The 56334-nt window shown below is 68.2% G+C and carries 51 protein-coding genes (2 of these 51 only partly in view); 28 read left to right on the forward strand and 23 right to left on the reverse strand.

The features are described from left to right. The 3 genes from polA to ABL843_RS08790 all read left to right on the forward strand — a co-directional run. Positions 1-884, forward strand: partial view of a DNA polymerase I gene (polA, locus tag ABL843_RS08780; protein WP_418119598.1) — the 3' portion only. 1936 nt of this gene lie to the left of the window's left edge; only the last 884 of its 2820 coding nucleotides appear in the window; the start codon falls outside the window, past its left edge; its stop codon occupies positions 882-884. 82 nt (positions 885-966) lie between these two features. Further along, complete coding sequence (locus ABL843_RS08785; protein WP_418119599.1) at positions 967-2244, forward strand: M20/M25/M40 family metallo-hydrolase; 1278 nt, start codon at positions 967-969, stop codon at positions 2242-2244. Between the two features lie 127 nt (positions 2245-2371). Beyond that, positions 2372-3274, forward strand: coding sequence for a LysR family transcriptional regulator (locus ABL843_RS08790; RefSeq protein WP_126022843.1), 903 nt, complete (start codon positions 2372-2374; stop codon positions 3272-3274). A 3-nt stretch (positions 3275-3277) separates the two neighbouring features. Here the strand turns inward: ABL843_RS08790 and ABL843_RS08795 are convergent, their stop codons facing one another. After that, the gene (locus tag ABL843_RS08795; RefSeq protein ID WP_418119601.1) at positions 3278-4489 is read right to left on the reverse strand and encodes a D-amino acid dehydrogenase; all 1212 of its coding nucleotides are present in this window, start codon (positions 4487-4489) and stop codon (positions 3278-3280) included. Positions 4490-4701: 212 nt separating this feature from the next. Here ABL843_RS08795 and ABL843_RS08800 point away from each other — a divergent pair, with 212 nt between their 5' ends. The 5 genes from ABL843_RS08800 to ABL843_RS08820 all read left to right on the forward strand — a co-directional run bounded on the left by ABL843_RS08800 (position 4702) and on the right by ABL843_RS08820 (position 8708). Next, entirely contained in the window at positions 4702-5592 is an 891-nt protein-coding gene (locus ABL843_RS08800) for a transporter substrate-binding domain-containing protein (RefSeq protein ID WP_418119602.1), read from the forward strand. A gap of 65 nt (positions 5593-5657) precedes the next feature. Next, positions 5658-6371 (forward strand): aspartate/glutamate racemase family protein, encoded by a 714-nt coding sequence (locus tag ABL843_RS08805; RefSeq protein WP_126022940.1) that lies wholly within the window; start codon positions 5658-5660, stop codon positions 6369-6371. 102 nt (positions 6372-6473) lie between these two features. Next, complete coding sequence (locus tag ABL843_RS08810) at positions 6474-7370, forward strand: dienelactone hydrolase family protein (RefSeq protein WP_418119604.1); 897 nt, start codon at positions 6474-6476, stop codon at positions 7368-7370. A gap of 117 nt (positions 7371-7487) precedes the next feature. After that, complete coding sequence (locus tag ABL843_RS08815; RefSeq protein WP_126022847.1) at positions 7488-8387, forward strand: ZIP family metal transporter; 900 nt, start codon at positions 7488-7490, stop codon at positions 8385-8387. Between the two features lie 117 nt (positions 8388-8504). Beyond that, the gene (locus ABL843_RS08820; protein WP_126022848.1) at positions 8505-8708 is read left to right on the forward strand and encodes a hypothetical protein; all 204 of its coding nucleotides are present in this window, start codon (positions 8505-8507) and stop codon (positions 8706-8708) included. A gap of 6 nt (positions 8709-8714) precedes the next feature. Here ABL843_RS08820 and ABL843_RS08825 read toward each other — a convergent pair whose 3' ends face one another. From ABL843_RS08825 to ABL843_RS08860, 8 genes are read right to left on the reverse strand one after another with little or no spacing between them, the layout of a single operon-like run. Further along, positions 8715-10175: an N-acyl-D-amino-acid deacylase family protein gene (locus ABL843_RS08825; RefSeq protein WP_418119605.1), complete on the reverse strand. Its 1461-nt coding sequence runs from the start codon at positions 10173-10175 to the stop codon at positions 8715-8717. Positions 10176-10191: 16 nt separating this feature from the next. Next, positions 10192-11184: an ABC transporter ATP-binding protein gene (locus ABL843_RS08830; protein WP_126022850.1), complete on the reverse strand. Its 993-nt coding sequence runs from the start codon at positions 11182-11184 to the stop codon at positions 10192-10194. Further along, on the reverse strand, positions 11181-12212 hold the full coding sequence (locus ABL843_RS08835; RefSeq protein WP_126022851.1) for an ABC transporter ATP-binding protein: 1032 nt from the start codon (positions 12210-12212) through the stop codon (positions 11181-11183). The genes ABL843_RS08830 and ABL843_RS08835 overlap by 4 nt, the downstream gene beginning before the upstream one ends. Positions 12213-12225: 13 nt before the next feature. After that, positions 12226-13137 (reverse strand): ABC transporter permease, encoded by a 912-nt coding sequence (locus ABL843_RS08840; protein ID WP_418120452.1) that lies wholly within the window; start codon positions 13135-13137, stop codon positions 12226-12228. A gap of 25 nt (positions 13138-13162) precedes the next feature. After that, a complete protein-coding gene (locus tag ABL843_RS08845) occupies positions 13163-14098 on the reverse strand; it encodes an ABC transporter permease (RefSeq protein WP_007831166.1) in 936 nt (311 codons plus the stop codon). Positions 14099-14117: 19 nt separating this feature from the next. Next, on the reverse strand, positions 14118-15710 hold the full coding sequence (locus ABL843_RS08850; RefSeq protein WP_418119607.1) for an ABC transporter substrate-binding protein: 1593 nt from the start codon (positions 15708-15710) through the stop codon (positions 14118-14120). A gap of 49 nt (positions 15711-15759) precedes the next feature. Further along, the gene (locus ABL843_RS08855; RefSeq protein ID WP_418119608.1) at positions 15760-17211 is read right to left on the reverse strand and encodes a M81 family metallopeptidase; all 1452 of its coding nucleotides are present in this window, start codon (positions 17209-17211) and stop codon (positions 15760-15762) included. Positions 17212-17260: 49 nt separating this feature from the next. Beyond that, positions 17261-18418 carry an NAD(P)/FAD-dependent oxidoreductase gene (locus ABL843_RS08860; RefSeq protein WP_418119609.1) on the reverse strand — a complete coding sequence of 386 codons (1158 nt, stop codon included), beginning with the start codon at positions 18416-18418 and terminating at the stop codon, positions 17261-17263. Between the two features lie 202 nt (positions 18419-18620). On the opposite strand from ABL843_RS08860, the gene ABL843_RS08865 reads away from it, so the two are divergent. Both ABL843_RS08865 and ABL843_RS08870 read left to right on the forward strand, forming a co-directional pair. After that, on the forward strand, positions 18621-19397 hold the full coding sequence (locus tag ABL843_RS08865) for a helix-turn-helix domain-containing protein (protein WP_184635728.1): 777 nt from the start codon (positions 18621-18623) through the stop codon (positions 19395-19397). Positions 19398-19483: 86 nt separating this feature from the next. After that, the gene (locus ABL843_RS08870) at positions 19484-20749 is read left to right on the forward strand and encodes a glutamate carboxypeptidase (protein ID WP_418119611.1); all 1266 of its coding nucleotides are present in this window, start codon (positions 19484-19486) and stop codon (positions 20747-20749) included. A 51-nt stretch (positions 20750-20800) separates the two neighbouring features. Here ABL843_RS08870 and ABL843_RS08875 read toward each other — a convergent pair whose 3' ends face one another. The 8 genes from ABL843_RS08875 to ABL843_RS08910 form a co-directional block, all read right to left on the reverse strand. Continuing rightward, the gene (locus ABL843_RS08875) at positions 20801-22843 is read right to left on the reverse strand and encodes a DUF3300 domain-containing protein (RefSeq protein ID WP_418119613.1); all 2043 of its coding nucleotides are present in this window, start codon (positions 22841-22843) and stop codon (positions 20801-20803) included. Positions 22844-23035: 192 nt separating this feature from the next. Next, a complete protein-coding gene (locus ABL843_RS08880; RefSeq protein WP_418119615.1) occupies positions 23036-23674 on the reverse strand; it encodes a DUF3299 domain-containing protein in 639 nt (212 codons plus the stop codon). Positions 23675-23677: 3 nt separating this feature from the next. After that, positions 23678-24940, reverse strand: coding sequence for an ABC transporter permease (locus tag ABL843_RS08885; protein ID WP_126022861.1), 1263 nt, complete (start codon positions 24938-24940; stop codon positions 23678-23680). Next, positions 24937-25686, reverse strand: coding sequence for an ABC transporter ATP-binding protein (locus ABL843_RS08890; protein WP_418119616.1), 750 nt, complete (start codon positions 25684-25686; stop codon positions 24937-24939). The genes ABL843_RS08885 and ABL843_RS08890 overlap by 4 nt, the downstream gene beginning before the upstream one ends. 4 nt (positions 25687-25690) lie before the next feature. Then, positions 25691-26269: a DUF2796 domain-containing protein gene (locus tag ABL843_RS08895; protein ID WP_126022863.1), complete on the reverse strand. Its 579-nt coding sequence runs from the start codon at positions 26267-26269 to the stop codon at positions 25691-25693. Then, positions 26266-27174 (reverse strand): sulfurtransferase, encoded by a 909-nt coding sequence (locus tag ABL843_RS08900; protein WP_418119618.1) that lies wholly within the window; start codon positions 27172-27174, stop codon positions 26266-26268. Before ABL843_RS08900 ends, ABL843_RS08895 begins: the two co-directional genes overlap by 4 nt. A gap of 43 nt (positions 27175-27217) precedes the next feature. Further along, complete coding sequence (locus ABL843_RS08905; RefSeq protein WP_126022865.1) at positions 27218-28135, reverse strand: DMT family transporter; 918 nt, start codon at positions 28133-28135, stop codon at positions 27218-27220. 147 nt (positions 28136-28282) lie between these two features. Next, a complete protein-coding gene (locus ABL843_RS08910; RefSeq protein WP_184635741.1) occupies positions 28283-29422 on the reverse strand; it encodes an aromatic ring-hydroxylating oxygenase subunit alpha in 1140 nt (379 codons plus the stop codon). A 264-nt stretch (positions 29423-29686) separates the two neighbouring features. Here ABL843_RS08910 and xseB point away from each other — a divergent pair, with 264 nt between their 5' ends. The 4 genes from xseB to ABL843_RS08930 all read left to right on the forward strand — a co-directional run bounded on the left by xseB (position 29687) and on the right by ABL843_RS08930 (position 34113). Further along, a complete protein-coding gene (xseB, locus tag ABL843_RS08915; RefSeq protein ID WP_007829283.1) occupies positions 29687-29953 on the forward strand; it encodes an exodeoxyribonuclease VII small subunit in 267 nt (88 codons plus the stop codon). Continuing rightward, positions 29950-30870 (forward strand): polyprenyl synthetase family protein, encoded by a 921-nt coding sequence (locus ABL843_RS08920; protein ID WP_418119619.1) that lies wholly within the window; start codon positions 29950-29952, stop codon positions 30868-30870. Before xseB ends, ABL843_RS08920 begins: the two co-directional genes overlap by 4 nt. A gap of 160 nt (positions 30871-31030) precedes the next feature. After that, positions 31031-32917 carry a 1-deoxy-D-xylulose-5-phosphate synthase gene (dxs, locus tag ABL843_RS08925; RefSeq protein WP_418119620.1) on the forward strand — a complete coding sequence of 629 codons (1887 nt, stop codon included), beginning with the start codon at positions 31031-31033 and terminating at the stop codon, positions 32915-32917. A 113-nt stretch (positions 32918-33030) separates the two neighbouring features. Then, a complete protein-coding gene (locus tag ABL843_RS08930) occupies positions 33031-34113 on the forward strand; it encodes a TRAP transporter substrate-binding protein (RefSeq protein ID WP_369659061.1) in 1083 nt (360 codons plus the stop codon). A gap of 90 nt (positions 34114-34203) precedes the next feature. Here the strand turns inward: ABL843_RS08930 and ABL843_RS08935 are convergent, their stop codons facing one another. Together ABL843_RS08935 and ABL843_RS08940 are read right to left on the reverse strand one after the other, a co-directional pair. Beyond that, a complete protein-coding gene (locus tag ABL843_RS08935; RefSeq protein ID WP_418119621.1) occupies positions 34204-36063 on the reverse strand; it encodes a TRAP transporter large permease in 1860 nt (619 codons plus the stop codon). Between the two features lie 21 nt (positions 36064-36084). Next, entirely contained in the window at positions 36085-36720 is a 636-nt protein-coding gene (locus tag ABL843_RS08940) for a TRAP transporter small permease subunit (RefSeq protein ID WP_126022871.1), read from the reverse strand. 166 nt (positions 36721-36886) lie between these two features. On the opposite strand from ABL843_RS08940, the gene ABL843_RS08945 reads away from it, so the two are divergent. Next, positions 36887-38176, forward strand: coding sequence for an SUMF1/EgtB/PvdO family nonheme iron enzyme (locus ABL843_RS08945; RefSeq protein WP_418119622.1), 1290 nt, complete (start codon positions 36887-36889; stop codon positions 38174-38176). A gap of 16 nt (positions 38177-38192) precedes the next feature. Here the strand turns inward: ABL843_RS08945 and ABL843_RS08950 are convergent, their stop codons facing one another. Then, the gene (locus tag ABL843_RS08950; protein WP_418119623.1) at positions 38193-39635 is read right to left on the reverse strand and encodes an MFS transporter; all 1443 of its coding nucleotides are present in this window, start codon (positions 39633-39635) and stop codon (positions 38193-38195) included. A 96-nt stretch (positions 39636-39731) separates the two neighbouring features. Continuing rightward, positions 39732-41090 (reverse strand): aspartate aminotransferase family protein, encoded by a 1359-nt coding sequence (locus ABL843_RS08955; protein ID WP_418119624.1) that lies wholly within the window; start codon positions 41088-41090, stop codon positions 39732-39734. Positions 41091-41196: 106 nt separating this feature from the next. Here ABL843_RS08955 and ABL843_RS08960 point away from each other — a divergent pair, with 106 nt between their 5' ends. After that, on the forward strand, positions 41197-42156 hold the full coding sequence (locus ABL843_RS08960; RefSeq protein ID WP_126022886.1) for a LysR family transcriptional regulator: 960 nt from the start codon (positions 41197-41199) through the stop codon (positions 42154-42156). A 17-nt stretch (positions 42157-42173) separates the two neighbouring features. On the opposite strand, the gene ABL843_RS08965 is transcribed toward ABL843_RS08960, so the two are convergent. Then, on the reverse strand, positions 42174-42938 hold the full coding sequence (locus tag ABL843_RS08965; protein WP_126022887.1) for a FadR/GntR family transcriptional regulator: 765 nt from the start codon (positions 42936-42938) through the stop codon (positions 42174-42176). Positions 42939-43159: 221 nt separating this feature from the next. Here ABL843_RS08965 and ABL843_RS08970 point away from each other — a divergent pair, with 221 nt between their 5' ends. From ABL843_RS08970 to ABL843_RS09005, 8 genes are all read left to right on the forward strand, one after another. Beyond that, complete coding sequence (locus ABL843_RS08970) at positions 43160-44365, forward strand: ABC transporter substrate-binding protein (RefSeq protein ID WP_418119625.1); 1206 nt, start codon at positions 43160-43162, stop codon at positions 44363-44365. A gap of 136 nt (positions 44366-44501) precedes the next feature. Continuing rightward, positions 44502-45362: a branched-chain amino acid ABC transporter permease gene (locus tag ABL843_RS08975; RefSeq protein WP_418119626.1), complete on the forward strand. Its 861-nt coding sequence runs from the start codon at positions 44502-44504 to the stop codon at positions 45360-45362. Positions 45363-45373: 11 nt separating this feature from the next. Further along, positions 45374-46333 (forward strand): branched-chain amino acid ABC transporter permease, encoded by a 960-nt coding sequence (locus tag ABL843_RS08980; protein ID WP_418119627.1) that lies wholly within the window; start codon positions 45374-45376, stop codon positions 46331-46333. Further along, entirely contained in the window at positions 46330-47097 is a 768-nt protein-coding gene (locus ABL843_RS08985; RefSeq protein ID WP_369659055.1) for an ABC transporter ATP-binding protein, read from the forward strand. The genes ABL843_RS08980 and ABL843_RS08985 overlap by 4 nt, the downstream gene beginning before the upstream one ends. After that, on the forward strand, positions 47094-47798 hold the full coding sequence (locus tag ABL843_RS08990; protein WP_418119628.1) for an ABC transporter ATP-binding protein: 705 nt from the start codon (positions 47094-47096) through the stop codon (positions 47796-47798). The genes ABL843_RS08985 and ABL843_RS08990 overlap by 4 nt, the downstream gene beginning before the upstream one ends. Before the next feature lie 31 nt (positions 47799-47829). Further along, complete coding sequence (locus ABL843_RS08995; RefSeq protein WP_126022893.1) at positions 47830-49086, forward strand: Zn-dependent hydrolase; 1257 nt, start codon at positions 47830-47832, stop codon at positions 49084-49086. Then, positions 49083-50555, forward strand: a complete 1473-nt coding sequence (locus ABL843_RS09000) for a M81 family metallopeptidase (protein ID WP_418119629.1) — start codon at positions 49083-49085, stop codon at positions 50553-50555. Before ABL843_RS08995 ends, ABL843_RS09000 begins: the two co-directional genes overlap by 4 nt. A gap of 140 nt (positions 50556-50695) precedes the next feature. Next, positions 50696-51073 (forward strand): nuclear transport factor 2 family protein, encoded by a 378-nt coding sequence (locus ABL843_RS09005; RefSeq protein WP_126022895.1) that lies wholly within the window; start codon positions 50696-50698, stop codon positions 51071-51073. Between the two features lie 27 nt (positions 51074-51100). On the opposite strand, the gene ABL843_RS09010 is transcribed toward ABL843_RS09005, so the two are convergent. Continuing rightward, positions 51101-52249 (reverse strand): helix-turn-helix domain-containing protein, encoded by a 1149-nt coding sequence (locus tag ABL843_RS09010; protein WP_126022896.1) that lies wholly within the window; start codon positions 52247-52249, stop codon positions 51101-51103. Between the two features lie 178 nt (positions 52250-52427). Between ABL843_RS09010 and ABL843_RS09015 the strand changes: the two genes are divergently transcribed. From ABL843_RS09015 to ABL843_RS09030, 4 genes are all read left to right on the forward strand, one after another. Next, on the forward strand, positions 52428-52925 hold the full coding sequence (locus ABL843_RS09015; RefSeq protein ID WP_126022897.1) for a (2Fe-2S)-binding protein: 498 nt from the start codon (positions 52428-52430) through the stop codon (positions 52923-52925). Between the two features lie 10 nt (positions 52926-52935). Beyond that, the gene (locus ABL843_RS09020; protein ID WP_126022898.1) at positions 52936-55323 is read left to right on the forward strand and encodes a xanthine dehydrogenase family protein molybdopterin-binding subunit; all 2388 of its coding nucleotides are present in this window, start codon (positions 52936-52938) and stop codon (positions 55321-55323) included. 30 nt (positions 55324-55353) lie between these two features. Beyond that, positions 55354-56145: an FAD binding domain-containing protein gene (locus tag ABL843_RS09025; protein ID WP_418119630.1), complete on the forward strand. Its 792-nt coding sequence runs from the start codon at positions 55354-55356 to the stop codon at positions 56143-56145. Positions 56146-56314: 169 nt separating this feature from the next. After that, positions 56315-56334 carry the 5' portion of an AAA family ATPase gene (locus tag ABL843_RS09030; RefSeq protein ID WP_126022900.1) on the forward strand. Its footprint extends 871 nt past the window's final position, so 20 of the gene's 891 nt are visible here — the first part of the coding sequence; the start codon lies at positions 56315-56317; its stop codon lies off the right edge, out of view.

Below are 56334 nucleotides of genomic sequence, written 5' to 3' on the forward strand. Positions count from 1 at the left end.
AGCTCAAGGGCACCTACACCGACAAGCTCGGCCAGCTCGCCAACCCGCGCACCGGACGCGTGCACACGCACTACGCGCAGGCCGTGGCCGTCACCGGCCGGCTGAGCAGCAACGACCCGAACCTGCAGAACATCCCGATCCGCACGCCCGAAGGCCGGCGCGTGCGCGAGGCCTTCGTGGCGCCGGCCGGCAGCGTGATCGCCAGCGCCGACTATTCGCAGATCGAGTTGCGCATCATGGCCCACATCAGCGGCGACGAGTCGCTGCTGCGCGCCTTCACCGAAGGCATCGACGTGCACCGCGCGACGGCCGCCGAGGTGTTCGGCTCCACGCCCGACCAGGTGTCGAGCGAGCAGCGCCGCTACGCCAAGGTCATCAACTTCGGCCTGATCTACGGCATGAGCAGCTTCGGCCTCGCGAAGAACCTCGGCATCGAGAACAAGGCCGCGGCCTCCTACATCGAGCGCTACTTCGCGCGCTATCCGGGCGTGAAGGCCTACATGGACGAGACCAAGGCGCTGGCCAAGGAGCAGGGCTACGTCGAGACCGTGTTCGGCCGGCGCCTGTACCTGCCCGAGATCAACTCGCCCAACGGCCCGCGCCGCGGCGGCGCCGAGCGCGCGGCCATCAACGCGCCGATGCAGGGCACGGCGGCCGACCTCATCAAGCTCAGCATGGTCAAGGTACAGAACGTGCTTGACGAGGAAAAGCGCGCGACCCGGATGATCATGCAGGTGCACGACGAACTGGTGTTCGAGGTGCCCGAGGCCGAGGTCGAGTGGGTGCGCACCGAGATTCCGCGCATCATGGCCGGCGTCGCATCGCTGAAGGTGCCGCTGCTGGCCGAGATCGGCGTCGGTCCCAACTGGGACAAGGCGCACTGAGAAAGAACATCAAGAAGAAGAGAGCAGGGAACGGACAAGGACGAGACAACCAGTCAGCCACAGAAGGAAGAAACGCAAGAACATGAACCGATTCCCTCACCGCAAATTCCTGCTTGCCGCAGTCTGCGCCGCCTTCCTCGGCAGCGCCTTCGCGGCACCCGACGCGAAGATCGCCGCGCTTGCCGCCAAGGAAAAGCCGGCCCTGCTCGACACGCTGAAGGAGCTGGTCTCCATCGAGTCCGGCAGCCGCGACCTCGACGGCCTGGAGAAGATCTCCGATCTCATCGCCGCGAAGTTCAAGGCGCTGGGCGGCGAGGTCGAGTTGATCGACCCGAGCGCCGACGCCTACCGCATGGAGGACACGCCCGAGAAGATCGGTCGCGTGGTGCGCGCCACCTTCAAGGGCACCGGCAAGAAGAAGATCCTGCTGATCGCGCACATGGACACGGTCTACACCGTGGGCATGATCAACAGGCAGCCTTTCCGCATCGACGGCGACAAGGCCTACGGCCTGGGCATCGCCGACGACAAGCAGGGCGTGGCCGTCATCACGCACATCGTGTCGATACTGCAGGCCATGAAGTTCAAGGAATACGGTACGCTGACCGTGCTCATCAACGGCGACGAGGAAATCAGCTCGCCCGGCGCGCGCTCCCTCATCACGCGCATGGGCGGCGAGCACGATGCGGTGCTGTCCTTCGAAGGCGCCTCCATCAAGGAAGACAAGCTCTCGCTCGCCACCGCGGGCATCGCCTCGGTCACGCTGAACGTCACGGGCAAGGCCTCGCATGCGGGCTCGGCGCCCGAGCTGGGCGTGAATGCGCTGTACGAGCTCTCGCACCAGATCCTGCAGATGCGCGATCTGTCCGACCCCGCCACGGGCCTGAAGATGAACTGGACCATCTCCAAGTCGGGAACCAACCGCAACGTGATCCCGGCCAGCGCCACCGCCGCGGCGGACGTGCGCGTGCTGAAGGTGAGCGACTACGACCGTATCGAGCAGCAGGTGAACGAGCGTGTGAAGAAGCAGCTCATTCCCGAAGCCAAGGTCGAGCTGAAGTTCGAGCGCCGCCGTCCGCCGCTGGAGTCCTCCGAAGCCTCGGTCGCCATGGCCCGCCATGCACAGCAGATCTACAGGGACGAACTCGGCCTGCCGCTGGGTGCCGACGACAAGGCCGCCGGCGGCGGCACCGACGCGGCCTTCGCGGCGCTGAAGACCAAGGCGCCGGTGGTCGAGCGCTTCGGCCTGCAAGGCTTCGGCGCACATTCGGCCGATGCGGAGTACGTGCTGGTCAATTCGATCGAGCCGCGCCTGTACCTCGGCACGCGGATGGTCATGGACCTCGCGCGAGGAAAGTGAGCTCACCCCCAGGCTTCGGGCACTTCGTGTCGCTTCGCCAACCCCCTCGCCGGGGGCAACACCAGTGGCCGGGCAAAGCCGGTTCCACGGTGTTCCGCGAAGAAGGCATGAACTGCCGCTGATCATCATGCGACTGCGCCACATCGAGGTCTTCAACGCGATCATGCTCACGGGCAGCGTGAGCGCGGCGGCGCGGCTCATCAACATCACCCAGCCGGCGGTGAGCCGCACGCTGCAGCATGCCGAGCTGCAGCTGGGCTTTCCGTTGTTCCAGCGCGCCAAGGGACGGCTCACGCCGACCACCGAGGCGCTCACGCTGTATCCGCACATCGAGCGGCTGTTCGCGCAGCTCGACGAGGTGCAGCGGCTCGCCGCCAACCTGCGCACGGCGGGCGACACCGGCGAGCTGCGCATCCTGAGCGTGCTGGCCCTGAGCTACGACATCCTGCCGCGCGCGCTGAAAGCGTTCCGCGAGAAGCATCCGGGCTACGCGATCACGGTGGAGTCGCTGCACTCGCCGCAGATCATGTCGGCGCTGCTGCTGCAGGAGGCCGACGTGGGCTTCGCCTTCAGCCCGGCGGTGCACCCATCGCTCACGCAGGAGACGCTGGCCGACAGCCGCATGGTGTGCATCGCGCCCAAGGGGATGCTGCCGCGCGCGCTGGTGCGCAACGGCTCGGTGGCACTGCACGACCTGGTCGACCGGCCGGTGATCGGCCTGGACAGCCGCGACCCCGTGGGCACCAGCCTGAGCCAGGCCTGCCGGCAGGCGGGCGTGGGCTTCCAGCAGGCGGTGGTCACGGTGCAGACCTATCACGCGGCGCTGGCCATGGCGCACCACGGCATCGGCGTGGCGCTGGTCGACGGCTGCACCGCGCGCTCGGCGGACCGCGCCAAGGTCGACGTGCTGACGCTGGAGCCGCACATCCCGGTGCCGATCCGTGCGCTGCGCTTCGCGGCGCGGCCCGATTCGGTGGCGGTGCGCGAAATCACCCGCTGCATGCAGCAGGCGATCCAGGACACGATCTAGGTCCTAGGTTTTCAGGGCCTGCGCCACGCGCAGCGCCGAGCCGAAGGCCAGTGTGAAGCCGAGCGCGCCGTGGCCGGTGTTGAACAGCATGTTCGAAGGCGCGCTCTCCAGCCGTCCGATGATCGGCAGCCCCTTGGGCGTGGCGGGGCGCATGCCTGTCCAGGGGTGCAGTTGCTCGAGCCGGCTCGCATGCGGGAAGAGGGCGCGCGTGGCGGCCGCCAGCGTCTCGATGCGCGTGGCCGGAATGCTCGCGTCATGCCCAACCAGCTCGGCCATGCCCGCCACGCGCAGGCGCGAGCCGATGCGCGCGAACACCACCTTGCGCGCGCTGTCGGTCACGTTCACGCGCGGCGCGGCACCGGGCGCGGGGTCAACGTCCACCGTGATGCTGTAGCCCTTGAGCGGATAGACCGACAGGTAGGCGCCGAGCGCACGTCCCAGCTTGTGCGAGGCCGAGCCCAGCGCCATCACGAAGGCATCGGCTTCCACGTCGCCGCTGCCGGTGTGCACGGCGGCGATGCGGCGTCCGCTGCGCACGAAGCCGCGCACGTCGGTGCCGGTGATGAAGCGCACGCCGCGCGCGCCAAGTGCCTTCGTCAGCTCCGTGCACACCTTGAGGCAGTCGGCCGCGCATTCGCTCGGCGTGTAGACGGCGCCCGCCATCCGGTCGCGGTAGCTGGCGAGGGCGGGCTCGATGGCGACGCATTCCTCGGGCGTCACCAGCCGCTGCTCGCTGCCCATGCTGCGCTGCAGTTCGAGCTGCGCCCGCGCGCCCTCGAGAGAGGCGGCACTGGCGTACAGCACCAGCTTGCCGGTGGCGGAGAAATCGCAGTCGGGCGAGAGCTCGGCGCGCATGGCCTCGAACTCGATGCGGCTCGACGCGGCCAGCTCCAGCAGCCTCGCGGTGGTGGCGCGCGAGGTGCGCGCGTTGCAGGCCGCGAGGAATTCCATGCCCCAGCGCCACTGCAGCGGATCGAGCTGCGGGCGCAGCTTGAGCGGCGAGGCAGACGACAGCAGCAGCTTGGGCAACTGCTTCCAGATCGAAGGGTCGGCCAGCGGCTGCACGTACGAGTAGCTCAGCTGCGCGCCGTTGCCCCCGCTCGCGCCCGAGCCGGGAGCGGCGCGGTCGATCACGGTGACCTGATAGCCCTGGCGCTCGAGCTGCCAGGCGGTCGCCAGGCCCACGATGCCGGCGCCGAGCACACACACATGCATGGAGGCAGCTTTCCGGAGAGATGGATGGATTGAATGAATGTTCGGCAGAACGGTGGCTTTGACTGTAGGCGCGCGCGGCCCGCACCGGAAATGCCAAAAGCACCCCCGCCCATAACCTTTGGGCATGGATCAGCTTTCTATTGGAATTTGTGGTTTTGTTTCGCCCGTTCCTACACTGGCCCCCTGTTCAGTCCAACCGAATGAAGGCTCGAATGAAACTCTCCGTCCTCATGGCTACCATGGCCGCCACGGTGTTCTTCACCGCCACCGGCGCACAGGCCGCCGACACGCTCGCCAAGATCGCCGAGTCCGGCAAGATCACGCTGGCCTACCGTGAATCGTCGGTGCCCTTCAGCTACCTCGAGGGCCCCGGCAAGCCGATCGGGATGGCGGTGGATCTGTCCAATGCCGTGGTCGAGGCGGTGAAGAAGAAGCTGAACAAGCCCGACCTGCAGGTGGCGCTGATGCCCGTGACCTCGCAGAACCGCATCCCGCTGATCACCAACGGCACCATCGACCTGGAGTGCGGCTCCACCACCAACAACACCGCGCGCGGCAAGGACGTGGCCTTCGCCATCAACCACTTCTACACCGGCACGCGCCTGCTGGTGAAGAAGTCGTCGAAGATCAAGAACTACGCCGATCTCGCGAAGAAGACCGTCGCCAGCACCACCGGCACCACCAACGTGCTGGTCATGCGCAAGTACAACATCGAGAAGAACCTCGGCATGGACATCGTGCTCGGCAAGGACCACGCCGATGCCTTCCTGCTGCTCGAGAGCGACCGTGTCGCGGCCTTCGCCATGGACGACATCCTCCTCTACGGCCTGATCGCCAACGCCAAGACGCCGGGCGACTACGAGGTGGTGGGCGACTCGCTGCAGGTGGAGCCCTACGCCTGCATGCTGCCCAAGGACGACCCGGCCTTCAAGAAGCTGGTGGACGACACCTTCGCGGGCCTGATGAAGAGCGGCGAGTTCGAGAAGCTCTACAACAAGTGGTTCATGCAGCCTATCCCGCCGAAGAACGTGCCGCTGAACCTGCCGATGAGCCCGCAGCTGAAGGAAAACCTGAAGGCCCTGAGCGATAAGCCAGCGACCTGACAGCGGCGCGGAGAGAGAAAGAAAAGGAAGTTGCAGTGACGCAGGTTGTCGGCATTCTTGGAGGCATGGGCCCGGCGGCGGGCGCCGACTTCGTGCGGCTTTTCGTGCAGGCCTGCACGCAGCAGATGCGTGCGCGCGGCGAGCCGGTGCGCGACCAGTCCTTTCCCGAGCACTGGCTCGCGCAGGTCCCGGTGCCCGACCGTACCGAGGCACTGGCTTCGGCCGGTCAGGGGGCGCACCAGCCGCTGGAGCCGATGCTGCAGGCGCTGGGCCGGCTGGCGGCGCTCGGCAGCCGCACGGTGGCCATCGCATGCAACACGGCACATGCCTGGCACGCCAACCTGCAGGAGCGCTTTCCGCAGGTGGAGCTGCTGCACATGGCGCGCGAGACGGCGCGCCACCTCGCGGCACAGGGTGCGACGGGCGTGGCGCTGATGGCCACCGAAGGCACCTACCGCATCCGCCTCTACGAGCAGGCGCTGGCCCAGGAGGGGCTGGAGTGCCATGTGCCGCTGCCCGAAGAGCGCGAGACCATCACGCGCGGCATCTTCGAAGGCGTGAAGGCCGGCAACATGCCGCTCGCCGAACAATGCTTTTCCGAAGTGGCGCTGAGGCTGGCCGAGCGCCATGGCCCCGTCACCATCATCATGGGCTGCACCGAGGTGCCGCTGGGCCTGCATGGCTCGGCCGCGGTGGCGGGGCTGGACCTGGTCGATCCGGCACAGGTGCTGGCGGCGGCGCTGGCCCGGCGGGCCTACGGGGCGCACCAACCCCAATGAAGTTCGGGGCATAGGGCCGCCGGCGGATTTCGCCTACATTGCGGCGTGCGTTTTTCCACAGCGCCACGCCCCTTGTCCGACGATTCAACCGGAGCCCAATCAATGCCTCTCGACGACAGCCGTTCCGACTTCGATTCGCTTCGCCCCGGCGACAGCACCGAGCAGGGCGCCACGCGCCGCACTGCCCTCAAGGCCGCCATCGGCGTCGGCTACGCAGCAGCGGTCATGCCGGTGATGGCGCAGTCCGCCATCAGCACCCCGGCCGACGGCCTGAAGGCAGGCCCCATCAAGTACGCCGTCGGCGACTTCGAGGTGCCCGCCTATGCGGCCGCGCCCGCCGGCAAGACCGGCCTGCCGGTGATCCTGGTGGTGCAGGAAATCTTCGGCGTGCACGAATACATCGCCGACACCTGCCGCCGCTTCGCCAAGCTGGGCTACCTGGCCATCGCGCCCGAGCTGTATGCCCGCCAGGGCGACCCGCGCGGCTACACCGACATTCCGAAGCTGCAGGCCGACATCGTCTCCAAGGTGCCCGACGCGCAGGTCATGGCTGATCTCGACGGCGCCCTGGCCTATGCCAAGGCCAACGGCGGCGACACCGGCAAGGCCGCCATCACCGGCTTTTGCTGGGGCGGCCGCATTGTGTGGCTCTATGCCGCTACCGGCAAGGTCAAGGCGGGCGTCGCCTGGTACGGCCGGCTGGTCGGCCAGGCCAGCGAGCTGACGCCGAGGCACCCCGTTGACGTCGCCGCCAGCCTGCAGGCGCCGGTGCTCGGCCTCTACGGCGGCAAAGACCAGGGCATCCCCCTTGACACGGTTGATAAGATGAAAGCAGCTCTGGCAACCGGAACCCCGGCGGCCAAGGCGTCGAGCTTCGTCGTGTATCCCGAAGCGGGTCACGCGTTCCATGCCGACTACCGCCCCAGCTATGTCAGGAGCGCGGCGGAAGATGGCTGGCAGCGTGCCACGGCCTGGTTCAAAGCCAACGGCGTAGCCTGAACGGCGCCCGTCAGCCAATCCCCGCCGAAGGCCGTCCTCGTGACGGCCTTTCTCTTTTTATGATCGGTATGCGGTCCCGGAAAAGTTCCGGCGGCCGTCTTTCTTGCGCAAGCAGCTATGAATTTGATAGTCATCATCGCGGCGACCCTGGTTGCCGGTATCGGAAGCGTGTGGGTCGCGGCTCTTCTGTTGAAAGTGGGCGTGCGCAGCGGTTCGGGCGGCGTGAACCCGCAGCACCTGCTGAGCCTGGCGGCCGGTGCGCTGCTCGCCACAGCCTTCATGCACCTGCTGCCCGAAGCCTTCGAAAGCCGCATCGAGCCCGGCTTGCTGTTCGGCGTGCTGCTGTTCGGGCTGGTGTTCTTCTTCCTGCTCGACAAGGCGGAGCTATGGCATCACGGGCACGAGCATCACCAGGGTGAAGAGAAGGGCGGAACGGACGGCCACGATCACCACGGACACGACCACGCCCACGGTCATTCCCACGGCCACGCCCACGGGCCCCGCACCGGCGGCTGGGCCGTGCTCACCGGCGACAGCGTGCACTGCTTCGGCGACGGCATCCTGATCGCCTCCGCCTTCACCGCCGACATCCGGCTGGGCCTGGTGGCCGCGCTGGCGGTGCTGGCGCACGAGATCCCGCACCACATCGGCGACCTCGTCGTACTGCGCCAGAGCTCGGCCAACCAGCGGGCTGCACTGGTGAAGGTGTCGCTCGCGGGCACCATGACCGCGCTGGGAGGTATCGCGGGCTGGTGGCTGGTCGACCAGCTGCACGGCCTGCTGCCGTACTTCCTGGTGCTGGCCGGCAGCAGCTTCGTCTACGTGGCGCTGGCCGACCTGATCCCGCAGCTGCAGAAGCGCCTGCCCGCGCGCCAGACGGCAGCGCAGATCCTGTGGCTGGTGGCGGGCATCGCGCTGGTCACGCTGGTCAGCCGCCTCGCGCACGGTGAGCATGGGCACGAACACGGCCATGACGACCCCGGCCACGGTGAGCATGGGCACGTGCACAAGGACTGATCTTCCTTCGGGCCGGCGCGAAACTTTCCGACACCGAAGCCTCGCGCCGGATGAACCGCAAGGGCCGAAACAGGCGCACCATAGGGGGCCTGTCAGAAACAAGCCGAGGAACAGATCATGAACGCCACCGCGCGATCCGCTTCGCCCTCCGAAGACGATGAAGACAACCTGCCCGCCGACGATTTCGAGGAGCCCGATGCCGACCTGGGCGACGATCTCTCGGAGGAGACGGGGATCGATCTTTCCGATGCGAGCGAACTCGACGCGGACAACGTACCGGCCGACGAGGAATTCGACCGGGTCATGAACGCGCCCGACTGAGCCCGCTCAGGCAGCCGCTTCGCGCCGCGTGATCACCTGCCCGTTGCGCGCCCCGCAGTGCGCCCCGTTGCGCCAAGTCAGGGCTCCGTTGACGATCACCGCATCGATGCCTTCGGCAGGCTGCATCGGCGATTCGTAGTTGGCCGTGTCGCGCACAGTCGCGGCGTCGAAGATCACCACATCGGCGTGGTGGCCCGGCTTCAGCGTGCCGCGCTCGTGCAGGCCGAAGTTGCGTGCGGTGAGCCCGGTCATCTTCCACACCGCCGTCTCCAGCGGGAACAGGCCCACATCGCGGCTGTAGTGCCCCAGAACGCGCGGGAAGGTGCCCCACAGGCGCGGATGCGGCTTGTCGCCCAGCGGGATGCCGTCGGAGCCGATCATGGTTTCGTCGAACGCGAGGATGCGCTGCACGTCGTCCTCGTCCATCATGAAGTAGATCGCGCTGCCGGGTTGCAGGCGCTTGGCCGCTTCCTCGCCCGACACGCCCCAATCGGCTGCGATGTCCTTCAGGTCGCGGCCCGCGCATTCGGGGTGCGGCACGCTCGAGGCGATGAGCACGCGGCCTTCCATCATCCCGCGGTCGGTGCGGATCATGGTGGAGCCGGCCGTGTAGGGGTAGCAGTCGAGCCCGATGCACTGGTGCTTCATCGCCTCCTGGATGAAGGGCAGCGTCACCTTCGTCTTGCCGAAGTTGCGCGTGTTCTGAACCTTGTGGTGCGACACCACCACCGGAATGCCCAGCGCGCGGCCGATGTGGAAGGTTTCCTCCAGCGACTCCATCACCCGGTCGCTCTCGTCGCGCATGTGGGTCACGTACAGCGCCTTGCGTGAAGTCAGCGGTCGGCCGACCTCGATGATCTCCTCGGTCGTCGCCTTCACCGCGGGCGGGTAGAAGGTGCCGGTCGACAGGCCGATGGCGCCGGCCTGCATCGCTTCCTCGACCATCGCCTGCATGGCCTTGATCTCGGTCTCGTTCGCGGGGCGGTCAAGGTCTGACATGGCGACCGCACGCAGCGTCGAATGGCCGACCATCGCTGCCACGTTCACCGACGACGGTGTCGCGCGCAGCGCATTGAGGTACGCGGCGAAGCTGGTGAAGCGGCCTTCGGCGGGCGAATCGAGCAGGCTCAGCGGCATGGGCAGGTCCATGTCCTCGCGCAGCGGCGCGGCGCTGATGCCGCAGTTGCCCGCCACCACCATGGTCACGCCCTGCGACACCTTGAACGGCATCTGCGCCTGCGACAGCACCGCCTGGTCGTCGTGCGTGTGCGAGTCGATGAAGCCGGGTGCCACGATGCGGCCGGTGGCGTCGATCGTCTGGTCCGCCGTGTGGCCCGCGAGCTTGCCGATGGCGACGATGCGGTCGCCGACGATGCCGACGTCGGCGTCGAAGCGCGGTGCCTTGGTGCCGTCGATCACGGTGCCGCCGCGGATCAGCAGTTCGTAGTGGGGGAGCTTGTCGGACACGGGATGAATCCTTTCTTCAGCGGAAATGGCAGGCGACCAGGTGGCTTCCGTTGGCGGACGAGGAGGGCCGCTCGCTCAACTCCGGCGCCTTCTCCTTGCACACGGCCTGCGCCATCGGGCAGCGGGTGTGGAAGCGGCAGCCCGAGGGCGGATTTGCCGGGCTCGGCGGATCGCCCTGCAGCAGCATGCGCCGCGCCGGCGTGCGCGGGTTGGGCACCGGCACGGCCGACAGGAGGATCTCGGTGTACGGATGCAGCGGTGCCGAGAACAGCGTGTCGCGGTCGGCGATTTCCACAATGTGGCCGAGGTACATCACGGCCACCCGGTGGCTGATGTGCCGCACCACCGCGAGGTCGTGCGCCACGAAGAGATACGCGATGCCGAACTCGGCCTGCAGGTCCATCAGCAGGTTGACCACCTGCGCCTGCACCGACACGTCTAGCGCCGACACCGGTTCGTCGCAGACGATGAGCTTGGGGTTCAATGCCAGCGCCCGCGCGATGCCAAGCCGCTGGCGCTGCCCGCCCGAGAACTCGTGCGGGAACTTCTTCGCTGCCTCGGGCCGCAGGCCCACGCGCGAGAACAGCCACTGCACGCGCTCGCGCCGCTCGGCCGCGGCGCCCATGCCGAAGTTCCGCAGCGGTTCCGCCACGATGTCGCCGGCCGTCAGCCGCGGGTTCAGCGAGGCATACGGGTCCTGGAAAATGATCTGCAGGTCGCGCCGGCGCATGCGCATGTCCTCGGGGGAGAGCGACAGCAGCTCCCGGCCTTCGAGCTGCACCGAACCCGAGCTCGGCTCGACCAGCCGCATCACCGACTTGGCAGTGGTCGTCTTGCCGCAGCCCGATTCGCCGACCAGCGACAGCGTCTCGCCGCGCGCGACGTCGAAGGAGACGCCGTCCACTGCCTGGATCGCCGGTCTGGCCGGCCGCAGCCAGCGCTTCGGGGTGGTGTAGTGCTTGCGCAGGTTGCGCACCTGCAGCAAGGGCGTCGCAGCGGTTGTCGTCATGCGGCGATCTCCTCGGCACCGGCCCAGTTTTCCTCGACGGCGAAGCAGGCGACGACGTGGTCGCCGCCTTGCTGCGCCAGCCTCGGCGTCTCGGCACGGCAGCGTTCGCGCGCGTGGCTGCAGCGTGCCGCGAAGGCGCAGCCGCGGCCCAGCTCGTGCGCGGCCGGCACCAGCCCCGGTATCTCGGTGAGCCGCGTGCTCGCGGTGTTCATCGCGGGCATCGAGGCCATCAGCGCGCGGGTGTAGGGGTGCAGCGGGCGGTCGAAGAGGTCGATCACGTCGGCTTCCTCCACCTTCTTGCCGGCGTACATGACGACCACGCGGTCGCAGCTCTCGGCGACCACGCCGAGGTCGTGCGTGATCATTACCACGCCCATGCCCAGCTCCTTCTGCAGCCGCTTGATGAGGTCGAGGATCTGCGCCTGGATGGTCACGTCCAGCGCGGTCGTCGGCTCGTCGGCGATCAGCACCTCGGGGTTGCAGGCCAGGGCCAGCGCGATCATCACGCGCTGGCGCATGCCGCCCGAGAGCTGGTGCGGGTATTCGTTCACGCGGCGCTCGGGCTCGGGGATCTGCACCACGCGCAGCATCTCGACCGCGCGCTTCATCGCGTCGGCGCGGCTGGCCTTCTGGTGCAGCTGCACCGTCTCCGCGATCTGACGGCCCACGGTGAGCACCGGGTTCAGCGATGTCATCGGCTCCTGGAAGATCATCGAGATGCGGTTGCCGCGGATCTGCCGCATCTCGCGCTCGCTCAGCCGCATCAGGTCGGTGCCGCGCAGGCGCACGGCGCCCGAGTGGCGGCCCGGCGGCGTGGGCACCAGCCGCAGGATCGACAGGGCGGTCACGCTCTTGCCGCAGCCCGACTCGCCGACCACGCCGAGCGTGCGGCCCGCGCGCACCGTGTAGGAAACGCCGTCGACCGAGCGCACCACGCCGCCGGGCGTGAGGAAGTGCGTGCGCAGGTCGTCGACTTCGAGCAGCGGCTCGCCTGGGGCCAGCGCTGCGTGGGACATGGCGATGGTCATGAGGCTGCCTCGCTCAGAGTTGGCGCGCCAGGCGTGGGTCCAGCGCGTCGCGCAGGCCGTCGCCCAGCAGGTTGATGGCCAGCACCGTGGCCGCCAGCAGCAGCCCCGGGTACAGGATGATGTGAAACGCCACGGCTACGAAGTTGCGGCCCTCGGCCATCATGTTCCCCCAGCTCGGCGTCTGCGAGGGCACGCCCACGCCGAGGAAGGAGAGCGCGGCCTCCGTCAGCACGGCGGCCGCGGCCACGAAGGTGGCCTGCACGATCAGCGGCGCCACGGTGTTCGGCAGCACGTGGCGCACCAGGATCACCGGAAGGCGCGTGCCCACCGCGTGCGCGGCCTCCACGAAGAGCTGTTCGCGCAGCGTGAGCGCCAGCGAGCGCACCAGCCGCACCACGCGCGGAATCTCCGGCACCGTGATGGCGATGATCACCGTCGTGAGGCTGGCGCGCGTGACCGCCATCAGCGCGATGGCCAGCAGGATGCCCGGGATGGCCATGAGCCCGTCCATCACGCGCATGATCGGTCCGTCCGCCCATCGCACGAAGCCCGCCACCAGCCCCAGCGCGACGCCGAAGAAGGTGGCCAGCAGCGCCACCGAGGCGCCCACGATCATCGACACCCGTCCGCCCCACACGGCTCGGCTGAACACGTCGCGGCCCAGCGCGTCGGTGCCGAACCAGTGCTCGGCCGAGGGCAGCTGCATGCGCGCGAGCGGGTCGATGTCCTGCGGGTCGTGCGTGGCGATCCAGGGCGCGGCAATGGAAAGCGCCGCCACCGCGATCAGCAGCAGCGCGCCGATGATCAGCGTCGGGTGCTTGCGCAGCCAGCGCAGGCGCGGCGGAACGAAGGGGGCCTCGACCGGCGGCGCGGCTGCCGGGGTGGCGGCTGTGGCAGACGTCGCGGGCACATCGATGTCGCTCATGGGAAGTACGGAGGACATGGGTGATTCAGTACTGGATGCGCGGATCGAAGAGCCGGTAGCTCAGGTCGATCAGCAGGTTGATCAGCACGTACACGCCCGCCGACAGCAGCAGCACGCTCTGGATCACCGGATAGTCGTGCCGCTGCACCGAGTCGATCACCAGCCGGCCCACGCCGGGAATGGCGAACACCGTCTCGGTGACCACCACGCCGCCGATCAGCAGCGCGATGCCCGCGCCCACGGTGGTGGCGATGGGGATGGCCGCGTTGCGCAGCGCATGGCCCAGCACCGGCAGCACGCCCAGGCCCTTGGCGCGGGCGGTGCGGATGTAGTCCTCGTGCAGCACTTCGAGCACAGTGGCACGCGTCATGCGCGTCACCAGCGCGATGTAGACCAGGGCGAGGTTCACGCAGGGCAGCACCAGCGAGCGCAGCCACTCGCCCGGGCCTTCGGCGAAGCGCACGTAGCCCTGCACCGGAAACCACGGCAGCTGGATCGCGAAGCTGTAGACCAGCAGGTAGCCCACCAGGAACACCGGCACCGAGAAGGCCAGCACCGCGAAGAGCATCACCAGCCGGTCGATCCAGCTGCCCGCGCGGTAGGCCGCGAGCGTGCCCAGCGGCACCGACACCACCAGCGTGATGAGCATGGTCAGCGCGGCGATCGACACCGTGGGCTCCAGCCGCTGGCCCAGCAGCTGCGTGACAGGCATCTGCGTGAAGATCGAGGTGCCCAGGTCGCCGGTGAACAGCTTGCCGATCCACAGCCCGAACTGCTGCCACAGCGGCAGGTTCAGGCCCAGCGCGGCACGCAGCTTCTCGATGTCTTCGGTGGTGGCGAGGTCGCCCGCGATGAGCGCGGCCGGGTCGCCCGGCGAGAGATGGATCAGCAGGAACACCACCACGGCCACCACCGCCATGACGGGCAGGGTCGCGATGAAGCGTCGAACGATGTAGCCCATGGCGGTGTCCCTCCGGCCCTTACTGCCTGTCGAGCGCCCAGACCGTCGGCATGCCGGACCAGAGCTTGTCCAGGCCCTTCAGGCTGGTGCGCGCGGCGAAGGCGGCCGAGTACTGGCCGGCGTTGATGTAGGGCACGGCCTCGTAGGCGCGGGCCTGGAAGGCGTCGAGCAGCTCCTTGCGCTTGGCGGGCACCGTCTCCTTCAGCCAGGCGGTGCGCAGGTCGTCCAGTTGCTTGTCGCATGGCCAGCCGGGCAGGGTGTTGCCGCAGGCCGCGCTCAGGTAGGCGTTGCTGATGGGCGAGTTGGCATCGAATTCGCCGGCCACGGTGACGTACATGTTCCAGCCGCCCGCGTCGGGTGCGTCGCGCTTGGCGCGGTGCGCGCCGATGGAGGCCCAGTCCATGGTCTGGGCGTCGACGTTCAGGCCGATGCTCTTCATCGTCTGCGCGGCCATCAGCGCCTCTGCGTTCAGGTAGGGCACGTCGCTGGGCACCAGCAGCACCACCTTCTCGCCCTTGTAGCCGGCGTCGGCGAGCATCTTCTTGGCCTTTGCGACGTCGGCCTTGCGGTAGGGCTCGGCGCCGGCCGCGGTGTCGTTGGGGCTGCCGCAGATGAAGTAGGTGGCGCAGTAGGCCATGCGCATGTCGAGCGGGAAGCCCATGGCCGCCATGAAGCGCTCCTGGCTCACGGCCTGCAGCAGCGCCTGGCGCACCTTCGGGTTGTTGAAGGGCGGATGCAGCTGGTTCATCACCAGGAAGCCCTGGTAGGCGCCGCCGGAGCCGATCTTCACGCCCGTGTCGGTGCGCAGCGGCGCGATGTAGTCGGGCGGCAGCTGCTCGATGATGTCGACCTCGCCGCGCTTGAGGGCGGCCACTGCGCTGTTGGCGTCGGGCAGGTAGAGCCACTCGACGCGGTCGAAGTTGCTCTTCTTGCTGCCGGCCAGGCCGCTGGGCGGCTCACTGCGCGCCACGTAGTTGGGGTTGCGCACGAACACCGCCTTGTTGCCCGGCACCCATTCGTCGCGCTTGAAGATGTAGGGGCCCGAGCCCAGCACTTCGGTCAGCGGCGCGGTGGCGGGCATCTTCGCCAGCCGCTCGGGCAGCACCACCGGCGGAAAGCCCGAGGGCTTGGCCAGCGCGTCGAGCACCATGCCGAAGGGCTCGGCGAGCGTGAGCGTGAAGCTGCGCGCGTCGGTGGCCTTCCATTCGGCGCCGCTGGCCGTCATGGCGCGGCCCAGGCTGTCGCGCGCGGCCCAGCGCTGCAGCGACGCGACCGCGTCGGCCGAGGTGACGGCGCTGCCGTCGGAGAACTTGAGGTTGGGGCGCAGCGTGAAGCTCCACTGCTTGCCGTCCTTCGAGGCGGTGTACTTCTCCACCATCTGCGGCTGCGGCTTGCCGCTCGCGTCCTGCGCGAAGAGCGTGTCGTACACCATGTAGCCGAAGTTGCGCGAGATGTAGGCGGTGGTGAAGGTCGGGTCGAGGATCTTCAGGTCGGCATGCGCCACCACCTTCAGCGTCTTGGGCTGCGGCGTCTGGGCATGCGCGGGAAGGCTCGCCGCGAAGGCGGTGGAAAGGGCCAGGGCGGCGAGAGCGCCAAGCGTCCGTCGTTTCATCGTCGGTTCTCCGGTGAGGGCAGGCAGCAGGAAAAAAGGAAGGAAAGGCTCAGGCCGCGACGCCGATCGGCCACTTCGGCAGACGGGCCTTGCGATACGGCAGCGTGTTCAGGTCGAGCGTGACGGCGCCCGGCGCGCCCGCGTAGATGACGTGCTTCGCCACCTTGGAATACGACGCGTAGAAATGCTGGGAGGACTTCACGACGATGATCTTCTTCGCAGCGAGGTCGCAACCGAGCTGCGTGAACAGGTCGGTGCCCATCGCCTGGTTGCGCAGCGTGATCAGCACGATCTCGATGCCGTTGGCCTCGACGAGCGCGCTGTCGCCCATCAGCGTGGGCGTGCCGGCCAGGCCGGTCATCACCAGGTCGTGCTTCAGAGCCTTCACGGTGCATTCGAGGTCGAGCGGGTCGCCGGAAAGCGGGCTGATCTTGCCGCCGATGCGCATCGGCAGCTTCGCACCCGCGCCCGCGTCGAAGGCGATGCGCACCGCGATCGGGTCCCACAGCGGGCCCAGTGCCGCGTTGGCAATGCCGCGCTCCACCATGCGGCGCAGGATGAAGGTGGAGTCGCTGGCCGCGCCGCCGCCGGGGTTGTCGGCGCCGTCGGAGATCACCACCGGGCCGCCGTCGAAGGCCAGGGCCTCGTCGAGCGATGCGTCGATGCCGGGGTAGTTCACGGTGAGGCCGTCGCGCATGGCGATGACCTCGTCGGCGAGCTGGCGCGCCAGCATGTCGGCCTTCGCCTTGTCGCCGTCGGTGTAGACCAGCACCTTGGTGCCCATCTCGGGCACGTCGCCCCACGAGAAGCCGTGCGTGAGCGAGATCGAGAGCACGCCCTCCTTGCCTTCGAGCGACTGCATGCGCTCGACGAAGCCGCGCGCCGGCTGGCGCGAGGTGTGCACCGTGACGATCATGTCGCAGTCGACCACCGCGGGCACCGGCCGCACCTTGCCCTCGACCGTGGCGGCGCAGATGTCGACCAGCTCCAGGCCGCGTTCGAGCACGTCGGTGTGCGGATACTCCTTGAAGGAGATCATCACGTTCGCGTTGGAGATCATCTCCGGCGTGAGGTGGTTGTGCGGATCGAGCTCCGCGCCGATCACCACGTCGGGACCGACGATCTGCCGCACGCGCGCCAGCAGGTCGCCCTCGCAGTCGTCGTAGCCGTCGGCCACCATCGCGCCGTGCAGGCCGAGCAGCACCATGTCGACCGGCAGCACCGCGCGCAGGTCGTTCAGCAGTTCGTCGCGCAGCGTCTCGTAGGCGTGGCGCGTGGTGGTGCCGCTGGGCTGCGCGCCGGCCACCATGCCCTCGAACAGGGTCCAGCCCTTGTCGGCGCCGCGCATGCGCGCGGCCCACAGCGGGCCCGAGAACAGCGTCATCGCCTCGGGGTGCTTGCCGGCGGGGAAGTAGCCACGATCCTTGAAGGAGGCGAGGCCCGTCGGCATCGGGCCGAAGGTGTTGGTTTCGGTGGCAAGGGAAGCACTGAAGACGCGCATGGTCGGACCTCGTGGGGTGGTTCTGTTGTGTTGTTGGAGCAGGCCGGGCTCAGCCCGCGGCCGTGCGCAGCCGCTGCGGGCCCAGCATTTCCGCCGTGAGCCCGAAGGAGGCGATGCGCTCGGGCAGCGGCAGTCCGCGCGCCAGCGCGGCGCAGGCTTCGCCCATGGCGGCCGATGTCTGGATGCCGTAGCCGCCTTGCGCCGCTACCCAGAAGAAGCCGGGCACGCCGGGCTCGAAGCCGCCGACCAGGTCGCCGTCGGCCACGAAGGAACGCAGGCCGGCCCACGTGCGCGTGGGGCGGCGGATGGAGAGCGTGGTCGCTTCCTCGATGCGGTGCATGGCGATGGCGATGTCCATCTCCTCGGGCTGCACGTCCTGCGGCTCGACCGGGTCTGCGTTGGCCGGCGAGCCCAGCAGCATGCCGGCGTCGGGCTTGATGTACCAGCCTTCGTCGGCGCCGAACACCATGGGCCAGTGCGCCACGCTCTGGCCCTCGGGCGGCGCGAAGATGAATGCCGAGCGGCGACGCGGCTCGATGCCAAGCGGCGGCACACCGGCCATTTGGGCGATGGTGTCGACCCATGCGCCGGCCGCGTTGAGCACCACGGACGCTTCGTAGATTGCGCCGCCGGCTTCCACGCGCCAGCGATCGCCCTTGCGCTCGATGGCCGTCACGCCTGCATCGCACACCAGCTTGCCGCCCGCGCGACGCATGCCGCGCAGGTAGCCCTGGTGGATGGCGTGCACGTCCATGTCGGATGCATCGGGCTCGTAGACGGCGCCCTGCACCTGCTCGGGGCGCAAGGCCGGCACCATCTCGCACGCCTCTTCGCCGCTCAGGCGCGAGGCGCCGGTGTTCATGTCGCGCAGCACCTGCCAGTGGGCTTCGAGCTCGGCCATGTGCTCGGCGCCGGCGACCATCATCGCGCCGCGCGGCGTGAGCAGCGGGTGCTCGCTGAAGCCTTCGGGCGGATGCTCGAGGAAGGCCCGGCTCGCCATGGTGAGGGCGCGCACCTGCGCGGTGCCGTAGCTCTCCATGAAGAGGGCGGCGGAGCGGCCGGTGGAGTGGTAGCCCGGCTGCGATTCGCGCTCGAGAAGGATCACGCTTGCGTGCGGGGCGAGCCAGTGGGCCACCGAGGCCCCGGCGATGCCGCCGCCGATCACGAGGAAGTCAGCCACGACGGGCTCTGCAGTGCTGGAAGTCATCGGCCAAAAGTGTAGGAAGAAATTTGCGGATACGCAAATTGATTCAGGGGTGCCAAGGGGAAACCATGATGCACCGTGCTGGTGAAATTTGCGTTCGCGCAATTTGCGTATACGCAACTTCCGGGCCCGGGTCACGCGGGTCGGCATGGATGGCGCCCCTCTCGGCTGGCAGAATCTGCGGCACCACAAGAGAAAGCCAAGCGTGAATCCACACACAGGGACCAAGACGGGAACGAAGCCCAGGGACGAGCCGCCCACGCTGGACCGCGCCACCTTCGGCAACCGCCTGCGCGCCGCGCGCAAGCGCTTCGGCTGGACGCTGGCGCAGCTGGCCGAGCGCTCGGGCGTGTCGATCACCACCATCTCGCGCGCCGAACGCGGCCAGCTCGCGCTGGGCTACGAGAACTTCACCGCGCTGGGCCGTGCGCTCGACATGGACATGAACGCCATGTTCGCGGGCGCCGGCGTCAAGCCCGCGCAGCTCGACGGGCCGGTGGTCACGCGTGCGGGCAAGGGCGTGGTCTACAAGGGGCTTTCCATCGCCTACGAGTTCCTCGGTACCACCGCGGCGGGCAAGCAGATGAGCCCCATCGTCGGCACGGTGCACGCGCGCAAGATCCACGGTCCGGAAGACTTCGTGCGGCATGGCGGCGAGGAGTTCGCCTATGTGCTCTCCGGCGAGATCGAGGTGCACTTCGACAACGGCGAGGTGGTGCGCATGGCGAAGGGCGATTCGCTCTACTTCGACAGCCGCCTGGGCCACGCGTACATCAGCGTGAGCCGGCAGCTCGCGCGCATCGTCGGCATGACGATCGGTGAGAGCGGGCACATGCAGTCGGCCCGGGAGGGAGAGGGGCGCGCCATGCCGGCACCGGTCGCCCACAAGAGCGAGAGGTCCGTTGCGTCGGCGTTGCCCGTGAAGGCGTCGAGGGGGCAGTCGAAGTCCGCTCGGAAAGCCGCAGCAACAAGGGGCGCATAGCCGCCCTGGGCCGTGTCTCCGATTTGCTCGCCGCGCGAGGCCGCATGGCTATGCTGTGCGCCGTCATCCACTCCAGAGAAAAGACCATGACCTCGCGTCCGCCTTCATTCCCGCTTCGCTCCATGGCCCTGGCCTGCGGCCTCGTGCTCGGCGCCGCTGCCGCCCACGCCGCGCCCGACGCGAAGCTGCTCGCCGCCGCCGAGAAGGCGCAGCCCGCGGTGATCGACAACCTCAAGGAGATGGTGTTGATCGAATCGGGCAGCCTCAACGTCGACGGCCTGCTCAAGATGGCCGACGTGGTGGAAGGGCGCCTGAAGGCGGCCGGCTTCAAGACCGAGCGCCGCAAGGCCACGGCCGGCGCGGGCGCCGACATCGTGATCGGCACGCTCAAGGGCACGGGCAAGCGCAAGATCATGCTGCAGGGCCACATGGACACGGTGTACGCGCCGGGCATCCTCGGCAGCCAGCCCTACAAGGTCGACGGCAACCGCATCTACGGTCCCGGCATCGCCGACGACAAGGGCGGCCTCGCGGTCATGCTGGCCTCGCTGAAAATCCTGGCCGATGCCGGCTGGCGCGACTACGACACGCTCACCGTGCTCATGAACCCCGACGAGGAAGTAGGCTCGCTCGGCTCCGGCGAGCTGATCGCGACCATGGCCGACCAGCACGACACGGTGCTGTCCTTCGAGCCGACGGTGGCGAAGTCGGTGGTCAAGGGCGAGTCGCTGCTGCTCGGCGCGGCCGGCATCGCCACCGCCACGCTCGAGGTGAAGGGCCGCGCGTCGCATGCGGGCGCGGCGCCCGAACTGGGCCGCAATGCGCTGTACGAGCTCTCGTACCAGATGCTGCAGACCAAGGACCTCGCCAAGGACATTCCCGGCGCCACGCTCAACTGGACCGTGGCACGCGCCACCGGCCCGCTCAACCAGATCACCGAAAAAGCGCAGGCGCAGGGCGACATCCGCATCACGCAGCCCGGCGCCGAGAAGAAGCTCGCCGAGGCGCTGCAGGCGAAGATCGCGTCGGGCAAGCTGATTCCCGACACCGAGACCACGGTGAAGGTGGAAGTGGGCCGCCCGGCCTTCATCGCGGGCGACAAGGGCCGCGCGCTGGCCGAGAAGGCACAGGCCATCTACAAGGAAATCGACCGCGACCTCGCGCTGACGCCCATGACCGGCGGCGGCACCGACGCGGGCTACGCGGGCCGCTCGGGCAAGGCCACGGTGATGGAGAGCTTCGGCCTCGCTGGCTTCGGCTACCACGCACGCGACGAGTACATCGAAGCCGACTCGATCGTGCCGCGCCTGTACCTCGTCACGCGCCTGCTGACCGAGATCGGCAAGAACTGAGGCTGCGGATAGGCGCCACCGCGACGGTGCAGTCGAGGCGGCGCGGGCGCGCTACTGCTGCTGTTGTCTCGGGTCGCCGGGGCGGTGCTGCTGGTGTTGCTGTTGCTGCTGGCGTGCCGCGGCAGCGGCCGCCATGCGTTGCTGCTGTTGTTGCTGGGCCTGCTGCTGTTGCTGGTGCGCCATCTGTTGAGCCTGCTGCTGGGCCCTGGCCTGTTGCTGCTGCATCTGCTGCTGGCGCTGTTGCTGCATGGCCTGCATCTGCTGTTGTTGCTGTTGCATGCGCGCGGCCTGCTGCTGGGCCTGCTGCTGCGCCTGTTGTTGCGCCTGTTGTTGCCGGCGCATCTGCTCCTGCTGCGCTGCCTGTTGTTGCTGCTGGCGAGCCTGGTTCTGTGCCTGCTGTTGCTGCACTGCCTGCTGGCGCTGGATCTGCTCCTGTTGCCGCTGCGCCTGTTGTTGCGCGCGCGCCTGTTGATCGGCCTGCTGCTGACGGCGCATCTGCTCCTGCTGACTCTGCTGGTTGCGTGATTGTTCGAGCTGGGCCTGCTGTTGGCGCCGTTGCTCCTGCGCGGCCTGTTGCTGCTGGCGTTGCTGCGCGAGCTGTGCCTGTTGTTGGGCTTGCTGTTGCTGCTGTTGAGGCTGCATCAGGCCTCGCGCCTGGCGAGCCTGCTGGTCGCGCGCCTGCTGCTGGGCCTGTTGCTGCGCCTGTTGTTGCCGGCGCGTCTGCTCCTGCTGCTGCGCCTGCTGTTGCTGCTGGCGGGCCTGGTTCTGTGCCTGCTGTTGCTGCATGGCCTGCTGGCGCCGGACTTGCTCCTGTTGCCGCTGCTGGGCTTGCTGTTGCGCACGAGCCTGTTGTTGCTGCTGTTGGGTGAGCGCGGCCTGCTGCTGGAGGCGTTGTTGCTGCTGTTGCTGTGCCTGCTGTTGCTGCTGCTGGGCGAAGAGGGCCCGCTGCTGTTGCTGCTGCAGTTGCTGCGCGGCCCCCGGGCCCGCTGCGAAATTGGGCGGCGCTCCCGGAGGCAGCGCGCCTCGCGGTCCGGCATTGTTGTTGTAGACATTGACGTTGCGCACGTTGTTGACCACCGTGGTCGAGCGCGAGACGTAGGTGCTGTTGTTGTAGACCACGGCGGGCCGCGCGAAGGCCGGCTGAGGGGCGGGGCCCCGGTCGCGCCAGCGCGGTGCGCCCCAGTTCATGTTCCACGAGTGCCAGCCCCAGTTGTGGCGCTCGAGCGCGGCACCCACGATCACGCCCGTGCCGAAGGCGAGCGCGCCGGCGGCCAGCACCTGGCCGCTGCTGTAGCCCGGCGACACCACCTGGACCGGCGGTGCGTAGGCATAGCCCGGATACACCGGCTGCGGCGCACCGTAGATCACCTCCGGATCGTAGGCGGGAACGTACACCACATCAGGCTGCACGGGCTCGATGGTGATGAACTCCTGCGGCGGCTCGATCACCGCGGGGCCCGCATACACGGGCTGCACGTCGGGCGCGGGCGCATAGTTCGGCGGCGGCGCGGCTGTGACCACGCGCATCTTGTCGTTGTTCTTGAGGCGGCCGGCCTTCGCCGCGCGCTGGCGCATGACCTGGATCGCGTTCATCACGTCGGCCGGGTCGTTGTAGTAGGCCTGCCCGAGCGCCTGGGTCCAAGGGATGTTGCCGGCCATCTGGTCGATGACGGGGCGGAACGCGGTGAGCGACTTCACGCTCGGGTCCCAGGGCTGCTGGTTGGCCGCATCGGCCAGCGGGCCTGCCTTGAGATTGCGGTTCTGCGCGAGCCAATCGTGCGCCGCTGTGATCTGGTCGGGGTAGGTGGCGCCGGCCAGGATCTGCGCGACCAGCTTGTCGGGATACAGCGCGATGGGGGCGACCATCTGGTAGAGCTGCTCGGCGCTGGGCGGCGTGTAGGCGGCCTGAACAGGAGCGGCCGTAGGCGGCTGCGTCTGCGGCACGGACGGAGGCGGGATGCCGGTCGCCGGGTCCTGTGCCGAAACAGCGGCAGCGGGCGTGCTCGGGGACTTGTCGCAGCCTGCGAGGACGAGGGCGCCGATGCACAGCGAGATCGTCAACAGCCGCGGGGCGGCGGAGAGATTTTTTGTCATCTGGAGTTCCATGAGGACGCCGGCGTCGTGCCCGGAACTTCTTCAACGGTGCCCGGCTGCAGGCGATGACAGAGCCTGCGCCGTGGATGCAACGGTCTGTGTCGGCTCCCTGCCGTCAAGCCTGTCGGCGCAGAACCACACGGCCCGGAGGCCATCGCCTCCGGTGCCCGATGGCGGCAGCAGCCGCCGGCCTTACTTGGAGCCGCCGGTGTACTTGGTGACGGTGGCCGCGCTCACGTGATAGCCGCTCACGCCCATCATCGAATCGTTGCGCAGGGTCTGCAGCTTGCCGGTGACCCACACGGTGTCCATCGCGCGGAACTTGGCACCCTTCTGCGGCACCACGTGCAGGATCTGGTTGGCCGGCGGCGGCGGCGTGTGGATGCAGGCGCCGAAGTAGGGCACCAGCAGGAACTCGGTGACTTCGCCCTTGGCTTCCTCGAGCGGCACGATGAAGCCGGGGATCTTGATCTCGGTGCCGTTCATCGCGGGGTTGGTCGGTGCGTTGTTCGACACCTCCTGCATCTTCATGAGCAGCTCGTTGGCGCGCGGGTCGCCGTCGTCGAGCGCGCTCAGGTCCATGCCCTTGAACTCCTTGGCCGGGTCCCAGTCCTTGGGCACCAGCTCTTCCCAGGTGATCTGGCGCGGCTGGCCTGGCGTGGCCTTGGCCGGCGTCGCGGGGGTGGCCTTGCCGCCCAGCGGATTGGTGGCGGTGGTGTCCTTGGGGGCGGGCTCCGCGGCCCATGCGGCGGCCGCGAGGCCGGCACCGGCGATCAGCATTGAAAGCCGCATGAAAGCTTTGCCGGTGGAGGTCGCGTGTGTGAAAGGCATGGTTCAAATCCTCGGCGAGAGGCCGTCTGCAAGGGAGAGTCGATAGGCACGGATGCCGGGCAGCAGGCTCGCCAGCCATCCGGCGACGAGCAGGCTCGCCATCAGCAGCCATTCGTTCAGTGTAGGTTCGGAAAGGCTCAGTGTCAGCCCGAACTGCGACTGCAGCCATGGCGAGAGCAGGGCGATGCCCAGCACCGCCATCACGAGGCCCAGCGCGACGCCCAGCACGGTGACCATCGCGCCTTCGAGCGCGAGCAGGGCCAGCACATGCCGCAGGCCCGCGCCCACGGCACGCAGCACCGCGAGCTCGCGGCGCCGCTCGTTGAGGCCCGCCATCACCACCGACACCAGCCCCGCGAGGCTCACCAGCGCCACCAGCGCAGACATCAGCAGCAGCGCGTTCTCGCCGATGCCGATCACGCTCCACAGCTCGTCGAGCGCCACGCCGGGCAGGATGGCCATCAGCGGCTCGCCGGTGTAGGTCGAGATCCAGCGCTGCACGCCGAACACGGCCGCGCGGTTCTTCAGGCCCACCAGCACGGCCGTCACGTTCTTGGGTGTGAGGTCGAACTTGCGCACCTGCTCCGGCGAAATGTGCACGCCCGGCATCGGCGCGCCGCCCACCCATTCGAGGTGGATGGCCTCCATGGCCGCGAGACCGATGTGCACCGTGCGGTCGACCGGCGTGCCGGTGCGCGCGAGCACGCCGACCACGGTGAAGGGCTTGTCCGCATGCTCGGCCACGTTGAGCTCGCCGCTGCCGTGCGCGAGCGTGATCTTCTGGCCCACGTGGTAGCCGAGCTTGTCGGCCACCTCGGCGCCCACCACCGCGTCGAACAGCTCGCTGAAGGGCTTGCCTTCGCGCAGCTTCAGCGTCTGCCTGTCGCCGTAGCGGAAGTGCGTGAAGTAGTCGGTGGAGGTGGCCAGCACCGCGAAGCCGCGATGCGAATCGCCAAGCGACAGCGGCACTACCCAGTCGACGCCCGGATGCGCCGAAAGCGCCTGCACGCTCTTCCACGAGATGTTGTTGGTGGCCGCGCCGATGCGGAACACCGAGTACAGCAGCAGCTGCGTGGAGCCGGTGCGCGCGCCGACGATCAGGTCGGTGCCCGAGACCGAGGACGCGAAGTTCTCGCGCAGTTCGGTGCGGATGCGTTCCACGCCCAGCAGCAGGAATGTGGAGAGCGCAATGGAGAACACCGTCAGCGCGAGCGTGAAGCGCCGGTTCCAGGCGCTGCGCCATGCAATGGAGAAGAGAGCCTTCATGCATCCACCGCCATCGCGCTGGTCGCCGCGCGGTTGATCTCGGGCAGCAGCACATGCCGCGCGAAGCGCTGCGCGATGCGCTGGTCGTGGCTCACGAACACGAGCGCGCTGTGGTGCTCGGCGCAGGCCGTCAGCAGCACGTCGAGAAAGGCTTCGCGCCGGTCCTCGTCGAGCGCGGAGGTGGGCTCGTCGGCGATCACCACCTCGGGCTGGCCGATGAGCGCGCGCGCCGCGGCCACGCGCTGCTGCTGGCCCACGGAGAGCTGCAGCGCCTGGCGGCCCCACAGGTTGCGGTCCAGGCCCATCTGGTCGAGCAGGTGCTCGGCTTCGCCACGCGAGCTGCCGTTGCGCGATGCATTGGCCTCGCGCCGCTGCGAGAAGCGGCAGGGCAGCAGCACGTTGTCGATCACGCTCAGGTAAGGCAGAAGATTGAACTGCTGGAAGATGTAGCCCACGTGCGCCACGCGGCTGCGGTCGCGCTGTGTGCCCGAGAGCTTCGACCAGTCGTGGCCCAGCAGCGTGACGCGGCCTTCGTCGGCCACCAGCACGCCGGCCAGCAGCGAAAGCAGCGTGCTCTTGCCGCAGCCGCTCGGCCCATGCAGGAACACCGACTCACCTGCCGTGATGCGAAAGGCCTCGATATCGATGCAGGGCGCCTTGCCGGCTGGCCATGTGAAGCGCAGCGCCTCGGCCGCGAGCACGACGCGCAGGGCCGAGGAGGCCTGCGCCGAAGGGAGGTCGCTCACGGCGTCACTTGCCCCAGCTCAGGCGTGCGGGCTGGGCCGCCTGCGCGCCGGCGGGGCGCTTGAGCTGGCGCTTGAACTGGCCCTGCGCGGTGGCGATCTGCGAGTCGATCTGGCGCAGGCCCTTGAAGGCGCCGAACAGGTTCAGGTCGATGAACTTCGCGGCGGCCGCGTTGGTGCAGTTGAAGGAGAAGGTGGCGTCGAGGTCGGCGTGGCCGACGGGCTCGTTGGGGTCGGGGTTGCCGAGACCCAGTGCGCCGGAACGCAGGTCGACCGGGCCCAGCTTGCAGTTGGCGGCGGGGTCGACGATGAAGAGCTTGTCGGCCGCGCGCAGCTGGGCGACGGCGTCTTCGACGATCTTCTTCTCGGCATCGGTCTTGGGTGCGCGCTCGAAGCCCACGATGTTGTCGAGCGGGGATTCCATGTCGATCACCACCGTGGGGCCGTCGACGGCCACGTCGAGCTTGAGCTGGCCGTGCACGTGGGCGTGCTGCTGCTGGGCCTGGGCGGTGAGGAACGGTGCTGCCGCGAGGAGCGCGGCTGCGATTGCGAGACCGGTGGTGCGTCGGAGTCGGATGTGCTTCATGGTTCAGCGCCTTGCCGGGTCGGCAGCCCCGGCGTGTTGCTCCATTCGCTCCAGCTGCCGGCATAGAGCGCGGTCGTCCCGAATCCCGCGATCTGCATGGCGAGCAGGTTTGGCACGGCGCTCACGCCGCTGCCGCACTGGTGGACGACTGTCGCCGCATCACGTCCCGCGAGCAGCGCTTCGAACTCGGCACGCAATTGCGATGCCGGCTTGAACTTGCCGTCGGGACCGATGTTGTCGGCGAAAGGCCGGTTCAGGGCCCCGGGGATGTGACCGGCGATCGGGTCCAGAGGTTCCACCTCGCCGCGGTAACGCGCACCGGCGCGTGCGTCGATCAGGTTCTGGTCAGGCTGGCCGAGCCGGCGCAACACTGTTTCGGTGGTCACGAGCTTCGCGATGGACTCGCCCGCGACGAAGTTCGACTGGAAGCGCGCGGGTTCCTCGCGGCCGGTGACCTCGCCGCCGGCGGCCTGCCAGGCCTGCAGTCCGCCGTCGAGCACGGCCACCGCGTCGTGGCCCATCCACTTGAGCATCCACCACAGGCGGCCGCAGTAGTTGGCGCCGTTGCGGTCGTACACCACGGCCTGCATGTCGTTGGCGAAGCCGATGCTGGAGAGCCACGCCGCGAACTTCTCGCGGCTGGGCAGCGGGTGGCGTCCGCCCGATGCGGGCACGCCGTCCTCCTGCGCCACGACGACTTCGCCATGCGCGCCGGGGGCGCCGTGCTTGGCGCTGAGGTCGGTGTCGAGGTTGGCGTAGAGAGCGCCCGGAATGTGTGCAGTCGCGTACTGCTGCGCGCCGGCTTCGGGCTTCATCAGGTCGAAGCTGCAGTCGAACACCATGAAAGGCTTGCCGCTGGCCTGCAGCTGCTGCAGCTGTTCGGCGGAGATGAGGGTGTCGTACATGGCGCTTGCTCCTTGGGGAATCTGGAAATGCACGCTGCCTGCTTCAGTGTTCCTCGGCCGGGGCCTTGGGCACGGCCCGTTGTCGCAACACGGTTGCAGCAATGCCGCTCGCGATGATAAGGGCCATGCCCGCCCAGCCGGCCGCGTCGATCCGGTCATCGAACAGCACGACGCCGTAGAACGCGGCGAACACGATGCCCGAATACTGCAGGTTCGCAACCACCAGCGTGCCGGCCTGTGTCTTGGCGGTGGCGTAGGCGCGCGTCATGCACAGCTGGCCGAGCGCGGCGAGCAGGCCGATGGGCAGCAGCCACAGCGCATGCTCCCACGTCCAGGAAGTGCCGCCCGAAAAACCGGTGAACGTGGTGGCGATGGCGCCGGCCACGGCCGAGCCGACCGCGAAGTAGAAGACGGTACGCAGTTCGGGCTCGCCGATGCGCGACAGCGCCACCACCTGCATGTAGGCGAAGGCGGCCGTCAGCCCCGACAGCAGTCCCAGCAGGCCCGCGAAACCCTCGTTGCCGTTCACGCTGGGCTTGAGCATGAGCACCACGCCGACGAAGCCCGCGAGCACCGTCATCGCCAGCGCGCCCTGCAGCGGCGGGCGCTCCACGCGGCCGTCGCGACCGGGCACGGGCACCCAGGCCAGCAGCGCGCCGCCGACCAGGAAGGCCGCGACCCACACGCTGCTCATGTAGTTGAGCGTGACGGCGGTGGCCAGCGGCATGTGGGCGATGGCATAGAACCACGCACCCAGCGACACCACGCCGATGGTGCTGCGCCAGGCATGCATGCCGGGGTAGCGCGTGGCCAGCGACACGCCGCGGTTGCGGGCCAGCAGCCAGAGGAAGACGATGCCGATCAGGCCGCGGCCGAGCACCATCTCGCCGCTGTTGAACCACGCCGAGGCGACTTTCACGACCACGCTCATCGTGGCGAACAAAAAGGCCCCCAGCACCATCCACAGCGCTTGCACTATTGACTCTCCCCCAGGCTTCGCGCACTTCGTGTCGCTTCTCCTACCCCCTCACCGGGGGCAACACCAACGGCCCGGCAAAGCCGGTTCCGTGGTGTTCCTGGAACACCCGTCGATGCGGCAGCCATCGGCTCAGGCGTTCTGCATCGCGCTGCGGTACCACTCGTGGAACTGCTGCATGCCGTCTTCCATCGGGCTCTGGTAGGGGCCGGTCTCGTTGTCGCCGCGCAGCATCAGCGCGCGGCGCCCGGCATCCATGCGCTCGGCGATCTCGTCGTCTTCCACGCAGGTCTCCATGTAGGCGGCCTGCTGGGCCTCGACGAACTCGCGCTCGAAGGCGACGATTTCCTCGGGGTAGAAGAACTCGACCATGTTGAGCGTCTTCGTCGGGCTCACGGGGTGAAGGGTCGACACCGTGAGCACGTGCGGATACCACTCGACCATCACGTGCGGGTAGTAGGTCAGCCAGATGGCGCCGTACTTCGGCGGCTTGCCCTCTCGGTACTTGAGCAGCTGCTCCTGCCACTTCTGGTAGACCGGGCTGCCCGCGCGGCCCAGGCGGTTGGCCACGCCCACCGTCTGCACCGAATAGCGCGGCTTGAACTCCCAGCGCAGGTCGTCGCAGGTGACGAAGCTGCCCAGGCCGGGGTGGAAGGGGCCGACGTGGTAGTCCTCGAGGTAGACCTCGATGAAGGTCTTCCAGTTGTAGTTGCACTCGTGCAGCTCGACGCGGTCGAGCGCGTAGCCCGAGAAGTCGAGGTCGGCCTGCGGGCCGAGGCCGGCCATGTCGGCCGCCACGTCGGGGCCAGAGCCGTCGGGGTTCTTCTCGAACAGCAGGCCGTTCCACTCGGTGAGCGGGTAGTTGTGCAGATTCAGGCAGGGGTCCTGCTCGAAGTGGGGGGCGCCGATCAGCGTGCCGGTGGTGCGCGGGTCGCTCGCGGCGTAGGTCCAGCGGTGCAGCGGGCACACGATGTTGCCGCCGGACTGGCTCTCGAGCTGGCCCCGGCCCTTCAGGATCAGGGCCTGGCGGTGGCGGCAGACGTTCGAAATCAGCTCCACGCCCTTGGGCGTGTGGACGAGCGCACGGCCCTGGTGCTCCTGGGGCAGGGTGTGGAAGTCGCCCATCTCGGGCACGGCCAGGCGATGGCCGACATAGCGGGGCCCTCGCGAGAAAAGGTTCTGCATCTCGCGGGCGAAGAGCGCCTCGTCGAAATACGCGGAAACTGGAAGTTGGCTCGCGGCCTGCTGCAGTTGAAGACTTAAATCAGACATGGAGGACCTGACCAAGCTCCCCACAGGGAGAAAAGGAAGAAAAGAACGGAAGGCGCCGCCAGGAGGATTCGGCGGCCCGGAGCAGTGTTGAACGTCGTCAACGAGAGAAGTTCGCATTGTACCCGGGGCCATTTTTTTGGCCTCCCGGCTTCCCGCGGCATTTCGCAATGTGCGATAGGTCTCCGCAAGGGCGAGGGGCGGCCCGCCCGCCACTTGTTCCGGTCACGGTCCTAAAATGCCTCGTTTCACCCACGTTTCGCTTGCATGCCCAAGGTGCCTCCCCCTTCCTCGTCCAGCCCGGCGGCAACGCCCGACACGGGTCCGCTGCCAGCCAGTTACGAAGCCGGGCTCCAGGAACTGGAGCAACTGGTCGCGGAACTCGAGTCGGGCCAGTTGCCGCTGGACCAGCTGCTAGTCAGCTACCAGCGCGGCGCGGCGCTGCTGGCCTTCTGCCGCGACAAGCTGCAGGCGGTCGAAGACCAGATCAAGGTGCTCGATTCGGGCAGCCTGAAGGTCTGGACGCCTGAATGAGCGCCGCCACGCTGAATTCCGCGCCCTGGGACGCCCGCACGCTTGCCGGCTGGAGCGAACCCCACCTGGCGGATGTCGAATCTGCGCTGTCGCGCTGGGTCGGTGTCGATGCCCCTGTGCTGCTGGGCGACGCCATGCGCTACGCCGTGCTCGACGGCGGCAAGCGCCTGCGGCCGCTGCTGGTGCTGGCCGCCAGCGAGGCCGTTGGCGGCAATGCTGCCGCCGCTCTGCGCGCAGCCTGCGCCACCGAGTTGATCCACGCCTATTCGCTGGTGCACGACGACTTGCCGTGCATGGACAACGACGTGCTGCGCCGTGGCAAGCCCACGGTGCACGTCAAGTTCGGCGAGGCCGATGCCCTGCTGGCCGGCGACGCCCTGCAGGCCCTGGCCTTCGAGCTGCTCACCCCCGAGGGCGATGAAATTCCCGCCGCCACCCAGGCCCTGCTGTGCCGCCTGCTCGCGCGGGCCGCGGGCAGCCAGGGCATGGCTGGCGGCCAGGCCATCGACCTGGCCAGCGTCGGCATCGCCTTGAACGAAGCGCAGCTGCGCGAGATGCACCGCCTGAAGACCGGCGCGCTGCTGCAGGGCAGCGTCGAGATGGGCGCCGCCTGCGGCACCGTGAGCCCGGCCGCGCTGGCCGCGCTGCGCGACTACGGCGCGGCCATCGGCCTCGCGTTCCAGGTGGTCGACGACATCCTCGACGTCACGGCCGACTCGCAGACCCTGGGCAAGACCGCCGGCAAGGACGCCGCGGCCGACAAGCCCACCTACGTGTCGCTGCTCGGCCTCGATGGCGCCCGCGCCCAGGCCCGCCAGCTGCTGGCCGACGCGCTCGCCGCGCTGGAGCGCAGCGGCCTGGCCGATACCGCGGCGTTGCGCGCCTTGGCCCACATGGTGGTCGACCGCGACCGATGAAATGAGACCACCCCCGAATCTCCGCGCACTTCGTGTCGCTTCGGATCCCCCCTCGAGGGGGCGCACCCCGATGGCCCGGCAAAGCCGGTTCCATGGGTGCCCTGGCATGGCCTGCTCCGCGGCTTTCGGCTCCGTGGCCATCTACTAAAAGATTTTTCCAATGGCTGCTCCGCTGCTTCCCACACTCCACGACCCTTCGCCCATCCGCAAATACGACCGGGCCCAGCTGCGCCAGCTGTCCGACGAGGTGCGCGCCTGCGTGCTCGACAACGTCTCCCGCACCGGCGGCCACCTGAGCTCGAACCTGGGCACGGTGGAACTGACGGTCGCGCTGCACCACGTGTTCAACACGCCGCACGACCGGCTCGTGTGGGACGTGGGCCACCAGACCTATCCGCACAAGATCCTCACGGGGCGGCGCGAGCGCATGCCCACGCTGCGGCAGATCGGCGGCATCTCGGGCTTTCCGCAGCGCACCGAGAGCGAGTACGACACCTTCGGTACCGCCCACTCGTCGACCAGCATCTCGGCCGCCCTCGGCATGGCCATGGCCGCCAAGCAGAAGGGCGAGGACCGCCACACGGTGGCCATCATCGGCGACGGCGCGCTCACGGCCGGCATGGCCTTCGAGGCGCTGAACAACGCGGGCGTGTGCGACTGCAAGCTGCTGGTGATCCTGAACGACAACGACATGTCGATCAGCCCGCCGGTGGGTGCGCTCAACCGCTACCTCGCGCAGCTGATGAGCGGCAACTTCTACGCCGCCGCCAAGAACGTCGGCAAAAGCGTGCTGCGCAACGCGCCGCCGCTGTTCGAGCTGGCCAAGCGGCTGGAGCAGCATGCCAAGGGCATGGTGGTGCCGGCCACGCTGTTCGAGCAGTTCGGCTTCAACTACGTGGGCCCCATCGACGGCCACGACATCGATTCGCTGGTGCCCACACTGGAGAACCTCAGGCACCTCGACGGCCCGCAGTTCCTGCACGTGGTCACGAAGAAGGGCCAGGGCTACAAGCTGGCCGAGGCCGACCCCGTGGCGTACCACGGCCCCGGCAAGTTCGATCCGCAGGTCGGGCTGGTCAAGCCGGCTTCGGCGCCCAAGCAGACCTTCACGCAGGTGTTCGGCCAGTGGCTGTGCGACACCGCAGCCGCGGACGGCCGTCTCGTGGGCATCACGCCCGCGATGCGCGAGGGCTCGGGGCTCGTCGAATTCGAGAAGCGCTTTCCGGACCGCTACTACGACGTCGGCATCGCGGAGCAGCATGCCGTGACCTTCGCCGCCGGCCTGGCCTGCGAGGGCCTGAAGCCGGTGGTCGCGATCTATTCGACCTTCCTGCAGCGCGCCTACGACCAGCTCATCCACGACGTGGCGATCCAGAACCTGCCGGTGGTGTTCGCGCTCGACCGCGCGGGCCTCGTCGGTGCCGACGGTGCGACGCATGCGGGCGCCTATGACATCCCGTTCCTGCGCTGCATTCCGAACATGAGCATCGCCTGCCCGGCCGACGAGCGCGAAACCCGCCAGCTGCTGACGAGCGCCTACGAGCAGAACCACCCTGTGGCGGTGCGCTATCCGCGCGGCTCGGGTGCCGGCGCGGCGCCGCATCTCACGCTCGACGCGCTGCCCTTCGGCAAGGGCGAGATCCGCCGCGAGGGCAAGGGCATCGCCATCCTCGCCTTCGGCACGCTGCTGTACCCGGCGCTCACGGCGGCCGAGTCGCTCGATGCAACCGTGGTCAACATGCGCTGGGCCAAGCCGCTCGATGTCGAGCTGCTGCTGAAGGTCGCGGGCACGCACGATGCCATCGTGACGCTGGAAGAGGGCGCGATCATGGGCGGCGCGGGCAGCGCGGTGCTCGAGGCGCTGCAGGCCGCCGGCGTGCAGAAGCCGGTGCTGCAGCTGGGCCTGCCCGACCGTTTCATCGAGCATGGCGATCCGGCCAGGCTGCTTGCCTCCATCGGGTTGGACGCGATCGGCATCGAGGCGTCGATCCGCGAGCGCTTCGTATCCGGCAGCACCCACGCCGACGCAGCCGGAGTCGCAGGGTAAACCCCGGCCGAACACGTGTAAGCGCTTTTTACAATCAAGAAGACTTACCCAAAAGTCCCCAACGCGGTCACAAGCCGCGTTTCGTTTTTCTAAAAGAACCCGGAGTGAATTCAATGGATCGTCGTTCCCTCATCAAAAACGCCGGCATCGCCGGCGTTTTGGCCGCCGGCATCGCGCCCGCCGTCCACGCGCAGACCGCAGTGCGCTGGCGCCTGGCGTCGAGCTTTCCCCGTTCGCTCGACACGATTTTCGGCAGCGCCGAAATGCTGTCCAAGACCGTCAAGGCCTTGTCCGGCGGCAAGTTCGAAATCTCGGTGCACCCCGCCGGCGAACTGATGCCCGCCTTCGGCGTGGTCGACGCTCTGCAGGGCGACACGCTCGAAATGGCGCAGACCGCCGCCTACTACTTCACCGGCAAGGACCCGATCTTCGCGTTCAGCTGCGCAGTGCCCTTCGGCCTGACCGCGCGCCAGACCGATTCGTGGAAGGAATACGGCAACGGCCGCAAGCTGCTCGACGCCTTCTTCGCGCAGTACAACTTCCGCACCGCCAGCGCCGGCAACACCGGCACGCAGATGGGCGGCTGGTACCGCAAGGAAATCAAGACGGTCAACGACCTCAAGGGCCTGAAGATGCGCATGGGCGGCGGCGTGTTCGGCGAGGCGATGGCCAAGCTGGGCGTGGTGTCGCAGAACATGCCGGCCGGCGACGTGTACCAGGCGCTCGAGAAGGGCACTCTGGACGCCGCCGAGTTCGTCGGTCCCTACGACGACGAGAAGCTGGGCTTCAACAAGGTGGCACCGTACTACTACTACCCCGGCTGGTGGGAAGGCGGCGCCGACCTCGAGTTCTTCATCAACAACAAGGCCTTCGCCAAGCTGTCGGACGAGAACAAGGCCATCCTCGACGCGGCCACCAAGGTCGCCGCGCGCGACATGATCGCCAAGTACGACGCCTACAACCCGGTGGCGCTCAAGCGCCTCGTGGCCGCCAAGACGCAGCTCAAGCCGTTCCCGAAGGACGTGATGGACGCAGGTTTCAAGGCCTGCATGGCAGTCTTCGCCGAGCACGAAGCCAAGTCGCCCGAGTTCAAGAAGATCCACCAGGACATGCGTGCGTTCCAGCGCGACCAGATCCTGTGGAACCGCTTCTCGGAGTACCCGTTCAACCAGTACATGAACACCGTCAAGATCTGATCCTGCCGCGGTTCACGCAAAAAAACGCCGGCCCGTGCGAACGGGCCGGCCTTTTTGCTGTTCGCCCCGCGCGAGCGCGAGGCTCGGCGTTCAGGGCTTTTGCGGCGGCTGTTGCTGCTTGAGCGCGTCCTGCATCGCCTTCATGGGGTCGTCGCTGGCGCCGCTTTCCGCCGGGGCGGGCGAAGGTGCGGCGCCTTCCGTGGCGCCGGGTGCCGCGGGTTCGGCGCCCGGTGCGGGCTCCGCCCCCGGCGTGGGCTCGGGCGTGCCGCCGTAGGGGTCGGCTGGCGTCGCATCGTTCTCGGGCTGCAGGCTTTCGCGCATCTGCGCGCCGATGTCGTCGAGGTTGACCTTGACCTCCTTGTCGAGGCTGCCCGTCACGATCTGCGGAAACGCGATGAGCACGCCCACCATGGTGAGCTGGATCAGCACGAACGGAATGGCGCCCCTGTAGATCTGCATCGTGGTCACCGGCTCCATGACCTTCTGCGTCACGCGGTCGACGTACTGCTTGTCGGGGGCCACGGAGCGCAGGAAGAAGAGGGCGAAGCCGAACGGCGGGTGCATGAAAGAGGTCTGCATGTTCACCGCGAGCAGCACGCCGAACCAGATCAGGTCGATGCCCAGCTTGTGGGCCACCGGCGCCAGCAGCGGCACGACGATGAACGAGAGCTCGAAGTAGTCGAGGAAGAAGGCCAGGAAGAACACCAGCACGTTCACCGCGATCAGGAAGCCCACAGGGCCGCCGGGCAGGGCCGACAGCAGGTGCTCGACCCAGATCGGGCCGTCGGCGGCCTGGAAGACCAGGCTGAACACCGTGGCACCGATCAGGATGAACATCACGAAGCTCGACAGCTTGGTGGTCGAGGCCAGGGCCTGCTTGAGCAGCGGCATGTTCATGCGCCGGCGGATCCAGGCCATGATCAGCGCGCCGACGGCACCCATCGCGCCGCCTTCGGTGGGCGTCGCGACGCCCAGGAAGATGGTGCCCAGCACCAGGAAGATGAGCAGCAGCGGCGGGATGAGCACGAAGGTCACGCGCTCGGCCAGCCGGGACAGCAGGTTGAGCTTCAGGCCCTTGTTGATCAGCGCGATCACCAGCGCCACGAACACGCCGCCGCACATGGCGACCACGACCTTCTCGTCGGTGGCGACGAAGGTGACGGGCTCGCCCTGGAACCAGGTGTGCACGGCCTCCATGTTGCGCGCCAGCACGACAGCCACCACGGCAGACAGCGCCGTGATGCCGACCAGCGAGGCATAGCCGCCGCTGCCGTTGGGCTCGCGGAAGGTGCGCGCCTCCGGCGGCAGCGCGGGAACCTGCGCGGGCTTGAAGATCGCGAGGAACACGACGTACAGCACATACAGGCCCATCAGCATGAAGCCGGGCAGGAAGGCGCCCTTGTACATGTCGCCGACGCTGCGGCCGAGCTGGTCGGCCATGATGATCAGCACCAGCGAGGGCGGGATGATCTGCGCCAGCGTGCCCGAGGCGGCGATGACGCCGCTGGTGAGTCGCCGGTCGTAGCCGTAGCGCAGCATGATGGGCAGCGAGATCAGGCCCATCGAGATCACCGAGGCCGCCACCACGCCGGTGGTGGCCGCGAGCAGCGCGCCGACGAAGATCACCGCCAGGGCGAGGCCGCCGCGCATCGGGCCGAAGACCTGGCCGACCGTGTCGAGCAGATCCTCGGCCATGCCGCTTCGCTCGAGGATGAGCCCCATGAGCGTGAAGAACGGCACGGCCAGCAGCGTGTCGTTGGCCATGATGCCGATCAACCGCTGGGGCAGCCAGGCCATCACCGAAGGCTGGAACACGCCGAGCTCGATGCCGACGAATCCGAAGAACAGGCCGCAGGCGCCGAGGCTGAAAGCGACCGGGAAGCCTAGTAGCAGGAAGCAGATCAGCCCCGCGAACATGATCGGGGCGAAGTTGGCGACGATGAATTCCATGGTGTTCCGGTGCTCGCCTGTTCAGTGCTGTGGCTTGGGCGCGGTGCCCGCTTCGGCCGCGGCTTGGGCGGCGTCCTTTTCGGCCTGCAGGCGCAGGGCCTCGATCAGCTCGGCCTCGGCCGTCTTGTCGGTCAGCCGGCCCATGGGGTCGGGGCCCTGGCCGCGCAGGAAGGCGATGCGCTTGATGAGTTCCGACCAGCCCTGCAGCAGCAGCAGCGTGAAGCCGGCCGGCAGTGCCGCCCACACAGGCCAGCGGATCAGGCCACCCGAGTTGCCGGACATTTCGCCCGACTGATACATCTGGATGACGACCGGCACCGACAGGTAGAGCACCGTCAGGCACAGCGGGGTCAGGAAGAACGCGAAGCCGATGATGTCGATCCAGACCTGCTTGCGCTTGGACAGGCGGCTGTTGACCACGTCGATGCGCACGTGCTCCCGGTGCAGCAGCGTGAAGCCGGCGGCGATGAGGAACGACCAGGCGAACAGATACCACTGCACTTCGAGGAACGCGTTCGAGCTGGTATTGAGCACCTTGCGCACGACGGCATTCAGCGCGCTGATCACCGTGGCGGCCAGGATCAGCCAGATCGCGTATTTGCCCACCTGGGCGTTGAGCCAGTCGATGGCCCGGGAAAGCTTCAGCAAGCCTTGCATCACATCTCCATTTTTGTATTGGATTGCCTCCATATACGAGCGCACCCGACGCACCGGCGTTGTGCGCCGGCGGGTCGGGTGCATGAGGCGGAGCGGATTTTATAGGTGTAATCGAAAGTGTCGTTTCGGGGCGTACCCGAGGATGGAGGCATGGTCATAATGGCTGATGGCCCAGACACCGCGCCCACCACCGGCCCCGGCTGCGGCAACGCCCCAGTCCATCGACTCCCCCGACATGAGCAAGGCCGGCCGCGACATGCTGTCGCTGGCGCTGATCGACGCGCGCAACCATACCCTGCACCTCCTGTCCCTCTTCGAGCAGGCCCTGGGCCGGGACATGCGCGTGGAGCCGATGCCCGATGTGGTGCCGCCGGTGTGGCTGGCCGGCTACATCGGCTGGTTCGCCGAATGGTGGATCGGGCGCAACACGCAACGCGCGTTCGGCGACGAGTGCCCGCTGCGCCCGACTCGGCTGGCGTCCATCGAGCCGGGCGCGGACGACTGGTGGAGCCTGCAGCGGCTGCCCCAGGCGCGGGAGCACGGCATCGCCGACCTGCCCGACCTCGCGCAGACAAAGGCCTACCTGCTGGACACCCTGGAAAGCACCCTCGAACTGCTCGACAACGCCGCCGAGACGGACGCCGGCCTCTACTTCTACCGCCTCGCGCTGTTTCACGAAGACATGCGCGGCGAGCAGTTCGTGGTGATGGCGCAGACGCTGGGTCTGCCCCTGGGCGTCGAACAGGCGCCCATCGCCGTCACGCGCGAGCCGCTGCTGCTGCCGGCCACGCGCTGGGAGCTGGGCATGCCCGAAAGCGGCTTCGCCTTCGCGCAGGAGCGCGCGGCGCACCGGGTGGACGTGCCCGAATTCGAGATCGACGCCCAGCCCGTCACCTGGAACCAGTACGTCGAATTCGTCGAGGATGGCGGCTACGACCGCGAGGAGCTCTGGCATGGCGAAGGCTGGCGCTGGCTCAATGCGCAGATCGAGGGCCGGCGCGGGCCGCGCCACATCGAGCAGATCGGCGCGGCGCGCAACGGCACCGGCGGCTCGGTGCTGCAGCAGCGCTTTGGCGCCACCGTGCGCGCGGCTGGGCACCACAGCGCGGTGCACCTGAGCTGGTGGGAGGCCGACGCCTGGGCGCGCTGGGCCGGCCGGCGCCTGGCGACCGAGGTCGAATGGGAGATCGCCGCCCATACGGCGGCGCGCCGCGGCTTCCGCTGGGCCGACGTGCACGAGTGGACTTCCGGCACCCTGCAGCCCTGGCCCGGTTACCGGGCCGATCCGTGGAGCGCGGGCACCGAGTTCGATCCGGCCGCTGCCTTCGGCCGTGCGCGCGTGCTGCGCGGCGCTTCGTTCGCGACACGTGCCCGTTTGCGGTCGCTGCGCCGCCGCGGCTTCGCGCTGCCGGAGCGCGACGACGGCTTCTTCGGCTTCCGGACCTGCGCTCTCTGAGCGGGCGTCAGGGCACTCAGCGCTCCCCGCCGGCCTCGGAGGCCAGAGGCGGCGCCACTTCCTCCAGCGGCTTGCGTTCCGCGTCGGCCGCATGGCGCAGCGCCAGCAGTCCCGCCACGATGACCAGCCCGGCGCCGATGCAGTAGCCGACCATCACCGCGCCGCGGCTGCCGGTCTCGATCAGCAGGCCGAACAGCAGCGGCGCGGCGAAGCCGCCCGCACCCATGCCCACCGCGTAGAAGATGGCGATGGCGATCGCGCGCATCTCCAGCGGAAACACCTCGCTCACCGTGAGATACGCCGAACTCGCCGCGGCCGAGGCCAGGAAGAACACGGCAGACCAGCACAGTGCTTGGCTGCGCGCGTCGAGCCACCCCTGCATGAAGGCCCAGCCGGTGAGCGCGAGGCCGATGCCCGCGAGCACGTAGGTCGCGGCGATCATCCGGCGCCGTCCCACGCTGTCGAACAGCGGCCCCAGCAGCAGCGGCCCCAGCACGTTGCCCAGCGCGAACGGAAAGATGTAGAGCGCCACGCTGCCTTCGGGCACGCCGTAGAAGCGGGTGAGCACCAGCGCGTAGGTGAAGAAGATCGCGTTGTAGAAGAAGGCCTGCGAAATCATCAGCGCCAGCGCGACCACGCTGCGCTGCGGGTAGCGCTTGAACAGCACGCGTGCGACCTGGCGCATGGGCGGGCTGTTGGGCCGCGCGGCCGTGTAGTTCACGACGAAGCCCGGCGGCGCGGGCAGCGGGCCGTGCTGCGCCTCGACCTCGGCTTCGATGCGATCGACGATGCGCTTCGCCTCGTCGGCCCGCCCGTGCGCCACCAGCCACCGCGGACTCTCGGGCACGTGGCGCCGCACCAGCAGGATGGCCACCGCCAGGACCGCCCCCAGCGCGAACCCTGCGCGCCAGCCCCACACCGGCCCGATCACGCGCGCATCGAGCAAGACCAGGCTGAGCGCCGCACCCAACGCGGCACCGATCCAGAAGCTGCCGTTGATCGCGAGGTTCACGCGCCCGCGCACCCGCGCCGGAATCAGCTCGTCGATGGCCGAGTTGATGGCCGCGTACTCCCCGCCGATGCCCAGCCCGGTGATGAACCGGCACAGCGCGAAGAAGGCGAAGTTCGGCGAGAAGGCCGTCGCCAGCGTGCCGACGGTGTAGACCGCGAGCGTGATGAGAAAGAGCTTCTTGCGCCCGAGCCGGTCGGTCATCCGGCCGAAGAGCAGGGCGCCGAGCACCGCGCCCGCGACGTACACCGAGCCCGACAGCCCGATCTCGCCGGCCGTGAGCCCGAGCGTGTCGGGCCGCTCCAGCACCGCGCCGATGGAGCCCACCAGCGTGACCTCCAGCCCGTCGAGCACCCAGGCCACGCCAAGCGCGATGACCACGCGCCAGTGCCAGCGCGACCACGGCAGGCGGTCGAGGCGGGCGGGGATGTCTGTTTGGAGCGTTGTCATCGGCAGCCCGGCAGATTCTGGGAATCCGCGGGCCGCCGGGCTGTAGGACCGTGCCGCTGCAGGGCCGTCGCCTGCCGGCGAGTTAACGCTAAAGGCTCAGGCCGTCTCGGCCAGCGCGTCCGCCAGCGCGTTCACCATGCGGTCGATCTCGGCCTTCTCCGCGATGAAGGGCGGGGCGAGCTGGATGGTGTCGCCGCCGTAGCGCACGTAGAAGCCCTTCTTCCAGCAGTTCATCGCAATCTCGTACGGGCGCCGCGCGGGCTCGCCCGGCAGGGCGGCGATGGTCAGGCCGGCGGCCAGGCCATAGTTGCGGATGTCGGTCACGTGCTTGCTGCCCTTCAGGCTGTGCACTGCGTTCTCGAAGTGCGGCGCCAATGCCTGCACGCGGCCGATCATGTCTTCCTTCTTCAGCACGTCGAGCGCGGCGATGCCGGCGGCGCAGGCCACCGGGTGCGCGCTGTAGGTGTAGCCGTGCGGGAACTCGAGCATGTAGTCGGGGCCGCCCGCCGCCATGAAGGTGTCGTAGATGTCCTTGCTGGCCACCACCGCGCCCATGGGCTGCGCGCCGTTGGTGATCTGCTTGGCGATGTTCATGATGTCGGGCGTCACGCCGAAGGCCTCGGCGCCGGTGAGCGCGCCGCAGCGGCCGAAGCCGGTGATGACCTCGTCGAAGATCAGCAGGATGTTGTTGGCGGTGCAGATCTCGCTCAGGCGCTTGAGGTAGCCCTTGGGCGGGATCACCACGCCGGCCGAGCCCGCGAAGGGCTCGACGATCACGGCCGCGATGTTCGATGCGTCGTGCAGCGCGATGATGTCGAGCAGGCGGTCGGCCAGCTCGACGCCGTTGTCGGCCATGCCGCGCGTGAAGGCGTTCGAGGCGAGCTGCGTGTGCGGCAGGTGGTCGGCCTCCACGCCCTGGCCGAAGAGCTTGCGGTTGGCCGCGATGCCGCCGACCGAGATGCCGCCGTAGTTGACGCCGTGGTAGCCCTTCTCGCGGCCGATCAGGCGGGTCTTTTGGCCCAAGCCCTTGGTGCGCCAGTAGGCGCGCGCCAGCTTCAGCGAGGTGTCGGCGGCTTCCGAGCCCGAGCCGGTGAAGAAGACGTAGTCGAGGCCGGCGGGCGTCATCTCCTTGATCTTGTTGGCCAGCTCGAACGAGAGCGGATGGCCGAACTGGAAGGCGGGCGAGTAGTCGAGCTTGGCGATCTGGCGGCTCACCGCCTCGGTGATCTCGGGGCGGCCGTGGCCCAGGCCGGAGCACCACAGGCCCGAGAGGCCGTCGAAGATCTTGCGGCCTTCGGAGTCGGTGAAGTAGGCGCCCTTGGCTTCCACGACGATGCGCGGATCGGCCTTGAAGTTGCGGTTGCCGGTGTAGGGCATCCAGTGCGCGTCGAGCCAGGCGGCGTCGGTGCGCACGGCCGATGCGGATTCGAGGGCAGGGGCTGCTGCGAGGGTCATGTCGATTCCCGCGCGCGGCGGGCTCCGGAGGTGAAGGGATGCGCCGATTGTTCGCAAGCCCTTCAGTGTGGAGAATGGTGCAATATCAATGTTCACTTGACGTTTCATGCAAGTAAAGGCGAAAGCCCGAAATGGTGCCTCCGGCACCCGCAACCGCGCCGTGCTGGGGCAGCTCAGCGACATGGACCTGCGCCTGCTCAAGGTGTTCAGGAGCGTGGTCGACTGCGGCGGCATGGCGGCCGCCGAGCTGGAGCTGAACATCGGTACCTCCACCGTGAGCCGCCATGTGAAGGACCTGGAAACCCGTTTGGGGCTGGTGCTGTGCCGGCGGGGCAGGGCGGGCTTCGCGCTCACCGCCGAGGGGCAGCGCGTGTACGACGAGACGCTGCGCCTGCTGGCCTCGGTCGACGCCTTCCGCGGCAGCATCGACGACATCCACAACCGCATGGGCGGACAGCTCGACGTGGCGCTGTTCGACAAGACGGCGACCAACCCGCAGGCGCGCATCGGCGATGCCATCGCGCGCTTCACCGAGATCGCGCCCGAGGTGCGGCTGGCGGTGCACGTGGGCTCGATCAACGCCATCGAGCAGGGCGTGCTGGAGGGCAACTTCCAGATCGGCATCATCCCGGCGCACCGCGCATCCAAGAGCCTGGTGTATGCCGACCTGTTCGACGAGACCATGCTGCTTTACTGCGGCGCGGGGCATCCGCTCTTCGGCGTGAGCCACGACAAGCTCACCTGGGCTCGGCTGCGCGAGCACCATTTCGCGGGGCTGGGCTACCACTCGCCCAACATGGAGCTGAGCCACCGCGCGAAGCTGTCGCGCATGGCCACGGGCTTCGACCAGGAGGCGATCGCGACGCTGATCCTCTCGGGGCGCTTCCTGGGCTTCCTGCCCGACCACTACGCGCAGGTGTTCGAGGAGCGCGGCCTCATGAAGGCGGTGCTGCCGGCGCGTTTCAACTACGCGTGCCGCTTCGTGAGCCTGCTGCGGCGTTCGCCGAAGCCGTCGCGGGCGGTGCTGGCGTTCCAGGAGTGCCTGGAGCAGGCGCACCGGAAGTAGAAGAAGTCGGCGAAAGCTCAGCGCTGCCCGCTCGGCAGCAGCAGGTGCCTGGCGCCGATGTGCGCCTCCATCTCGTGCATGTGCTGCTCGGCGTCGACCATGTGCTCGGTCATCAGGCGGCGCACCTCGTCGGCGTCTTCCCTGCGGTAGGCCGCGAGAAGCTGCGTGTGATAGTCGACGTTCGCCTCGCCGAAGTGGTGATGGTCGAGCGCCTTCTTGTAGACCACGAGGTCGCGCAGCAGATCGTTGAGAAAGCGGCACATGAAGGAGAGCACCGGATTGGGGCAGCTCTCCGCCAGCATGGTGTGGAAGGCGAGTTCGGCCTCGCGCTGGATGCGCAGTTCGTCCTCGCTGGTCGGCTCGACCGTGCACAGCCTGACGTTTTCTTCCAGCTTCTCGAACTGCTCGGGCGTCAGCTTGCCCACCACGCTCACGGCCAGCTCGGGTTCCAGCGCCTTGCGCAGCTGGTAGATGTGATGGCCGTCGAGATGGTGGAAGTGCAGGAAGTTGCGCAGCGGCTCCGACGCGTGCTCCACCGACACCTGCTGCAGGTAGGCACCGCCGCCGGGCCCGGTGCGGATGGAGATCAGGCCGCGCACCTCCAGCGCCTTGAGCGCCTCGCGCACGGTGCTCTTCGAATAGCCGAAGAGCTCGATCAGTTCCTTCTCGTTCGGTAGCCGGTCGCCGGGCTGCTTGCGCTCCGCAACGATCCAGCGCTTGACGTCTTCGACGATGACGTCCGAGAGCTTCTGCCGCTTAGGACGGTTCTGCCCCACTCTCATTGAAACGCTCCATGCCCATCGGGAGATGCGCGGGATGCGCAACAGCGCGCGATCTTAAACGGCGCCGTGCAGGGGATTTGTCTGGTCTTGGGCACAGGGCTTGCTAGCGGGTTTTTACCAGCATATTAATCCAATTTATCCGCTTAAATTCGCCGGCAATCGCAGGCATCCGCTTCACCTGGCTCTCTCTTCCTTTCATCCCACCAACGACCGGAGAACTCATGCAACGCAGACAACTTCTTCAGCTGGCCGCCCTCTCGGCTGCCCCCGCCTCGCTCCTGGGCGGCCGCGCCGCCTTCGCACAGTCGGCCGACGCGATCCGATTCGGCTGCCCGGTCCCGATGTCGGGCGCCTTCGCGGCCAACGGCAAGTTCGCCGACCTGGGCATGAAGCTGGCCATCGAGCAATACGGCAGCGTGCTGAAGCGTCCGCTGGCCTACACGGTGCTCGACACCGAAGGCAAGCCAGCCACTGCCGTGCGCAAGGTGCAGGAAGCCTCGCAGCAGCAGGGCGCGAAGTTCTTCGCGGGCGGCATCCTGTCGTCGGAGGCGCTGGCCATGGGCAAGGAGGCCGAGAAGGCCGGCGGCCTCTTCATCACCACCGCGGGCGCCGACGAGATCACCGGCAAGGACTGCAACCCCGCCACCTTCCGCTGGTCGGTGCCCACCTTCGGTGCGATCGAGCAGACGGTGCGCCCGCTGATCGCCTCCATGCCCAAGGCCAAGCGCTGGTACACCATCACGCCGCAGTACGTGTTCGGCGACGGACTGCTGAGCGCCGCCAAGAACATCTTCCAGGAGAAGGGCATCGAGCACGTGGGCAACAGCTACCACTCGCTCACCGAGAAGGAGTTCAGCGGCTATCTCACCAACGCCATGGCCGCCAAGCCCGACGTGCTGCTGCTGTTGAACTTCGGCGCGCAGTCGTCGGCCGCGCTGCGCCAGGCGGTGAGCTTCGGCATGCACAAGAACATGACGATCCTCATGGCCTGGGCCTCGGGCCTGGAGCAGTTCGACGAACTGGGCGCCGACCTGTGCGACGGCGTCTACTTCGGCGCGCAGTACTGGCACACGGCCGATACGCCGCTCAACAAGGACCTGGTGAAGCGCACGGCCGACAAGCTCAAGATCGTGCCCAACTACAGCCTCGCCGGTTCGTACATCTGCACCAAGATCCTGATCGACGGCATCGTGAAGGCCGGCTCGGTCGACCAGAAGGCGGTGATCGCCGCGCTCGAAGGCATGAAGTTCGACGGGCTCACCGGCGCCGAGGAAATCCGCAAGGCCGACCACCAAGTCGTGAAGGACTACTACCTGCTCAAGGGCAAGGCCAAGTCGAAGATGAAGGACGCGGCGGACTACGTCGACGTGGTCAGTTCCGGCAAGTCCTTCCTGGCCGTGGACAAGACCGGCTGTAAGTTGGGCTGACCCCCAGGCTTGCCCACTTCGTGTGGCCGCCAACCCCCTTGCAGGGGGCAACACCTGCGGCCCGGCCGAGCCGGTTCCTCGGTGTTCCTGGAAAGGGCCGCGCGCATGCGCCTGCACTCCGCCAATACCTTCATCTATGTCCGTCTACCTGCTACAGACCATCAACGGAATCGGCATCGGCATGCTGTATTTCCTGCTGGCGGTCGGCCTGTCCATCGTGTTCGGCCTGCTGCGCTTCGTGAACTTCGCGCACGGGGCCTTCTACCTGCTGGGCGCCTACCTCTGCTTCCAGGCCCTCCAATGGGGCATGAACTTCTGGCTGGCGCTGCTGCTTGTGCCGCTCTTCGTGGGCGCGCTGGGCTGGCTGGCCGAGAAGCTGCTGCTGCGCCGCGTGTACGCCAAGGCGCACGAGTTCCACATCCTCGTCACGGTGGGCCTCGCGCTCGCGGTGCAGGAGATGGTGATCGTGTTCTGGGGCCCGCTGGGCAACAGCGTCGCCACGCCCGATCTGCTGCAGGGCGTGGTCATGTGGGGCTCGTTCGTCTATCCGAAATACCGGCTCTTCGTGATCGGCTTCACCGCCGTGCTCGCGGTGCTGCTGTGGTGGGTGCTCGAGGGCACGCGCCTGGGCAGCGCGGTGCGCGCGGGCAGCGAATCGACGGAAATGGTGTCGCTGCTTGGCATCAACGTGTTCCGCGTGTTCAGCCTGGTGTTCGCGCTCGGCGCGGCCACGGCGGCGCTGGCGGGCGTGCTGGCCGCGCCGATCCGCGGCGCCGAGCCCTTCATGGGTGTCGAGGCGCTGGCCGTGGCCTTCGTTGTGGTGGTGATCGGCGGGCTCGGCAGCTTCGGTGGCGCGCTCGTGGGCGGCCTGCTTATCGGCATCGTGCAGAGCCTCATGAGCACCATCTGGCCGCCGGGCGCGAGCCTGATGGTGTACATCGCGATGGCGGCCGTGCTGCTGTTGCGCCCGCATGGCCTGCTCGGCCGCAAAGCATGAACGGACACGCCATGCCGAGAAAAATCACTTTCCTTCTGGCGCTCATCGCGGTGCTGGGCCTGCCGCTGGTGCTGAGCTCGGGCTCGCTCGCGAGCGAGGTGCTGATCTACGCGCTGGCCGCGCTGGGCTGCAACCTGCTGCTGGGCTACACCGGGCTGCTCTCCTTCGGGCAGGGCATCTTCTTCGGGCTGGGCAGCTACACCATCGCCATCCTGCTCACGCGGCTGAGCCTGCCGATGCCGCTCGCGCTGCTCGCCGCCGTGGCGATGGGCGCGCTGGGTGCTGCCGTGGTGGGCTGGGTTGCCATCCGCCAGCGCGGCACCTACTTCGTGATGCTCACGCTGGCCTTCGCGCAGATGTTCTATTTCATCGCCTACACCGCCACCGGCCTCACCGGCGGCGACAACGGCCTGCTCGACGTGCCGCGCCCCGGCTTCATGGACACGCCCTGGAAGTACTACGCCTTCGTGGCCGTGGTGTTCCTGGTCGCCTTCGGCCTGCTGCTGCGCGTGACCGATTCGGTCTTCGGCCGCACGCTGCTTGCAATCCGCGACAACGAGGACCGCGCCGCCGCGGTGGGCTACGACCTCAAGCGCTTCAAGCTGCTGGCCTTCGTCATCTCGGGCGCCGTCACCGGCCTGGCGGGCGGGCTGCACGCGATGATGACCGGCATCGCGCCTCTGTCGAACGCCGAGTACCACACGAGCGAGATGATCCTGGTCATCACCGTGATCGGCGGCACCGGCAACCTCTTCGCCTCGGTGCTGGGCTCGGCCTTCTACGTGCTGCTGGCCGACTGGCTCTCCACGCTGTGGCCGCGCTGGCTGCTGCTGCTGGGGCTGCTGCTGATCGGCGTGAGCATCGGCATGCAGCGCGGGCTCTGGGGGCTGGGCGAGAGCGCGCGGAAGCGCATCTTCCGCAAGGCGCCGGCCGACCCTGTCTCGCCTGCCGCCCAAGGAGAAAAAGCATGAGCGACGTTCTCATCGAAGCCGTAGGCGTCACCAAGCACTACGGCAAGTTCGCGGCGCTCGGCGGGGTCGACCTGAAGATCCGGCGCAACACGGTGCATTCGGTGATCGGCCCCAACGGCGCGGGCAAGACCACGCTGTTCCACATGCTCACCGGCACCGGCATGACCACCGGCGGACGCATCCTGTTCGACGGCCACGACGTGACGCGCGAGCCCGACCACAAGCGCGTGCAGCGCGGCATGGCACGTTCCTTCCAGGTCACCGCGCTGTTCCTGAGCCTTCCGGTGCGTGAGAACCTGCGCGTGGCGGCGCAGGGCGTTTCGCCGCGCCAGGCCATGAACTGCTGGCGCGCGCCGGTCGGCGAACTGGCCTGCACCCAAATCGTCGACGAAGTGCTGCAGCGCATCGGGCTGGAGCGGCTGGCGAACACGCCGGCCGCCGAGCTCTCGCACGGCCAGCAGCGCCGGCTCGAAGTGGGCATGGCGCTTGCGGCGAGGCCGAAGGCGATCTTCCTCGACGAGCCGACATCGGGCATGGGCATCGACGACCTCGACGACATGAAGCAGCTGATCCGCGGCCTGCGCGACGCGCACACCGTGGTCCTCATCGAGCACAACATGAACATCGTGATGGACATCTCCGACACCGTGACCGTGATGCAGCTGGGCCGCGTGCTGGCCGAGGGGCTTCCGGGCGACATCCGCGCCGACGCGCGCGTGCGCACTGCGTACCTCGGCAACATGATCACGGGAGGCAAGGCATGAACATCCTCGAAGTCGAGAAGCTGCATGCCCACTACGGCAAGAGCCATGTGCTGCAGGGCGTGTCGATGACCGTGGGCGAGGCCGAGCTGGTCACGCTGCTGGGGCGCAACGGCGCCGGCAAGTCGACCACGCTCAAGAGCATTGCCGGCGCGGTCACGCCGACGAGCGGGCGCGTGCGCTTCCAGGGCGCCGACATCGCGGGCATGCCGGCGCACCGCATCGCCACGCGCGGCGTGTGCCTGGTGCCGGAGCACCGGGGCATCTTCAAGCTGCTGACGGTGGAAGAGAACCTGCTGCTCGGCCTGCGCCGCCAGTCGCCCTGGCAGCTGGACGACATCTACCGCATCTTCCCGCGCCTGAAGGAACGCCGGCGCAACGGCGGCGGGCAGCTCTCGGGCGGCGAGCAGCAGATGCTGGCCATCGGCCGGGCGCTGATGAATCACCCGCGCCTGCTGATCCTCGACGAGCCGGTCGAGGGCCTGGCGCCGGTGATCGTGGAAGAGATCGTCGCGCAGCTCAAGACCATCAAGGCCGCCGGCGTGGCGATCCTGCTGGTCGAGCAGAACCTGGAAGTCTGCGTGCAGCTGGCCGACCGCCACTACATCGTGGAGCAGGGCGTGATCGTGCACGAGGCCGGCAACGCGGCCTTCATGGCCGATCACGAAGTGAAAGACCGCTATCTGGGCGTGGGCCTCGCCTGAGGGCCCGTCGCATCAACCGTTTTCAAAAGCCATGAAGAACTCTCACAACGAACTCCGCATTGACGGCCGCCGGCTCTGGAACTCGCTGATGGAACTGGCGAAGCTCGGCGCCACCGAGAAAGGCGGCGTCTGCCGCATCGCGCTGACCGACCTCGACCGCCAGGGCCGCGACCTGTTCTCGCGCTGGGCGCGCGAGGCGGGCTGCGAGGTGCGCGTGGACGCCATCGGCAACATCTTCGCGCGCCGTGCCGGGCGCAACGACGCGCTGCCGCCCGTCTCCACGGGCAGCCACATCGACACGCAGCCCACGGGCGGCAAGTTCGACGGCAACTACGGCGTGCTCGCCGGGCTGGAGGTGATCCGCACCCTGAACGACGCCGGGGTTCAGACCGAAGCGCCGCTCGAGGTGGCGGTGTGGACCAACGAGGAAGGCTCGCGCTTCGTGCCGGTGATGATGGGCTCGGGTGTGTTCGCCGGCGCCTTCACGCTGGAGCATGCGCTGGCGCAGCGCGACAACGACGGCATCAGCGTCTCCGACGCTCTGGCTGCCATCGGCTATGCGGGCAGCGCATCCGTCTCGGCGGCAGCGTCGCCCGTGGGCGCGTACTTCGAGGCGCACATCGAGCAGGGCCCGGTGCTCGAAGCCAGCGAGCGCGTCATCGGCGTGGTCGAGGGCGCGCTGGGCCAGCGCTGGTACGACGTGGTGGTGCAGGGCATGGAAGCCCATGCCGGCCCCACGCCGATGGCGCTGCGCAAGGACGCGCTGCTGGCCGCCTCCGAACTCGTGATCGAGGTCAACCGCATCGCGCTGGCCCATGCGCCGCATGCGCGCGGCACCGTCGGCTGGATCGACGCGTACCCGAACTCGCGCAACGTGATCCCGGGCCGGGTGAAGCTCAGCGTCGACCTGCGCGCGGCCGACGACACGGTGCTGTCGGCGCTGGACGCCGCGCTCAAGGAAACCGTGCAGCGCATCGCCGCGAAGGCCAGGGTCGAGATGTCGGTGGAGCAGGTCGTGTACTTCCCGCCGCAGCCCTTCACTCCCGGGCTGGTGTCGGCCGTGCGCGATGCCGCGCAGGCGCAGGGCCTGAGCTGGATGAACGTGATCAGCGGCGCGGGCCACGACGCGGTGTATCTTGCGCGCGTCTGCCCCACGGCGATGATCTTCGTGCCCTGCCGCGACGGCATCAGCCACAACGAGATAGAGGACGCGCAGCCCGATCACCTGGAGGCCGGCTGCAACGTGCTGCTGCAGGCGATGCTGCGCAGCGCGGGAGTGGCGCAATGAAGGTGCTGATCGCGCGTCTGAACCACGAGACCAATACCTTCTCGCCCGTGCCCACGCCGCTCTCGGCCTTCGGGCCCGACGGCCCGACCTTCGGCGAACAGGCCTACCGCGACAACAAGGGCATGCGCACCGCGATGTCGGCCTTCATCGACCTTGCCGAAGCGGCGGGCGCGACGGTGGTCACGCCGGTGTCGGCCTCGGCCAACCCGAGCGGGCCGGTCGACGCGCAGGCCTACACGCAGCTGACGCAATGCATCGTCGGTGCGGCCCCGGGCTGCGACGCCATCCTGCTCGACCTGCACGGCGCGATGGTCGCGCACAACAGCGCCGACGGCGAAGGCGACCTGCTGGTGCGCCTTCGTGCGGCGGCGCCGGGCGTGCCCATCGGCGTGGCGCTCGACCTGCATGCCAACGTCACACCAGCGATGGTGGAGAACGCGGACGTGATCGTCGGCTTCAAGACCTACCCGCACGTCGACATGTACGAAACCGGCGAGCATGCCGGGCGGCTGCTCTTCGACATGCTCGCAGGGCGCAGCAGGCCGCACATGCGCTGGCACCGGCTGCCGCTGATGGCGCACACGCTGCGCAGCGCCTCCTTCACCGGCGCGATGAAGCAGGCCATCGAGGCGGCGCGCGAAGCCGAAAAGGCGGAGTCGCTGGCGGTGTCGATCCTCGCGGGCTTCTCGCTGTCGGACATCGAGGCGCCATGCATGAGCGTGATCGCCGTCGATGCGCATTCGTCCGAACGCGCGCAGGCCACGGCCGACCGCATCGCGGCGCAGATGTGGGCACAGCGCGAGTCCTTCGTCTACCGCAGCGAGCCGCTGGCGGAGTCGGTCGCGCGTGCGAAGCTGATTGCCGAGAGCGCGACGCGCCCGGTGCTGCTGCTCGACCATGGCGACAACTGCATGTCGGGCGGAAGCTGCGACACCATGGACGTGCTGCAGGAAGCGCTGGCGCAGGGGCTGCACGGCATCGGCGTCGGTCCGCTGTGCGACCCCGAGGCGGTGGCGCAGCTCGTCGCGGCCGGCGAGGGCGCGCAGGTGACGGTGGCGCTGGGCAACAAGGTCTCGCTCGCGGGCATCGGGCTGGAGAAAACACCGGTGCTGCTGACGGGCACGGTGCGCACCATCTCCAACGGCGAGTACGTCATCACCGGCCCTACCTACACCGGCCAGCGCAGCAGCATGGGCCGCACGGTGCTCTTCGACATCGGCGCGGCGCGCATCGTGGTGACCGAGCGCACGCAGGAGCCGTGGGACATCGGCGTCTTCGAGTGCGTGGGGCTCGATCCGCGAAAGGAACGCTTTCTGCTGCTCAAGTCGCGCATGTACTGCCGGCCGGTGTTCGAGCCGCTCTCCGCCGCGCTGGTGGAGTGCGACAGCCCCGGTGTCACCAGTTCGGACTACAGCCTGTTCCCGTTCGGCAAGGTGCACCGGCCGGTCTTTCCCCTCGACGCCATGTGATCGCGAGGAGCTGTGGGGGAGGGGGCCTCCGGCAGCCGCATTCCATGACCCGAGAGGTCATCGACCCGGATCGCGTGCGGCGCGACCATTCCTTCACCCCGCGATGTTGCGGGCCGGAAACCACCAAAGGAATGGTCACCATGAACACCGCTGCACACGATGCCACCACCATTGCCCAACGCTACATCGCTGTCTGGAACGAGACCGACGCGGCCCGCCGCGCCGCGCTGATCGAGGCCGGCTGGACCGCCGACGCGCATTACGTCGACCCGATCGCGCAGGCCAGCGGGCACGAGCAGATCAGCGCGCTGGTCGGCGCGGTTCACCAGCGCTACCCGGGCTTCCGCTTCAACCTGCTGGGCAAGGCCGATTCGCACGGCGACCATCTGCGCTTCTCGTGGACGCTGGGACCGAGCGGTGCCGAAGACCTGATCCAGGGTACCGACTTCGCGCAGGTCGACGCAGGCAAGCTGCGTTCGGTGACGGGCTTCCTGGACAAGGTGCCGGTCGGCGCCTGAACGAAGGCTGAACGGCCGGGGCCTGCTTCAGTCCGGAGCCCCGGCAGGCCGCCCGCGCCACAGCTTACGGTAGACGGTCGCCCGGCTGATGCCCAATGTGCGCGCGGCCTCCGCCACGTTGCCGCGCGCATCGGCCACCGCCTTGCGGATCAGCGCGGTCTCCACGTCGCGCAGCCTCGGCCGGCTGTCGGTGGAAAGGGAGGTGGCGGACGGGCCTTTGCTGCCGCCGCGCCGCGGCCGCACCTGCACCCGCAGGCCGGACCACAGCGGCACCTCGAGCACGGCGTCGCCGCGGCGGGCCGCGTCGAACATCATGTGAAGTGGCAGGGCGAACAGGTCGTTGAAGTTCAGGGCGTGCTCGCTGCGCGACAGCGGCTGGTGCAGCATCTGACGTGCCGCCGCGTTGGCGCCCGTCACGTTGCCCACGGCGTCGATGCACAGCAGCCCCTCGGTGGCCTCGCCGCCCGAACTGCCCGGCCAGGCCAGGTGCAGCAGCAGCTCGCAGGGCTCGCGCATCACCAGCATGTTCTCTATGTTGCGCGCCGACAGGGTCGCCAGGTGGCGCAGCTCGGGGCGCTCCACCACGTGCACTCCGGTCAGGTCGAGCATGCCGATGCAGTCGCCCCGGGGACCGAAGAGCGGGGCTCCGGCGCAGCTGTAGACGCTGGTGTCGTCGAAGAAGTGCTCGCCGCGGTGCAGCCATACCGATTCCTGCTCGGCCAGCGCCGTGCCGATGGCGCTGGTGCCGATGGCGCGCTCCGAAAGATCGACGCCGATGCGGGCGATATCGCGCGCGTAGCGGCTCGCCGCATCGGTGCCGTCGGGCAGGTTGCCCACGTCGACCACGATGCCCTGGGCATCGGTGAGAACGGCGAAATAGCGGGTGTCGGCGATGGCGCGGGAGAGCTGCTCTATCACCGGCCGGGCCGCGGCGACGAGCGCCCGGTTGCGCTCGACGATGTCGATGCTGGCCGAGCGGCTCACCGGATCGAAGTTGACGCGCTGCTGCGGCTGGCGGCCGGCCTCGATGCAGCGCTGCCAGGAGCGGGTGATCCACGAGTCGATGCAGGCGGCGCCGCGTGCGCGGGGCGCCGGCTCGCCTTCGATCAGTTCGCGGCGGGCTTGGGCAATTGCCAGGGAACGCTCAGGCGGCTGCGAAACGATTGATACAGACATCGTGGTTTTTCGCGCATGTATGCAGGCTTTTCCTGGCCCGCCGGATGGCAAGCTGTTTCATTTTGAGAATTTCGCGCGCTCTGTGCAAGTGTCAAGGGTTTTGCCTAGGATAGTGCCAAAGGTCGGCATCCAAGATGCTTTCGCTGAAACAGCCATCACCTTTTACGGAGACAGCCAAATGCAGGTCGCTTTCAAGGTCAACGGCCGCCAGGTCACGGTCGACGCTCCTCCCAACACCTTCCTCGTACACGCTCTGCGCGAGCATCTCCATCTCACCGGAACCCACGTCGGCTGCGACACCGCCCAGTGCGGCGCCTGCACCGTCCATGTGAACGGCCGGGCCGTCAAGTCGTGCAACGTGCTGGTGGCCCAGGCCGCCGGCGCCGACATCACCACCATCGAGGGCATCGCCGAGGCCGACGGCACCATGCATCCCATGCAGGCGGCCTTCAAGGAGTGCCACGGCCTGCAGTGCGGGTTCTGCACCCCGGGCATGGTCATGAGCGCCATCGACCTGTGCACCCACCACCCCAAGTCGAGCGAATCCGAGATCCGCGAACTGCTCGACGGAAACCTGTGCCGCTGCACGGGCTACCAGAACATCGTCAAGGCAGTGAAGATGGGCGGCGAGGCCATGGCCTCGGGCACTCCCGTCAAGGCAACGGCCGCGGCCTGAGGAGAGCGACATGGGCGCTTCCGATTTCTCGAACCTGCCGCACATCGGCGAGGCGGTCCGCCGCAAGGAGGACTACCGCTTCCTCACCGGCGCGGGCAACTACACCGACGACATCACGCTGGCCAACCAGAGCCATGCGGTCTTCGTGCGCTCGCCGCACGCGCACGCCCTCATCAAGTCGGTCGACACCGCCCAGGCGCTGAAGATGCCCGGCGTGGTCGGCATCTTCAGCGGCAAGGACATCGAGGGAAAGATGGGCGGGCTGCCCTGCGGCTGGCTCATCAACAACCCCGACGGCACCCCGATGAAGGAGCCGATGCACCCGATCCTCGCGATCAGGAAGGTGCGCTACGTCGGCGACCACGTGGCCATGGTGGTGGCCGAGACGGTCGAGCAGGCGAGGAACGCCGCCGAGGCGGTGGTGGTCGACTACGAGGTGCTGCCCGCGCTGGTGAGCGTGGCCGACGCCGCGAAGAAGTCCGGTGGCGTCACGCTGCACGACGAAGCCCCCGACAACCAGTGCTACAAGTGGGCGCTGGGCGACAAGGCGGCGGTCGACGCGGTGTTTGCCAGCGCCGCGCACGTGACGAAGCTCGACCTGGTCAACAACCGGCTGGTGCCCAACCCCATCGAGCCGCGCGTGGCCATCGGCAGCTACAACCGCGCGGGCGACGACTACACGCTCTACGTCTCCAACCAGAACCCGCATGTCGAGCGCCTGCTGATGACGGCCTTCGTGCTGGGCCTGCCCGAGCACAAGGTGCGCGTGATCGCGCCCGATGTGGGCGGCGGCTTCGGCTCCAAGATCTTCCTGTACGCCGAGGACGTGTGCCTGACCTGGGCCGCCAGGCAGCTCAACCGCAACATCAAGTGGACGGCCGACCGTTCGGAGTGTTTCCTCTCCGACGCCCATGGCCGCGACCACGTGAGCCACGCCGAGATGGCGATGGACAAGGATGGCAAGTTCCTCGCGCTGCGCGTGCATACCGATGCCAACCTCGGCGCCTACCTGTCGACCTTCTCGACGGCGGTGCCGACCATCCTCTATGCCACGCTGCTGGCTGGCCAGTACACCACGCCGCAGATCTACGTCGAGGTGGACGCCTGGTTCACCAATACCGCGCCAGTCGATGCCTACCGCGGGGCCGGGCGGCCCGAGGCGACCTACCTGCTGGAGCGGCTGGTCTCGCGCTGTGCCTGGGAGATGAACCTGGGGCAGGACGAGATCCGCAAGCGCAACTTCATCACCGCCTTCCCGTACCAGACGCCGGTGGCGCTGCAGTACGACACCGGCGACTTCCACGCCTGCATGGACAAGGCCCGCGTGCTCGCCGAGGTCGACGGCTACGCCGCGCGCAAGACGGCCAGCGAGGCCAAGGGCAAGCTGCGCGGCATCGGGTATTCGAGCTACATCGAGGCCTGCGGCATCGCTCCGTCGAACATCGCGGGCGCACTCGGTGCGCGAGCGGGCCTGTTCGAATGCGGCGAGATCCGCGTGCACCCCACCGGCAGCGTGACGGTGTTCACCGGCTCGCACAGCCACGGCCAGGGCCACGAGACCACTTTCGCGCAGGTGGTGGCGGCGCGGCTGGGCATTCCGGTCGAGAACGTCGACGTGGTGCACGGCGACACCGGCCGCGTGCCCTTCGGCATGGGCACCTACGGCTCGCGCTCCATTTCGGTGGGCGGCGCGGCCATCATGAAGGCGCTCGACAAGATCGAGACCAAGGCCCGCAAGATCGCCGCGCACCTTATGGAGGCGAGCGACGCCGACATCGAGTTCGCCAACGGCGAGTTCACGGTGAAGGGCACCGACAAGAAGATCCCGTTCGGCCAGGTGGCGCTGACTGCCTACGTGCCGCACAACTACCCGCTCGACAAACTCGAGCCCGGCCTGAACGAAACCGCCTTCTACGACCCGACCAACTTCACATTCCCGGGCGGCACCTACATCTGCGAGGTCGAGGTCGACAAGCAGACCGGCGAGGTGCGCGTGGACCGCTTCACCGCGGTGGACGACTTCGGCACCATCATCAACCCGATGATCGTCGAGGGCCAGGTGCACGGCGGGCTGGTGCAGGGCATCGGCCAGGCGCTGCTGGAGAACTGCGTCTACGACAACGAGACCGGCCAGCTGCTCACCGGCAGCTTCATGGACTACGCGATGCCGCGCGCCGGCGACTTCCCGCAGTTCAAGCTCGACACCGTGTGCACCCCGTGCACGCACAACCCGCTGGGCACCAAGGGCTGCGGCGAGGCGGGGGCCATCGGCTCGCCGCCGGCCGTGATCAATGCCGTGCTCGATGCGCTGGCGCCGCTGGGCGTCAAGGATTTCGACATGCCCGCTTCCCCCGCCCGCGTGTGGGAGGCGATGCAGTCCGCAGCCGCCAAACCCTGAACCAAGAACGAATAAAGAAGGAATCACACCATGTATGCCTTCACACTCGAACGGCCCGACTCGGTGGCCGACGCGGCACGACTCGTGGCCGCCGGCGCCAAGCCGCTGGCCGGCGGACAGACCCTGCTGGCCTCGATGAAGCTGCGGCTTTCCGCACCCGAGCAGCTCGTGGACCTGAGCGGCATCAAGGAGCTCACCGGCATTACGAAGAACGGTAACGCCATCACCGTCGGCGCCATGTCGCGCCACCTCGACGTGGCGAACAACGCCGACGTGAAGGCCGCCTACCCGGCGCTGGCCGACCTGGCCTCGCGCATCGGCGACCGTCAGGTGCGCGCGATGGGCACCATCGGCGGCTCGGTGGCCAACAACGACCCGGCAGCGTGCTACCCCAGCGCGGTGCTGGCCTCGGGCGCGACCATCGTCACTTCCAGGCGAGAGATCGCAGCCGACGACTTCTTCCTCGGCCTCTTCACCACGGCGCTGGAAGACGGCGAGCTGATCACCGCGATCCGCTTCCCGATTCCGAAGCGCGCCGTGTACGAGAAGCTGCGCCAGAAGGCATCGAACTTCCCGCTGGTCGGCGTGTTCCTCGCGCAGTACGACAGCGGCGTGCGCGTGGCGGTCACCGGCGCGGGCAACGGCGTGTTCCGCCATGCCGGGCTGGAAGACGCGCTCAACAAGAGCTTCACCGCTGCCGCAGCGGCTGCAGTGAAGATCGACGCGAGCGATCTCAACAGCGACCTGCATGCCTCGGCCGCGTATCGCGCGAACCTGATCAGCGTGCTGACGCAAAGGGCCGTGACCAAGGCGCTGGGCTGACGAAATCGGATTGCCGAACGCAGAAGTCGCAAAGCTCTCGCGGAAGTCGCGAAAGAAGACCAGAAAAGATCGAATCTGGTTTCTTCTGCGACCTCTGCGTGGTTTTTGTATTCCTTCTGCGTTCGGCTGTCCGCTCCCGAATGCAGCGGCCCCTGCATTACCCTAGGCCATGATCTTCCCCAGCATCGA

This window comes from Variovorax sp. 350MFTsu5.1 (assembly GCF_048302515.1).
Lineage (GTDB): Bacteria > Pseudomonadota > Gammaproteobacteria > Burkholderiales > Burkholderiaceae_C > Variovorax > Variovorax guangxiensis.

Bases quoted from the DNA above. Each gene is read 5' to 3' on its own strand.
- ABL843_RS08785 (WP_418119599.1), top strand. From the start codon at position 967: ATGAACCGATTCCCTCACCGCAAATTCCTGCTTGCCGCAGTCTGCGCC.
- ABL843_RS08790 (WP_126022843.1), top strand. From the start codon at position 2,372: ATGCGACTGCGCCACATCGAGGTCTTCAACGCGATCATGCTCACGGGC.
- ABL843_RS08795 (WP_418119601.1), bottom strand. From the start codon at position 4,489: ATGCATGTGTGTGTGCTCGGCGCCGGCATCGTGGGCCTGGCGACCGCC.
- ABL843_RS08800 (WP_418119602.1), top strand. From the start codon at position 4,702: ATGAAACTCTCCGTCCTCATGGCTACCATGGCCGCCACGGTGTTCTTC.
- ABL843_RS08805 (WP_126022940.1), top strand. From the start codon at position 5,658: ATGGGCCCGGCGGCGGGCGCCGACTTCGTGCGGCTTTTCGTGCAGGCC.
- ABL843_RS08810 (WP_418119604.1), top strand. From the start codon at position 6,474: ATGCCTCTCGACGACAGCCGTTCCGACTTCGATTCGCTTCGCCCCGGC.
- ABL843_RS08815 (WP_126022847.1), top strand. From the start codon at position 7,488: ATGAATTTGATAGTCATCATCGCGGCGACCCTGGTTGCCGGTATCGGA.
- ABL843_RS08820 (WP_126022848.1), top strand. From the start codon at position 8,505: ATGAACGCCACCGCGCGATCCGCTTCGCCCTCCGAAGACGATGAAGAC.
- ABL843_RS08830 (WP_126022850.1), bottom strand. From the start codon at position 11,184: ATGACGACAACCGCTGCGACGCCCTTGCTGCAGGTGCGCAACCTGCGC.
- ABL843_RS08835 (WP_126022851.1), bottom strand. From the start codon at position 12,212: ATGACCATCGCCATGTCCCACGCAGCGCTGGCCCCAGGCGAGCCGCTG.
- ABL843_RS08840 (WP_418120452.1), bottom strand. From the start codon at position 13,137: ATGAGCGACATCGATGTGCCCGCGACGTCTGCCACAGCCGCCACCCCG.
- ABL843_RS08845 (WP_007831166.1), bottom strand. From the start codon at position 14,098: ATGGGCTACATCGTTCGACGCTTCATCGCGACCCTGCCCGTCATGGCG.
- ABL843_RS08850 (WP_418119607.1), bottom strand. From the start codon at position 15,710: ATGAAACGACGGACGCTTGGCGCTCTCGCCGCCCTGGCCCTTTCCACC.
- ABL843_RS08855 (WP_418119608.1), bottom strand. From the start codon at position 17,211: ATGCGCGTCTTCAGTGCTTCCCTTGCCACCGAAACCAACACCTTCGGC.
- ABL843_RS08860 (WP_418119609.1), bottom strand. From the start codon at position 18,418: ATGACTTCCAGCACTGCAGAGCCCGTCGTGGCTGACTTCCTCGTGATC.
- ABL843_RS08870 (WP_418119611.1), top strand. From the start codon at position 19,484: ATGACCTCGCGTCCGCCTTCATTCCCGCTTCGCTCCATGGCCCTGGCC.
- ABL843_RS08875 (WP_418119613.1), bottom strand. From the start codon at position 22,843: ATGACAAAAAATCTCTCCGCCGCCCCGCGGCTGTTGACGATCTCGCTG.
- ABL843_RS08880 (WP_418119615.1), bottom strand. From the start codon at position 23,674: ATGCCTTTCACACACGCGACCTCCACCGGCAAAGCTTTCATGCGGCTT.
- ABL843_RS08885 (WP_126022861.1), bottom strand. From the start codon at position 24,940: ATGAAGGCTCTCTTCTCCATTGCATGGCGCAGCGCCTGGAACCGGCGC.
- ABL843_RS08895 (WP_126022863.1), bottom strand. From the start codon at position 26,269: ATGAAGCACATCCGACTCCGACGCACCACCGGTCTCGCAATCGCAGCC.
- ABL843_RS08900 (WP_418119618.1), bottom strand. From the start codon at position 27,174: ATGTACGACACCCTCATCTCCGCCGAACAGCTGCAGCAGCTGCAGGCC.
- ABL843_RS08905 (WP_126022865.1), bottom strand. From the start codon at position 28,135: ATGGTGCTGGGGGCCTTTTTGTTCGCCACGATGAGCGTGGTCGTGAAA.
- ABL843_RS08910 (WP_184635741.1), bottom strand. From the start codon at position 29,422: ATGTCTGATTTAAGTCTTCAACTGCAGCAGGCCGCGAGCCAACTTCCA.
- xseB (WP_007829283.1), top strand. From the start codon at position 29,687: ATGCCCAAGGTGCCTCCCCCTTCCTCGTCCAGCCCGGCGGCAACGCCC.
- ABL843_RS08920 (WP_418119619.1), top strand. From the start codon at position 29,950: ATGAGCGCCGCCACGCTGAATTCCGCGCCCTGGGACGCCCGCACGCTT.
- dxs (WP_418119620.1), top strand. From the start codon at position 31,031: ATGGCTGCTCCGCTGCTTCCCACACTCCACGACCCTTCGCCCATCCGC.
- ABL843_RS08930 (WP_369659061.1), top strand. From the start codon at position 33,031: ATGGATCGTCGTTCCCTCATCAAAAACGCCGGCATCGCCGGCGTTTTG.
- ABL843_RS08935 (WP_418119621.1), bottom strand. From the start codon at position 36,063: ATGGAATTCATCGTCGCCAACTTCGCCCCGATCATGTTCGCGGGGCTG.
- ABL843_RS08940 (WP_126022871.1), bottom strand. From the start codon at position 36,720: ATGCAAGGCTTGCTGAAGCTTTCCCGGGCCATCGACTGGCTCAACGCC.
- ABL843_RS08945 (WP_418119622.1), top strand. From the start codon at position 36,887: ATGGCCCAGACACCGCGCCCACCACCGGCCCCGGCTGCGGCAACGCCC.
- ABL843_RS08950 (WP_418119623.1), bottom strand. From the start codon at position 39,635: ATGACAACGCTCCAAACAGACATCCCCGCCCGCCTCGACCGCCTGCCG.
- ABL843_RS08955 (WP_418119624.1), bottom strand. From the start codon at position 41,090: ATGACCCTCGCAGCAGCCCCTGCCCTCGAATCCGCATCGGCCGTGCGC.
- ABL843_RS08960 (WP_126022886.1), top strand. From the start codon at position 41,197: ATGCAAGTAAAGGCGAAAGCCCGAAATGGTGCCTCCGGCACCCGCAAC.
- ABL843_RS08965 (WP_126022887.1), bottom strand. From the start codon at position 42,938: ATGAGAGTGGGGCAGAACCGTCCTAAGCGGCAGAAGCTCTCGGACGTC.
- ABL843_RS08970 (WP_418119625.1), top strand. From the start codon at position 43,160: ATGCAACGCAGACAACTTCTTCAGCTGGCCGCCCTCTCGGCTGCCCCC.
- ABL843_RS08975 (WP_418119626.1), top strand. From the start codon at position 44,502: ATGTCCGTCTACCTGCTACAGACCATCAACGGAATCGGCATCGGCATG.
- ABL843_RS08980 (WP_418119627.1), top strand. From the start codon at position 45,374: ATGCCGAGAAAAATCACTTTCCTTCTGGCGCTCATCGCGGTGCTGGGC.
- ABL843_RS08985 (WP_369659055.1), top strand. From the start codon at position 46,330: ATGAGCGACGTTCTCATCGAAGCCGTAGGCGTCACCAAGCACTACGGC.
- ABL843_RS08990 (WP_418119628.1), top strand. From the start codon at position 47,094: ATGAACATCCTCGAAGTCGAGAAGCTGCATGCCCACTACGGCAAGAGC.
- ABL843_RS08995 (WP_126022893.1), top strand. From the start codon at position 47,830: ATGAAGAACTCTCACAACGAACTCCGCATTGACGGCCGCCGGCTCTGG.
- ABL843_RS09000 (WP_418119629.1), top strand. From the start codon at position 49,083: ATGAAGGTGCTGATCGCGCGTCTGAACCACGAGACCAATACCTTCTCG.
- ABL843_RS09005 (WP_126022895.1), top strand. From the start codon at position 50,696: ATGAACACCGCTGCACACGATGCCACCACCATTGCCCAACGCTACATC.
- ABL843_RS09010 (WP_126022896.1), bottom strand. From the start codon at position 52,249: ATGTCTGTATCAATCGTTTCGCAGCCGCCTGAGCGTTCCCTGGCAATT.
- ABL843_RS09015 (WP_126022897.1), top strand. From the start codon at position 52,428: ATGCAGGTCGCTTTCAAGGTCAACGGCCGCCAGGTCACGGTCGACGCT.
- ABL843_RS09020 (WP_126022898.1), top strand. From the start codon at position 52,936: ATGGGCGCTTCCGATTTCTCGAACCTGCCGCACATCGGCGAGGCGGTC.
- ABL843_RS09025 (WP_418119630.1), top strand. From the start codon at position 55,354: ATGTATGCCTTCACACTCGAACGGCCCGACTCGGTGGCCGACGCGGCA.